The 42,719-nt window shown below is 42.0% G+C and carries 43 protein-coding genes and 2 pseudogenes; 16 read left to right on the top strand and 29 right to left on the bottom strand.

Features of this window, described 5'->3' with window-relative positions; all coding sequences use genetic code 11:
• Positions 1-218: 218 nt before the first annotated feature.
• Positions 219-458: a BrnT family toxin gene (locus tag IM507_RS11475; RefSeq protein WP_002739547.1), complete on the bottom strand. Its 240-nt coding sequence runs from the start codon at positions 456-458 to the stop codon at positions 219-221.
• Between the two features lie 255 nt (positions 459-713).
• Here IM507_RS11475 and IM507_RS11470 point away from each other — a divergent pair, with 255 nt between their 5' ends.
• Positions 714-2,300, top strand: coding sequence for a hypothetical protein (locus tag IM507_RS11470; protein ID WP_123229912.1), 1,587 nt, complete (start codon positions 714-716; stop codon positions 2,298-2,300).
• A 614-nt stretch (positions 2,301-2,914) separates the two neighbouring features.
• On the opposite strand, the gene IM507_RS11465 is transcribed toward IM507_RS11470, so the two are convergent.
• The 5 genes from IM507_RS11465 to IM507_RS11445 form a co-directional block, all read right to left on the bottom strand.
• Positions 2,915-3,256 (bottom strand): type II toxin-antitoxin system PemK/MazF family toxin, encoded by a 342-nt coding sequence (locus tag IM507_RS11465; protein WP_012268344.1) that lies wholly within the window; start codon positions 3,254-3,256, stop codon positions 2,915-2,917.
• The gene (locus tag IM507_RS11460; RefSeq protein ID WP_002739747.1) at positions 3,256-3,501 is read right to left on the bottom strand and encodes a hypothetical protein; all 246 of its coding nucleotides are present in this window, start codon (positions 3,499-3,501) and stop codon (positions 3,256-3,258) included. Before IM507_RS11460 ends, IM507_RS11465 begins: the two co-directional genes overlap by 1 nt.
• Before the next feature lie 76 nt (positions 3,502-3,577).
• Complete coding sequence (locus tag IM507_RS11455) at positions 3,578-4,840, bottom strand: NAD(P)/FAD-dependent oxidoreductase (protein ID WP_002754150.1); 1,263 nt, start codon at positions 4,838-4,840, stop codon at positions 3,578-3,580.
• The gene (locus tag IM507_RS11450; RefSeq protein ID WP_287637040.1) at positions 4,837-5,802 is read right to left on the bottom strand and encodes a hypothetical protein; all 966 of its coding nucleotides are present in this window, start codon (positions 5,800-5,802) and stop codon (positions 4,837-4,839) included. Before IM507_RS11450 ends, IM507_RS11455 begins: the two co-directional genes overlap by 4 nt.
• Positions 5,802-7,262 (bottom strand): MBOAT family O-acyltransferase, encoded by a 1,461-nt coding sequence (locus tag IM507_RS11445; RefSeq protein WP_287637039.1) that lies wholly within the window; start codon positions 7,260-7,262, stop codon positions 5,802-5,804. Before IM507_RS11445 ends, IM507_RS11450 begins: the two co-directional genes overlap by 1 nt.
• Before the next feature lie 162 nt (positions 7,263-7,424).
• On the opposite strand from IM507_RS11445, the gene IM507_RS11440 reads away from it, so the two are divergent.
• Positions 7,425-8,396, top strand: a complete 972-nt coding sequence (locus IM507_RS11440) for an FkbM family methyltransferase (RefSeq protein WP_002739638.1) — start codon at positions 7,425-7,427, stop codon at positions 8,394-8,396.
• A 103-nt stretch (positions 8,397-8,499) separates the two neighbouring features.
• Here the strand turns inward: IM507_RS11440 and IM507_RS11435 are convergent, their stop codons facing one another.
• Entirely contained in the window at positions 8,500-8,925 is a 426-nt protein-coding gene (locus IM507_RS11435; protein ID WP_042791069.1) for a hypothetical protein, read from the bottom strand.
• A gap of 129 nt (positions 8,926-9,054) precedes the next feature.
• Entirely contained in the window at positions 9,055-10,053 is a 999-nt protein-coding gene (gene galE, locus IM507_RS11430; RefSeq protein ID WP_002740222.1) for a UDP-glucose 4-epimerase GalE, read from the bottom strand.
• Positions 10,054-10,122: 69 nt separating this feature from the next.
• Between galE and pap the strand changes: the two genes are divergently transcribed.
• From pap to IM507_RS11405, 5 genes and pseudogenes are all read left to right on the top strand, one after another.
• Positions 10,123-11,616 carry a polyphosphate:AMP phosphotransferase gene (gene pap, locus IM507_RS11425; protein WP_287637038.1) on the top strand — a complete coding sequence of 498 codons (1,494 nt, stop codon included), beginning with the start codon at positions 10,123-10,125 and terminating at the stop codon, positions 11,614-11,616.
• 454 nt (positions 11,617-12,070) lie between these two features.
• On the top strand, positions 12,071-12,622 hold the full coding sequence (locus tag IM507_RS11420) for a DUF6036 family nucleotidyltransferase (RefSeq protein WP_287637037.1): 552 nt from the start codon (positions 12,071-12,073) through the stop codon (positions 12,620-12,622).
• Positions 12,619-12,903, top strand: coding sequence for a hypothetical protein (locus tag IM507_RS11415; RefSeq protein WP_002740123.1), 285 nt, complete (start codon positions 12,619-12,621; stop codon positions 12,901-12,903). The genes IM507_RS11420 and IM507_RS11415 overlap by 4 nt, the downstream gene beginning before the upstream one ends.
• Positions 12,900-13,538 carry a phosphoribosylglycinamide formyltransferase gene (gene purN / locus IM507_RS11410; RefSeq protein WP_287637036.1) on the top strand — a complete coding sequence of 213 codons (639 nt, stop codon included), beginning with the start codon at positions 12,900-12,902 and terminating at the stop codon, positions 13,536-13,538. The genes IM507_RS11415 and purN overlap by 4 nt, the downstream gene beginning before the upstream one ends.
• Before the next feature lie 135 nt (positions 13,539-13,673).
• Positions 13,674-14,276 (top strand): annotated as a pseudogene (locus IM507_RS11405) (IS630 family transposase); the annotation flags it as partial.
• Between the two features lie 20 nt (positions 14,277-14,296).
• Here the strand turns inward: IM507_RS11405 and IM507_RS11400 are convergent.
• From IM507_RS11400 to pdxH, 17 genes are all read right to left on the bottom strand, one after another.
• Entirely contained in the window at positions 14,297-14,530 is a 234-nt protein-coding gene (locus IM507_RS11400; RefSeq protein WP_069474015.1) for a hypothetical protein, read from the bottom strand.
• Complete coding sequence (locus tag IM507_RS11395) at positions 14,511-14,789, bottom strand: BrnT family toxin (RefSeq protein WP_002756313.1); 279 nt, start codon at positions 14,787-14,789, stop codon at positions 14,511-14,513. Before IM507_RS11395 ends, IM507_RS11400 begins: the two co-directional genes overlap by 20 nt.
• Positions 14,790-14,795: 6 nt before the next feature.
• Positions 14,796-15,356 carry a hypothetical protein gene (locus tag IM507_RS11390; RefSeq protein ID WP_002756312.1) on the bottom strand — a complete coding sequence of 187 codons (561 nt, stop codon included), beginning with the start codon at positions 15,354-15,356 and terminating at the stop codon, positions 14,796-14,798.
• Between the two features lie 692 nt (positions 15,357-16,048).
• Entirely contained in the window at positions 16,049-17,335 is a 1,287-nt protein-coding gene (locus IM507_RS11385) for a glutamyl-tRNA reductase (RefSeq protein WP_069474842.1), read from the bottom strand.
• 184 nt (positions 17,336-17,519) lie between these two features.
• The gene (glpX, locus tag IM507_RS11380; protein WP_002739910.1) at positions 17,520-18,557 is read right to left on the bottom strand and encodes a class II fructose-bisphosphatase; all 1,038 of its coding nucleotides are present in this window, start codon (positions 18,555-18,557) and stop codon (positions 17,520-17,522) included.
• A 569-nt stretch (positions 18,558-19,126) separates the two neighbouring features.
• Positions 19,127-19,888, bottom strand: coding sequence for a sulfite exporter TauE/SafE family protein (locus IM507_RS11375; RefSeq protein WP_130756494.1), 762 nt, complete (start codon positions 19,886-19,888; stop codon positions 19,127-19,129).
• Complete coding sequence (locus IM507_RS11370; protein WP_002739647.1) at positions 19,889-20,440, bottom strand: DUF2854 domain-containing protein; 552 nt, start codon at positions 20,438-20,440, stop codon at positions 19,889-19,891.
• Between the two features lie 178 nt (positions 20,441-20,618).
• On the bottom strand, positions 20,619-21,269 hold the full coding sequence (locus IM507_RS11365) for a DUF3782 domain-containing protein (RefSeq protein ID WP_287637035.1): 651 nt from the start codon (positions 21,267-21,269) through the stop codon (positions 20,619-20,621).
• A gap of 123 nt (positions 21,270-21,392) precedes the next feature.
• A complete protein-coding gene (locus tag IM507_RS11360) occupies positions 21,393-21,581 on the bottom strand; it encodes a hypothetical protein (RefSeq protein ID WP_002787839.1) in 189 nt (62 codons plus the stop codon).
• A gap of 83 nt (positions 21,582-21,664) precedes the next feature.
• Positions 21,665-21,874 carry a hypothetical protein gene (locus tag IM507_RS23505; protein WP_353847151.1) on the bottom strand — a complete coding sequence of 70 codons (210 nt, stop codon included), beginning with the start codon at positions 21,872-21,874 and terminating at the stop codon, positions 21,665-21,667.
• Between the two features lie 39 nt (positions 21,875-21,913).
• Positions 21,914-22,408 carry a PIN domain-containing protein gene (locus IM507_RS11355; protein WP_069474839.1) on the bottom strand — a complete coding sequence of 165 codons (495 nt, stop codon included), beginning with the start codon at positions 22,406-22,408 and terminating at the stop codon, positions 21,914-21,916.
• A complete protein-coding gene (locus IM507_RS11350) occupies positions 22,392-22,682 on the bottom strand; it encodes a UPF0175 family protein (RefSeq protein ID WP_016517343.1) in 291 nt (96 codons plus the stop codon). The genes IM507_RS11355 and IM507_RS11350 overlap by 17 nt, the downstream gene beginning before the upstream one ends.
• Before the next feature lie 82 nt (positions 22,683-22,764).
• Positions 22,765-23,034 (bottom strand): type II toxin-antitoxin system RelE family toxin, encoded by a 270-nt coding sequence (locus tag IM507_RS11345; RefSeq protein WP_002739840.1) that lies wholly within the window; start codon positions 23,032-23,034, stop codon positions 22,765-22,767.
• Positions 23,027-23,275, bottom strand: coding sequence for a type II toxin-antitoxin system Phd/YefM family antitoxin (locus IM507_RS11340; RefSeq protein WP_002739617.1), 249 nt, complete (start codon positions 23,273-23,275; stop codon positions 23,027-23,029). Before IM507_RS11340 ends, IM507_RS11345 begins: the two co-directional genes overlap by 8 nt.
• Before the next feature lie 67 nt (positions 23,276-23,342).
• On the bottom strand, positions 23,343-27,581 hold the full coding sequence (locus tag IM507_RS11335) for an NB-ARC domain-containing protein (RefSeq protein WP_287637033.1): 4,239 nt from the start codon (positions 27,579-27,581) through the stop codon (positions 23,343-23,345).
• 222 nt (positions 27,582-27,803) lie between these two features.
• Positions 27,804-28,106: a trypco2 family protein gene (locus tag IM507_RS11330; RefSeq protein ID WP_287637032.1), complete on the bottom strand. Its 303-nt coding sequence runs from the start codon at positions 28,104-28,106 to the stop codon at positions 27,804-27,806.
• 231 nt (positions 28,107-28,337) lie between these two features.
• Entirely contained in the window at positions 28,338-28,982 is a 645-nt protein-coding gene (gene pdxH / locus IM507_RS11325; protein WP_002740223.1) for a pyridoxamine 5'-phosphate oxidase, read from the bottom strand.
• 51 nt (positions 28,983-29,033) lie between these two features.
• Between pdxH and IM507_RS11320 the strand changes: the two genes are divergently transcribed.
• From IM507_RS11320 to recQ, 3 genes are all read left to right on the top strand, one after another.
• The gene (locus tag IM507_RS11320; RefSeq protein ID WP_069474836.1) at positions 29,034-29,804 is read left to right on the top strand and encodes a segregation/condensation protein A; all 771 of its coding nucleotides are present in this window, start codon (positions 29,034-29,036) and stop codon (positions 29,802-29,804) included.
• A 411-nt stretch (positions 29,805-30,215) separates the two neighbouring features.
• Positions 30,216-30,827, top strand: coding sequence for a DUF3318 domain-containing protein (locus IM507_RS11315; protein WP_287637031.1), 612 nt, complete (start codon positions 30,216-30,218; stop codon positions 30,825-30,827).
• 108 nt (positions 30,828-30,935) lie between these two features.
• On the top strand, positions 30,936-33,041 hold the full coding sequence (recQ, locus tag IM507_RS11310) for a DNA helicase RecQ (protein WP_287637030.1): 2,106 nt from the start codon (positions 30,936-30,938) through the stop codon (positions 33,039-33,041).
• A 94-nt stretch (positions 33,042-33,135) separates the two neighbouring features.
• Here recQ and IM507_RS11305 read toward each other — a convergent pair whose 3' ends face one another.
• Both IM507_RS11305 and lnt read right to left on the bottom strand, forming a co-directional pair.
• Positions 33,136-33,378 (bottom strand): hypothetical protein, encoded by a 243-nt coding sequence (locus IM507_RS11305; RefSeq protein ID WP_002740130.1) that lies wholly within the window; start codon positions 33,376-33,378, stop codon positions 33,136-33,138.
• Positions 33,379-33,438: 60 nt separating this feature from the next.
• Entirely contained in the window at positions 33,439-34,965 is a 1,527-nt protein-coding gene (lnt, locus tag IM507_RS11300; protein WP_287637028.1) for an apolipoprotein N-acyltransferase, read from the bottom strand.
• Positions 34,966-35,203: 238 nt separating this feature from the next.
• On the opposite strand from lnt, the gene IM507_RS11295 reads away from it, so the two are divergent.
• Complete coding sequence (locus tag IM507_RS11295) at positions 35,204-35,962, top strand: GAF domain-containing protein (protein ID WP_190537136.1); 759 nt, start codon at positions 35,204-35,206, stop codon at positions 35,960-35,962.
• A gap of 81 nt (positions 35,963-36,043) precedes the next feature.
• Here the strand turns inward: IM507_RS11295 and IM507_RS11290 are convergent, their stop codons facing one another.
• A complete protein-coding gene (locus IM507_RS11290; protein WP_002739650.1) occupies positions 36,044-36,430 on the bottom strand; it encodes a hypothetical protein in 387 nt (128 codons plus the stop codon).
• Between the two features lie 79 nt (positions 36,431-36,509).
• Between IM507_RS11290 and hpsP the strand changes: the two genes are divergently transcribed.
• The 4 genes from hpsP to IM507_RS11270 all read left to right on the top strand — a co-directional run bounded on the left by hpsP (position 36,510) and on the right by IM507_RS11270 (position 40,545).
• Positions 36,510-37,670 (top strand): hormogonium polysaccharide biosynthesis glycosyltransferase HpsP, encoded by a 1,161-nt coding sequence (gene hpsP, locus IM507_RS11285; RefSeq protein ID WP_287637027.1) that lies wholly within the window; start codon positions 36,510-36,512, stop codon positions 37,668-37,670.
• A 554-nt stretch (positions 37,671-38,224) separates the two neighbouring features.
• Complete coding sequence (locus tag IM507_RS11280; protein WP_069474831.1) at positions 38,225-38,791, top strand: glyoxalase-like domain protein; 567 nt, start codon at positions 38,225-38,227, stop codon at positions 38,789-38,791.
• Positions 38,792-38,840: 49 nt separating this feature from the next.
• Complete coding sequence (locus IM507_RS11275; protein WP_002739659.1) at positions 38,841-39,182, top strand: hypothetical protein; 342 nt, start codon at positions 38,841-38,843, stop codon at positions 39,180-39,182.
• A 28-nt stretch (positions 39,183-39,210) separates the two neighbouring features.
• Entirely contained in the window at positions 39,211-40,545 is a 1,335-nt protein-coding gene (locus tag IM507_RS11270; RefSeq protein WP_002740234.1) for a flotillin family protein, read from the top strand.
• A 176-nt stretch (positions 40,546-40,721) separates the two neighbouring features.
• Here IM507_RS11270 and hemL read toward each other — a convergent pair whose 3' ends face one another.
• Entirely contained in the window at positions 40,722-42,023 is a 1,302-nt protein-coding gene (gene hemL, locus IM507_RS11265) for a glutamate-1-semialdehyde 2,1-aminomutase (protein WP_043997360.1), read from the bottom strand.
• 515 nt (positions 42,024-42,538) lie between these two features.
• Here hemL and IM507_RS11260 point away from each other — a divergent pair.
• Positions 42,539-42,719: pseudogene (locus IM507_RS11260) on the top strand (hypothetical protein); the annotation flags it as partial.

The following is a 42,719-nucleotide window of genomic DNA, read 5'->3' as shown; positions in this document are numbered from 1 at the left end:
TTAAAGCAGCTCTAAAGAGTTTTGAGTTAAAAGTTAAACTTCAAGTTTTCATTCAGGACGAATGTACTGATTAACTATTTTTTTGGGGAAAATTAGTTAACCCATCATTATAACATATAATTAATTTGCAAGAGTTCTAATCTTTAACGACTTGTCCCAGTTCCATTGGTTCATCAGTATAAGTTATTTTGCTGTTCATATAGTTTACGTCCTTTTCGTCAATAACCAGCTCCAAAAATTCTAACTTTTCCTTCTTGGTAAGTAAAGCGTACTGTGATAATTCCTTCATTGATTTGCCCCATACAGTAAAATCGGTTTTCTTCTTGACTGTGAGCCAGATCTTGTACAATAACTCTGTTGGGGTCAAAAAATGCGTATTGAGCTAATTCAAAGGAAACATCGTGTTTCTGTTGGTTTAAACGATTTTTATCTTCATCCCATTCAAAGCTTTCATCCATAGGCGGAGTTGATAAGCCTAATCACTATGATTTTAACATAGACTTTCAAGAACATGAGTTGAATCAAATTGATCGGCTGGTGATAGAACATCAGACAACATTACTCGATACATGGTATGACTACTTTGACACTTGAGACAGAACCGACCGTAAATCAAGTGCAATCGCGGATCTTGTAGTTTCAGCCTTGTTTTCTTGTATAATAGAGTTAAAGTTGTATAATCTCAAACCGTCATTCGTAAATTATATCAATCAATGCAAAAATTAATTAACTTCAGACCCAAAGATAGAATGCAGTTAACAGCAGTGGTTTTGATAATCTTAGCCATTGCCTTCGCATTTTTTACGAGAATTATCACTGCTTTTGAATACGTTACCTTTGATATCGGACCAGAGCCCGATCAGATAGTAATTGGCAATACTGTAATCAATATGTGGCAGGGAAAAATACCCGCTTTAGGTATGGCTGGTTCTGGAGGAAAATATCCCTTTACTATTCCTCCTCTTTACTTTTATTTAGTATTTCCTTTTACTATTTTTGGTTCCGATCCCGCTTTTCTAGTTTTAGCTAATGGCGTTTTTTCCTTTTTAGCGATTCCACTCCTAATCTATCTAGTTTATCAACTTTTGGAAAAGGTGGAATTTTCCAAGCGAATCCTCTTATCGAGTCTGGCTTGGTTTTGGTATAGCACGTTTTATACAGACTATTTTATTAGTAATTTTTCTTGGAATCCTAGTCCAATACCGTTTTTTCTAATAATCTTTGTACTCCTTTATAAATTTCAGTTAGAGACTAAACAACCTTCATATTATCAAGCAATTTCTTGGATAGTCTATGGTGTAATTTTAGCCATCTTGGTAAGTTTACATTCTACTACAATGTTCGTTCTTCCTGTCGTATGTGTCCTTACTTCTCTATGGTTTGTCTATAAGAACAGGAAAAATTTTCTCAAGTGTCTTTTACCTTTTTTAGCGATTATTTCCTCGAATATTGCTCTACTACACTATTGGAAAGTAGAAATCGCTCGTAATTTTAGCAACACCAAAGCGATCATCAATGCAATTATAGGTTCGGACGAGACAACAACTCAAAGTGGTAATCTGTTAGCTCGCTTATTTAAAGCTATTTGGGAGTTTGTTTTTCTTGGTAATCAAGTGTATTTTATCTCGAAGGATTGGCTATGGTTTAATTTATTTTTGTCAGTGTTTTTTTGTGTTATTTCTTTATACTTTACCCTCAGAAAGTTTCAAGGTAACAAAACTATATTAGCTGTTCTTGATCTAACTTGGCTAATTTTTATGTATGCTGCTTCCAATTATCAAGAAGAATACTTTTTCTCTCACCGTAAAATATTAATTTGGTTTGCGCCAATGTTGATGGGAATTATCAGTTTAGCTTACTTAAATTTTAATAACAAATGGTCAAGATTTTTCGGTATTATTTTAATTGGATTAATTGGTTATTCTATCGCTACAAATCTCGACTTCGATCAACGCTATATATCTAGTAAATATAGTACAGAAAGACTACTATCTGCTTCTGATATTATAGACATTTTTAATCAGATTCCCCCTAGATCAAATATTTGTTATCCAGCCAAGAAAGGCAAAAGAAAAATAAACAATCAATACGACTATATTGATAATTATATAACTAAAAGAAACTTACAGGTTGTTAATAGCTGTCAAACAGGTGACTATATACTACAATCCAAGTTTAAAATGGACTTGGAAATGAATGATCTATTTCCCATTTTTTCCCTAACTAAAACTCCATCGCTAGAGCAAAAAGCTAATCTTGTTTTAGAAACTCCCGAAGCCTATTTATATAAACTAAATTAGCTGAGGTGAAAATTGACTAAATCAATTTTCTTTAGCTATTTGACGAGTATTTTTTGATTCAATCGGTTGCTTAGATAACAACCATGAATAACGCAGTGCGATCACCGATCTTAAGCGTTTAACCATCAGATATACATTCAGATCTTCTAGGGTGCGTTCCCTAATCTGGCTCCCACTGCTCCACCGATCAATTTTTGGGAACGCACCATGCACATTGATTAAAGATGTGAGTTTAAGTGCGATGCTGAAGGCATTGGTTGGTCTATCGGGCCAGCAATTCTCAGTTTTAGACACAGCAAGCCTTTTAGGGATTTAAAGAACATTTTAAAGGGGGATTTTTGGGGCAACTTTGGGTGTACTATCAAGTCAAAAGCCTGAAGACTCGTGAAATGAAATTCGCAATCCCATTGAATTTTACCCCGTATTATGCGAACTAACTCCCAAAAGCCTTGCTACAGGGCAAATTGAGAATTGCTGCTATCGGGGGGTTACGAGGGCAAGCCTAATCGTAATCAAATTCAGAATGGTACAGTCACACGAAGGTGGCATTGGAACAGTGGAAGAATGCAAACTAAAACCTGGGCTTGGAGCGCAAATTGGTCAAAATATCTTCATTACAGTCCCATTAAGATTCTCAGTCTGTCTTCAACCAATGCCAGCGTTTCTGAGGATACAGTTCCCCATCGCTTCTCAAGTCGTTCTACTGAGATTGATCTTACGTCCTCGCACTTGATAAAACTTGGCATTTTCACTCCTCCCTCTGGAGGTTCCACTTTTATGTGAAAAGGGATTCCTTTGTCTTTAGAAGTTACTGGCAAAACAACAACTAAGCCAGATGCACCCTGATTAAACAGGTCTGCTGAAATCACTAAACATGGACGCTTACCAGCCTGTTCATGCCCTCTTACTGGATTAAGGTCTGCTAGCCATATTTCTCCTCTGGTAATTTCTGCCACTACCCTTCTACTCCATCAGCGAGAGTTTGCTCCCATGTCTGCCTTTCAGAAATTTCCTCTTGCCATAAAGTCTCATTCTTCCTTAAGGCGGCGAAGGCTTCATTCGCTTGAACTAGAAAAACATATCTGCGATAATTTTCGATGGCTTTGTCTAATACTGTTGGGAGCGTATCCCCAGAGGAGTCAACGAGTGCTAACAGCGTTTTGTGAGCAGCCTCACTAATGCTAATTTTTAATTCAGGCATACTTTTCTCTCGTAGCTTGTGTAGGGCTATTGTAGCCAATTGTGTAAGGGCTAACAACCTAGTTGGAACTGATTATTTATTCTCCCTTTTGCCTTTTGCCTGTCCTGATATGTAGCCTATGCTCAACGGATTTAGTATTAGATAACACCTGTGAATAACGGAGTCGGAGAAGAATTTTTTTTGCCCAATGTTGAAACACTTTTAACTGATGGCGTTGGCTGGGTAAACGCAGTATATAGACAAAGCGACGCATTATATCAGCCAATCTACCAGTAATATTAATGCCAAAACTGGAAACAAGGGCTGATTGTTTACCCAGGGTTAACATATCACCTAAATGGAGATAATAATAGGGTTGGGGCGATTTTTTTCTGATCACTGCCGAGATATTTTTGGCTAATAGACTGGCTGCTTGATAGGCTGCCTGTGCTGTGGCAGGAATTACCTGTTTATTAGGATAAATTTCGGCTAGATCCCCAAGGGCAAAAACTTCGGGATAGTCGATTAATTGTAAACTGGAACGGGTTAATAATTTGCCTTGTGCTGTTTTCTGACAATCTAAATTATTGATCCAATCCTGTGCTTGGGTTCCTGCTGTCCACAATAATAAATCAATGGGGATAAATTCATTTGTATTATCTTTAAATACGGTCATGGAATTAGCTGCAACTTCCTTTAATCCCGTGTTTAAATAGAGATTAACATTCTTGGCTAAAAGGGAACGACAGGAAGCAATACGAACCGATTTAGGGAAGTTTTGCAGTATTTCCTCATTCCTTTCCACTAGGTGAACTTTGCCTTTTTTTCCTAAACGATCAGCCACCTTACAGGCTAATTCTACCCCATTGGGACCACCGCCAATAATTGCTAAATTAATTGAGGATTTTCCTTGAGTTTCTAAGTCATGAATTGCCGTTTGTAATCTTTCTACATCCTCTAAACTCCGAAAAGTTAGCCCATAATCAGCTAACCCCAGTATAGCCGGCCAACGATTCCGCACTCCCACCGCTAAAACGAGGTAATCGTAATCTAAAATTTCCTCATTTTCTAAATATACTTGATGATTGTTTAAATCAATATTACTGGCTTTTTGAGTTTTTAAATTAATCTGAGTTCCTGTTAATAATTGACGGTAGGAGGGGGCAATTTCCCAGCGTTGCAATTCTCCTGTAATTAGTTCATAGAGAAGAGGAGTAAAGAGAAAATGGTCTTTTGGTTCGACTAAAGTTATTTGCCATTGACCTGATTTTACTGCTGTTAATCGACTCAAATCGAGTGCCGTGTATAACCCTCCAAAACCACCACCGAGAATGCAAATCTTAGTTATAGGTTTATTCATGGATTTTTATTCTCAGTTGTGTTTAAGAGAGGTTTTAGTTCCGAAACTAATTGTTCTGAACGAATAATTCTCGCTGGGGGCAAAAGATGATAGTGAGTGTCAGCAAAAATAGTAGAATCGGTCTTAATATTCAAGTCTTTTGGGTCGTAAATTGTTGGCACAACCCGACTTAATTCTTCGGCAGATTTGCGAATATTAGCCAAGGTTTTACCATCATTTTTTGCATAAACCCAGGGTAAAGAAACCACTAAAGTCGCCCCTTTTGCTTCTAAATCTTTCTTGAGTTTTTCAATCAATTTAATCGAGTGAGCAGAGACAGGAGTATCAAAGGTCATTTGCCACCATTTCCATTTCCCTGTTTTTTCCTTAACTATAGTCGGATCACCTGTATTAGTAATCGGATCGGAAAGATAACCCGTCATTCTGCCTTTAGTGAATAAATCAACCGTGGATTTAGTGACTGCACGCATCCCCGGAATACCTAATAACCAAGTATCCTCGATCATGGTTTTTAAAGGTATTCCACCTAACCCCGGTTTGCCAATAGCGACGCTAAAAGGTGCGGATCCCCAAAGTCCTTCGCCGCGATTAAAACCGTCCTCATCCATGAGCATGAGATATTCAGGAATCAGCAGAATTACATCCCCTTTGCGTGCTTTTTCGAGAATCATAGCGGCAATGACATTTAACCCGATATCACCCTGTAAACCGAAGTTAACCACCGGTATTCCCAATTCTTTGGCCATTAATTCCGAATTTATGCTATAATGCGCCCCCGATCCTGCCGTGACGATTAAACGCCGCGGTCCTTCGACCTTGGATGCGATCGCTGATTTTTCTTCGTACATCATCCGCAGCCAGCTTAATTCGCCGCCGTAGATGACATTATAAACAAAGCCGAGGGACCAAGCGACTCCCAGAGAAGCTAACCAGGGGAAAATGTTAAAAGATTTAGTATTCATCAGAATTCAAAGTAAATAAAATCACTGGTATTAGTGGAAGCTAGGAGAATAGTTAAACCTAGCAATATTTTAGACAGCCAAGGCGATAGTAATAGTTCATATTCAAACTTTTTCTGGGCAACAGCCAGATGTTCGAGGATTAAGACAATGATACCAAGAACTAAAGCGACGCTTAAAACTGCTCCTTGATTGAGACTATAGGAACTAAAAATTTCCCCGATATTAGCTAAGGAATAATTGAAAGGATTGGCAATAATCAGCATTTTGCCAATTAATCTTCTGGTGTTAATCTCCATGAAAAAGAGACAACCAAAAATGACCGCCAATTGCGTTAAAGCCCAGGAGACAATTTGCGGCTGAGAAACGTATTTTCCGACGAAAGCATAGAAAGGTCGCCCTAGATAACGCAGTAATAATAATAATGTCCCGTGGTAAGCGCCCCAAAAGATGAAATTCCAAGCTGCACCATGCCAAAAACCTGAAAGAGTAAAGGTAATGAATAGATAAAAAGGCGCCCAATTTTTATTGGAACCCATCAGGGGTAAAAATACATAATCCCGAAACCAAGTGCTAAGGGTAATATGCCAACGTCGCCAAAATTCGTTAATACTTTGGGATGTGTAGGGAGCTAAAAAGTTCAATTCCAATCTAACCCCGACGAAATAGGCTAAACCAACAGCAATAAAGCTATAACCGCCGAAGTCAAAATAGATTCTCAGGGTGAATAAAAAGGCCTCAAACCAGATATACCAAGCATTGTCGATCATCTTATCTAATTGGATGTAGGGCGCAATGTTATCGGCGAGGACAAATTTCATAAATAAACCGAGGGAAAGCCAACCCAAACCCTTCTCGAAGTTTTCTCCTGTAAATTTGAGGCGAAATCCCTCCATTTGTGGTAATAAATCCCGGCGACGCTCGATCGGACCTGCGACAATTTGGGGGAAAAAGGAGATAAAATTGACATAATCGAGGACGGCTAGGGGTTTCTTTTTCTTTTCGCGTAGGGAGTCCACCACGAAAGCCACCATCTGGAAGCTATAGAAGGACACCCCCGGCGGTATTTGGCTAGGCACGGGAATTGGGGAAAGTTCCTTCCAATTGGGAGGGAGAGAAACGAATAATCCGATGATTTCTTGGACAAAAAAGCCGAAATACTTGAAGTAGGCGAGGACAAGAATATCGATGACGATAACGATAGTGGCTAGGAGATTCGCTTTCCAGCCGCTCATTTTCAGCACTAGCCAGACCATAATGTAGTTAAAGGCTAGGGAGACGATGAAAACGAGGAAACTGGTGCGACTGGCGTAATAAAACAGGATCAGGGACAGTGCCGCTAATCCAACTCCATCAAAAACACCTCGCCAGAGATTGAAGGACTTCGCTATATAACGCGCCGTTAAGAAAGGAACGCTAAAAAGGATTAATATCCACCAAAATATAAAATCAGAGTAATTCAAGCCTTGTTAACTCCTGATGGTCTGTGTTACCTTGTTTGAGATGGGTTTCCTGACTTCTGATGCACAGAGACGAGAGATTTTCTTGACAAGCCTATCAAACTTTGTCAGACTTGTCCATAAAATTAACTCCAGCAATCCTAAAAAATTGAGGCTAGACAAGCAATGCTTTATCAAAAACTGTTAGATGCACATAAACGCTATCGGCAATTTAAGACTTATCCTCATATTGCTGATCAATATTGGTCTAGTCAGTTGGCAGAGCATAATATTAGTCCTAATTATGTGGAATATGATGCTAAATCTGGTCAACTTTTTTATAAACCTTTAGGTATCAGTTTAAGCAAAAATAAGCAAGATTTCCTCTTGGTTAGTAAAGTTTGTAACAAAGCTGGAGCTTTAAAAGCTCTGGCTGATTGTAAATTTTATATTGATGAGCAACAGGAATTAATTATCGAGATCGATGGAGTTAAGTTAATTATCGAGACGGGACAGGATTTATATATCGCCCATGAAATTTTCCTTTTAGGTGTATATAATTTCCTCTATAACAAGCCCTGTGTAGTGATCGATATTGGTATGAATACGGGTTTTGCCAGTCTCTTTTTTGCTAATCGAGCTAATGTGAAAGCTGTCTATAGTTACGAACCTTTTAAGGCTACCTACGACCAAGCTTTAAGAAATTTTGCCCTCAATCCTAATCTAGCGGAGAAGATTAAAGCTTTTGATTATGGAGTCGGCGCTCGGGATGAAATTATTCAAGTAGAATACGATTACACCGTGAAAGCTAGTGTTGGTATTTCTGGTATTGACAACCAATTAAAACCTTTTGCCTCGAAACAAACCGCTACAGCCGATTTAATTCTGAAACCTTTCACCGATGTGTTTAAAGGTATTACCTCTGACTATCCCGATATTGATATTGTTGCCAAGATTGATTGTGAAGGCTCCGAATACGAAATCCTCGATTCTTTAGCGGCAACTGGTCAATTGGGACAGATGAAAATTGTCATGATGGAATGGCATAAAAAGGGTCCCGGTGCTTTAGTCAAACATCTGCAAGACTTCGGTTTTATCATCTTCTCCCGGATGCCTCGCAGTAAAAATGTCGGCACTTTGTATGCAATTAAACCCTAAAGTACAGAAGTGAGGTGATAGGGAGATGGGGAAATTTCAACTAATACCCCAAAACCCCAACAGGTTCTAACTGATAACTGATAACTGATAACTGATAACTGCTTTACTGTGCTTGACAATAGGTATTAAAAGCTTCGCCAGTTTCTTTTTCTAATTGGCCGGCTTTTCTGACCTTTTCCTGTGCTAATTTTGCCCCGTTTTTATTGCGAGTTTCGATCACTTGAATTATTTCACGAGTGGCAGTGGCATAATCTTCGTAAACTTGAGCGAAAGTGGTCTTATATTTCTCTATTTCAGGATCCTTCACTGCTAATTTTTTCATATTTTCCGAGGCCTGTTCGATTTTATCGGCGGCTAATAGCCAACTTTTTTGGTCAATTTCTGTCCCTTGACCCTTGGTTAAAGATTTGGTTTCTTGGGCGACTTCGTTGGCAATCCGATAGATTTTTTGACATTGAAACTGTTTACTATCAGCACAACTTGCCAAAAAAGTCAAGCCCATAAATATTAAGATTATTTTGTTATTCATAGCATTGTATTTGAGATGATTCTAGAGAAGCTTATAGCGGTAAACTATCAGCCTCTAGTAGTTTTTTACTGTTATCGACTGATAGAATTGTTCAATCTGATAATACTAAAGTTTAGCACTCGATCGCCGTTAAGCGTGTCTTTTTTGATGCCAATTCCAAGCGTGTTCAACTATTACCTTAAGATCGGCATATTGGGGATGCCAACCGAGAACCTGTTTAGCTTTATCACTACTGCCGATTAAAATGGGGGCATCACCTGCTCTTCTGGGACTTTCGATGAAGGGAATATCTAAACCAGTTACCGCTTGCGCTGTTTCAATCACTTCCCGCACAGAAAAACCGTTACCATTGCCCAAATTAAACACATTACTTTCGCCCCCATTTAAGAGATATTCTAAGCCTAAAACGTGAGCTTGAGCTAAATCATTAACATGGATATAATCACGCACAGCAGTACCATCGGGAGTATCATAATCCGTGCCAAAAATTGACAGGGAATCCCGTTTTTTCAGAGCAGTTAATAAAGCCAAGGGAATTAAATGGGTTTCCGGTTGGTGATCTTCCCCTAATAAACCACTGGGGTCGGCTCCTGACGCATTAAAATAACGGAAAGCCACCGATTTTAAACCGTAGGCCGGATCAAAATCCCTAAGAATTTGTTCCACCATTTCCTTACTGGCTGCGTAGGGACTGAGGGGATGATGGGGGTGACTTTCCGTCATCGGAATTTCCTTCGGCATTCCATAAATAGCACAGGTGGAAGAAAAAACAAATTTCTTCACATCGGCGGCGATCATCGCTTGCAAAAGAGTCAGACTACCACTAACATTATTTTGATAGTAAATGGCTGGTTCCTGCACCGATTCCCCCACGGCAATAAAAGCGGCAAAGTGCATGACAGCGGCAATATCACGACTAGCAAATAAATTATCCAGCAGCGATCGATCCCTGGTATCACCGACAATTAACTCAACTTTTAATATATCCTTAATGATTTCGGCGTGACCGTAGGATAAATTATCGAGTACGATGACGGAATAACCGGCATTTTTGAGCGCTAGAACCGCATGGGAACCAATATAACCCGCACCGCCAGTAACGAGAATGGTAGGTTTAACTTGAGACACGCGATCATACCTATTTGAAATTGACTTGTCTATAACTTTATACCCTAATTTTGCTTTTATTTGACCATCATGTTAAGTCCCCTCGATCTATCTCTTTCCCTTGACAAGGAAACTTATCAATCACAAATTAAAGATTTAATGGAACAACTGCGATCGCTACAGCAGTCCTGTTGGGAATGTAAATTACCCGTGGTGGTGGTTTTGGAAGGTTGGGCGGCGGCAGGCAAGGGAACTTTAGTCAAAAAAATGGTTAACTATATGGATCCTCGGGGTTTTACCGTCCATCCAATTTTAACCCCTTCCTCCCAAGAGGAAAGTTACCCGTTTTTGTGGCGATTTTGGCAAAAACTGCCAGCAAAGGGCAGTATCGGCATTTTTTATCACAGTTGGTACACCCATCTACTAGAGGATCGACTCTTAAATAAATTGCCCTCCTCCCAGATTCCCCTAGTTATGCGCGATATCAACACCTTTGAGCGACAATTATTTGATGATCGGGTGGCGATCGCTAAATTCTGGATTCATCTCAGTCAAAAGGAATTAAAGTCACGCATCAAAGAATACGCCGAAAATGAGCTAGAATCTTGGCGCGTGCGTCCGGAAGATTGGCAACAGGCTAAACGTTATGATGAGTATGCCAGTTTAGCCGAGGAAATGATTACCTACACTAGCACGGGGGCCGCCCCTTGGACATTGGTGGAGGGCAACTGTCAACGCTGGGCCCGGGTAAAAGTTCTCTCCCAATTAGTCGGCACGATCGCTCAAGCTTTGGATCAGCGGCAATTACCGATCGAACCTCCTGTCAATCTACCACCCCAAGCCCAATTACTGCCCACAGAACCCGATTATCTGGGGAGAGTGGACTTAAGTGCCAAATTGGAAAAAGAAGACTATAAAATCCGTTTGCGTCAGGCACAGGTGGAACTAAGAAAACTGCAATTAGAGATTTTTCAGGCAAATATTCCCGTTTTAGTCCTGTTTGAGGGGTGGGATGCCGCCGGTAAGGGAGGTGCGATCAAACGCTTAACCGATACCCTAGATCCTCGCAGTTATCAAGTGATTGCCTTTGCTGCCCCGACGGAGGAAGAACACCGCTATCATTATCTCTGGCGCTTCTGGCGCAAATTACCCGCAGCCAAAACTATCGGTATATTTGATCGCAGTTGGTATGGACGGGTTTTGGTGGAGAGAGTGGAAGGATTCGCTAAAGATATGGACTGGCGGCGGGCATATCAAGAAATTAACGAATTTGAGGCCCAATTAACCCATTCAGGCTGTGTTTTAGTCAAATTTTGGTTACATATTAGCCCCGAAGAACAGTTAAATCGCTTCAACGAGCGCCAAACTAACCCCTATCGTCAACATAAACTCACCGATGAAGATTGGCGCAATCGAGAAAAACAGCCCCTCTATCATGTGGCAGTTAATCACATGGTAGCCCGTACTAGCACCCCCGTCGCCCCCTGGACGATTGTGGCGGCAAATGATAAGTATTTCGCCCGCGTTAAAGTCATAGAAACAGTCATTGCCGCTATTGAAACCGGTTTGAAACAACGCAATTAAACGAGGTTATGCTCATGAAAATGCGACATCTGATGTTGATTCCTTCTGTTCTTCTGTTCAGTCAACTAAGTATCTGCTCGTTAGCTCAGGCCAAAACAATTTATCAATGTGAAAGTTACACTAGGCTTGACGGAACGTCAGCTTTTCGGGTTAGTCCTTCAATATCAGGTAGTTTTGGGTTGTTTAATCCGGCGAATGTTTCGCGAAATTGTTTTGTTCCAGTAACCCAAAAACGGTGTTCCTACAAAGGTCCTGCTAGTGACAACAAATGGTACAAGTGTGGCAGGACTCCGGCACTGGACAGAAGAAAATTTGACTTTAGCCAAGGTATCGGAGAGATAGTAGAAGATAATAATGGCAAAAAGTATCATGCTTTCTCATCAGTTGTACAATTTACCTTTGAGTAGGCACTAAACTAAACTGGTAACTTGAGGCAGATAATCACGGCAAAAAAATGCGTGTAAACGTTGACGCTCAGAAGTTAGAACGCCTAATGCAAATCTTAGGTAAAGAAGCTCAGGGTTCAGGCACTATCTACTTTACAGGTGGAGCGAGTGCCTTACTGGTGGGATGGCGTAATTCCACAGTCGATGTGGATATCCGTCTAGATCCCGAACCGCCGGGCATTTTTCAAGCGATCGCCAAGCTAAAAAAAGAATTGAACATCAACATTGAACTGGCATCTCCGCAGGATTTTCTGCCCCCTATTCCGGGATGGCGCGATCGAAGCGTATTCATTGGCAAACGAGGTCAAATCTCTTTCTATCACTATGATTTTACAGCCCAAGCTCTTTCTAAACTATCGAGAGGGTTTGACCGTGACTTGAAAGATATTGAGGCTATGTACGAACACAAATTATTCTCTTTGAATGAGCTAGGGGAATGCTTTGAAGCGATTGCACCGGAACTAATCCGATTCCCCTCTCTTAACCCTGATGTGCTGAGAAGCAGAGTCGAGAACTTTATTGAACGTTTTCAATGTCCACCAGAGGAAAAACAATCATGAATCTCAATGAGTTGCCAGGGGCTGAGATCATCTTACCCGGACTGAGGGATCTTCACAATGGTGAGTCTAATACCATTGGGGCGTTGCTAGTTGCGATCGCAGCGACGCGCCTAACGGAAGTCGGTTTCGATATCCCTAAAAATCACCTAGCTGCAGAGCCAGAGCTAACCTTGTATGCCTATCTTCAAGAGGAACGGGATGATGCTTATTCTTACTATAATGCTTTGCTGAATCGCCTCAACAGCTTTTGCAATGCACTCGAACTCGGTTATAAAATATGATGACAATTTCCCCCAGTTTAATTTCTCCCGATCTCAGTTTGGCCGATATTCCCCTAGAGGAAACCCTCTCTTTAGGAGTGATGGCTTCTGGTAGTGGTTCCAATTTTGCTGTTTTGGCGGCAGCGATCGCAAAAAAACAGCTAAATGCCCGAATTCCCGTTCTCATCTACAATAATCCCGATGCCAAGGTAAAAGAAAAAGCCGCTCACTACAATATCCCTGCGGTTTTCCTCGATCATCGTCAATTTAAACCCAGAGAAGAACTCGATCGGGCAATAGTCGAAACTTTCCAAGAATACGGGGTAAAATGGGTAATTATGGCGGGCTGGATGCGAATTGTCACCCCAGTGTTACTGGATGCTTTTCCCGATCGCGTGATCAATATCCATCCTAGTTTACTACCCAGTTTTAAGGGTGTGCGCGCCGTGGAACAAGCTTTAGCCGCGGGGGTAAAAGTGACCGGATGTACTGTGCATATCGCTCGCGCGGAGGTAGATAGCGGCCCAATTTTAATGCAAGCAGTGGTTCCCATTCTCCCGGATGATACCGAGGCCAGTCTCCACGAACGCATTCAAGTGCAAGAACATCGCATTTTCCCAGTAGCGATCGCTTTAGCATCGAAATTGAGCCTATAGAGATCGATTTCTGGACTTCCTTGGCGAGAATACTGGCAAAAAAACGAAAATTCAAGGCAAATCGTTAAATAGGGTTTGCGGCAAAAAGTTTGTTGGTGGGGTTAGGAGTCAGTAGCCAGCAGTCAGGCTTCGGCAAAAACACTACACGCGGCGGAAAAAGAAAGTGACAGGGTACAGCAAAAAAGAGTGGAATACTGGTCTCAAGTGCGAGAAATTGAGGCATCAAAACTAATTTTCATCGATGAATCGGGGGTAAATTTAGCCCAATTAAGACTCTATGCTAGAGCCTTAATTGGCCGAAGAGCTTGGGGAAGAAAACCACAAAAAAGAGGGAAAAATATTTCAATAATTGGTGCTATAAGCTTAGAAAAAGTTGTGGCATCAGTCAATATATACGGTGCAGTGGATGCGGTAACATTTGAAGGATTTATTCTGAAGGAAGTGCTGCCAAAAATTAAAGAAGGAGACTGTCTGATCATGAATAACGCCAAGATTCATCTCGGAGAAATGGTCAGAGAAATAATCGAACAAGAAAAAGCTAGACTTATCTATTTACCTCCTTATTCTCCCGAATTCTCTGCTATTGAAAACTTTTGGTCAAAAGTGAAAGCGATGTTAATAAAACTGAAGGCGAGAACTTACAAAGACTTAATAGAAGGGATTGAATTGGCTATGTTAGAAGTTACTCAAAAAGATATTCGCAATTGGTTTACTCACTGTTGCTACTGTACCTCATAAGTTAGAGAATTGCTATATACTCACTGCTGTTGTTGTCTGACATAGGCATCTACAAGATTACGAATCAGGGATTGATAGGAAGCATTATGACGTTGAGCTTCCCGTTTAAAATACTCAATACTCTCCTTAGAAAATTCCATCGTTACCCTGACAGTATTTTGATTCGGTATTAGCTGCTCTGGTGGTGGTAAAAAGTCTTCGACAATTGTCACCTTACCAATCGGTTTTGCGGGATCAGGGGTTATGTTCTTCATAGAATTTTCTCCATTTACGCCATTCAGCTGCGCCAAATATACGAATCACTCCATCGCGGTAAGTAAAACGCACCGTTAAAACCCGGTCTTTTACCTTACCAATACAAAACCAACGTTCCTCTGAGTCACTATGTTGGACATCATGGACAATCAAACGATGTGGATCGAAAAACGCATATTGAGCAGTCTCAAAGTCCACACCATGTTTAGCCTTATTGTCAGCTTCTCTTCGACTATCCCAATCGAAAGTGCTTGTCATGTCACTCTAGCATATTTTAGTTTGTGTCGCTAAGTATAGAAAAATGAACCAGAAAATAAAAAACAAAACAGGAATAGAACGAGCCGGGAAAATCCCGACCCAATGAATCCAGGGATGTTTATTGTCAACAAACCTTGCTTTAAAAGTAGAAATATTTCCTAAATACTTATCCTGCTTAAGGATGCGTTTTTTTTCTGTCTTAAGTTGATCCATAGCTTTGATAGCCGCATAAAGCGAAGCTCCAATAATAAATGATGTCAGAATCCCTAGTATTGGTAAAAATATAGATAGAAACCCAAGTCGATAATTATTATTACCAGAAACTGCAAATGCTGCCATTAAAAAAGACTGGGAAGTGACATACCAGTTCATTCGATTGGCAATCAGATTGTGTTCACGATGGATCTCTTGGTCGATTAATCCGTAATACTCAATCGACTTGAGGTTTTCCTCGTCATTCCACCATTTCCACCAGTTCTCTTGCTTTTTTTTAGAGTCATTCCGCTTTTTAAAGTCATCCCACCATTTCCACCGGTTCTCTTGCTTTTTTTTAGAAGATTTATCCATTAATTCATCTCCCCATATAGCTTATTGAATTGAACTAAATCACCATCTTAAGTAGGTGTTTGGAATTAAATCCGACATTCCGCACATCTTCATATAGCTTTATATATTTTTACATTCCCCAAGATGTTTTGACGAAAAAGCTTCATTGTAGAAACTACTATTGAGAACATTTTCAATAATTGATTTTTTCTGAGAAAACAAATTACAATTCTTCACCTTGATGAAAATCGATCATTGTAGCTACAATCTTTACTGGCAAAGGGTTGTAAGCAATGTATTAGTAAAAATTATCAATTGAATGTTAAGAAGTGCGGAAGGTGGGTTAAATATAAAGATGAATCTCCTTGAAGGACTTGCTGCAACTCAATTTCCTAGAAAATTAGTTGCCCCATATTTTTCCAGTTAAATTGAATCAACAACGATTATCGAACCATTTAATTAGCACATGGCATAAAAGCAAGCTGTGACTGGGTCTAATTCTTGGAGATGTCCATTAATTATACCGCTCCCTGCTGTCAACTCCGACGCTCATAGACAGTCTTAACGAGTAATTTAGAGAGTCAACCGCTTAGTGGTCTGTCAATCTTGAAATTGTGGATAGGGGAATGCTGCCAAATTATTCGCCCCCAATCCCTCAAAATCATCTTAACAGACCAGTAGAATCACCCTTAATTTTTGTCAATTGTCGGACTCTAACTATATTCTTCCCCGACACTGAGATTAAAGAGCATTTGTAGGGATTGTAAACAGCGCTTACGCGCTTCGATATCCTGTTGGGCCCGCAGTTGTACCATGGGTTCGTGAAGGATTTTATTAACGATACCGCGGGTCATTGCTTCGATAACTTCTTGGTGTTTTTCGGCGAATTCCGTCCCCAGACGGGAGAGGGCCTTTTCTAATTCCTGTTCGCGAATATCTTCAATTTTGCTTCTTAAACAGCTAATTGTCGGGACAGTGTCCAAAGAACGCCACCAAAGCTCGAAAGCTTCCACTTCCTGCTCTAGGAGTGCCTCTGCTTCCCTGGCCATCTGACGGCGACTTTCCTGATTGGCGGCAACCACCGCTTTGAGATCATCGACGTTAAAAGCTTGCACTTGTGCCAATTCCTTCACGTCGGTGTGGACGTTACGGGGAACAGAAATATCGATTAACATCAGCGATGTAGCAGTAATCGTCACTTCTGTCAATAAATTTTTAGTTAAAATTGGTTCCGTGGCTCCCGTACTGGTGAAGACGATATCCGATGCCGCTACGATGGCCATCATCTCTTCTAAGCCATATAGTTGCAGCGGTAGGTGAGGAAATTCACGGGCCAACTCCTGGGCCCGTCTTTGGGAGCGATTGACGATCGCAATTTGCTGAGAACCCTTAGCCAGAAGGTGAGTAACTAATAATCGGGACATTTTCCCTGCCCCGATAATAGCGATTTTCTTGCCGCTGAGGTCTGCCACCTTAGCATGGGCTAACTCCACCGCCGCCGAACTGATCGATACGGCTCCCGTGCCGATGCTGGTTTCCGTGCGGACGCGCTTACCGGCAGTCATCGCTTGTTTAAACAGGCGATCGAGTAATTGGCTAATAGTATTGTACTTTTGAGCTAATTTATGGGTATTTTTAACTTGAGCGAGAATTTGCCCTTCCCCGAGGACAAGACTTTCTAAACCGGCGGACACCCGGAGCAGATGACGGACAGCATCCTGATGCAGTAGGGTAAACAGATAACGACGCAGGACATTAAGGGGAATATGTCCGATTTCAGCGAGAAACTGGGTAATTTCCACCACGCCCTTTTCCGTATCCGTAACCACGGCGTAGATCTCCAAGCGGTTACAGGTGCTGATAATCGCCACCTCTTGGATGTGGGGATAACCCTTGAGGTGGGTAAGAGCGGACTCGATTTTCGCTTCCGGGATACTCAATTTTTCGCGAATTTCCACCGGGGCTGTCTTGTGACTCAAGCCCACTACAGCAATATTCATTTATGTTCTCCTACAAATGTTGCTCAGGCTACAAAAATTATTGATAAAGATCAGTGCGTTATGTCTCTAATTGTTGCAATTTAGTCCCCATCGGGATGCAAATAAAAGATGTTTGAAAAAAAACTTTATATATTTTTACCAATGGGGGCGAGGTGAGCCATACCCACCCCACCGCGTCAGAGAATTATCTCAGTTGAATGTATTTGGGTTGGTCGAACAGGTGAACGGTATCGACAAAGCGAGCGGTTTTCGATTGGGTGGAGATAACCAAGCTTTGGGTACGAGCGCCACCATGGAAGAAGCGTACCCCTTCCATCAGGGTGCCGGGGGTGATCCCACAGGCGGCAAAGAGGACGGTTTGGCCACTGGCTAATTCTTCGCAACCGTAAACGCGATCGGGATTGGTGATGCCCATTTCTTGCAGACGAGCGAGATTACCCTCGCGGCTTTCGCCGATTAAACCGGTTTTGACCACTTCCGGATCATAGATTAATTGTCCCTGGAAGTGACCGCCTAGACAACGCATAGCCGCCGCCGAGATTACCCCTTCCGGAGCGGCACCGATACCCATGAGAGCATGAATATTAGTTCCCGAAAAAGCGCAGGAAATAGCGGCCGATACGTCACCATCGCTGATCAGACGAACTCTGGCCCCAGCGTTGCGGATTTCTTGGATTAATTCCTTGTGACGGGGACGATCCATAACCACTACCACCAGTTCTTCGATCGAACGATTGAGACAATCGGAAAGAACTTTCAGGTTTTCCGTCGCCGATTTATTAATATCCACATGACCTTTAGCTGCTGGGGGAGCGGCTAATTTTTTCATATAAAAATCAGGAGCGGCGAATAATCCACCTTTTTCGGAGATCGCTAACACGGCCATGGAACCATTTTGACCGTAGGCAACCAAGTTAGTGCCTTCGCAGGGATCGACGGCGATATCGATTTCGACTAATTCGTCGGGATTACAATATTGTTTGGCATCAACTTGGGTACAGATACCCACTTCTTCGCCAATATAGAGCATGGGAGCTTCGTCTCTTTCCCCTTCTCCAATAACGATGCGACCGCGCATATGGATTTTATTCATCCGTTCGCGCATCGCTTCCACAGCGACGTGATCGGCGATATTTTTTTCGCCTTTACCCATCCACTTCGAGGAGGCAATGGCAGCCTGTTCGACCACTTCGATAATTTCTAACCCTAGCGTACTTTCCACTCGATGATCCTCCCTACAGCTGATCTATGATTTATCTAGTGAGTTTGTTTCCTTAACAGTCAAAAGTCTATCACCAGACGGGGATCATTCTTAAGTTTTTATGTAGATCATCTGGAGGAGACCGGTATAGCTAGGGAGTTTTTGGGACTATTATCGCCTAATCTTGGCGATTGGGACTTTTATCACTGATTTTGTCTAGCGATCGCATGAAAGAAGGTTCTTACCCCTGTTGTGAATGCTAGACAAGGGCAGCTTTGTCAATACTAAACATCTGGTGCGGTTTTGCCGAGCAAAATTATAACGTTATCGGGTCAGGTTTTAAAATGAGCCATTTTAGTTGACGGTCTTTCTCATAAAGATGCAGTATAACCTAATTTGCTATCGACGACTGACTCCCCAAGGGGAAAATTTCCTACCTCATCCTTAAGATAAGCTAAGTAGCTGGTTATAATTAAATTGAAGATAGATTTTGGGTTCGATCCCCCCTGCCCCCCTTGATAAGGGAGCATTTGATAATTTTTAACGCCTACGTACTTAAGACGCATTTTAACCGCCTATAACTCGGTTTGTTAACGAAGCCAATAAACTATAGCGATAATAATACTCAGAATTACCACAGTCTGGCGCAGATAACTAGGAGAGATAATTCTAGCTAGTTTTCCCCCCAATACCCCCCCCATTAAAGAGCCAATTGCTACCACTATCGCTGCCGACCAATATACATGATTAGAAAAAAGAAAAAACCAAGATGCGGCCACATTAACCACCAAAGAAAGCAACTGTTTTAAAGCATTTAATCTCGTGAGATTATCCTTGAGAAATAAGCCCAAAATTGCCAACTCAATTACCCCTAAACCTGCGCCAAAATAACCACCATAAACTGAAGCAAGAGCGATGGGTAAAACCGCCAAAATTTCTGGTATATGACCATTTTCGTCCCCTTGTTGCCGCTGTAGCCAAGAGCGTAAAGTATCTTGAAAAGCCAATAAAGCCGCCGCTAAAAGAATCAGAAAAGGAATCAGGCGCTCAAATACTTTATCACTACTATTTAACAGCAAAATACCACCGATAATGCCGCCAATAACTGCCGGTGGTAGTAATAATCGAATCCGTTTTTGTTGCCCGTGCAGGTCTTTTTTTTGGGCGATGGTTGCCCCCAGATAACCGGGACATAAAGCGACGGTATTAGTCATATTTGCCATTACTGGTGGGATACCCACCGCCATCAGCGTCGGAAAAGTAATCAGACTACCGCCACCGGCAAGAGCATTAATTAAGCCGGCAGCCACGGCAGCGATTACCAAGAAGCCATACTGAATAGGCGTGAGCATTTAGGTGTTAGGGATAGTAATTAGCGATAAATCAATTTTTTCCTCGTCAACTTGCTTAATTTCGGCTCTAATTCCTGGTCCAAAATATCTTTCGATTTTTTCCTGTTTTGCCAGCCACTTTTCTAGGGGTAAAAGGGGCGATTCAAATTCTAGGGTGAAACAATAGGCGGAATCAACAGCAGTTTCACGAATTGCCACTAAAGTCGGTCTTTCCTCGTCTGTGGGGCTTAATCCCAGCTTTTCTAAGGCTTCATCCAGATGCACTTCCTGTCCGTAGCGATAGCGGGTGACATCGTTGCGAAGTTTGGTTTGGGTGACAGTAGCCTGTTGTTGGCGCAATTGCAAGATTTCGGGGCTAGTGGGTTGACTGAAGGGTATCGGTTTGATTTCTGAAGCTTTTAGGGCTAAACCTCCCAATAATAACGGTAATCCGTAGAAAAACCCCGCTAAATTGACCGTGGCGTTACCTTGGGCATAACCGATGATCCCGATAACCGTTAAAATACTGCCTAAAATTAAGCCAAAGTATGATAGTCTAATTTTTCTGAGCATGAAATAATTTTTTTCTTGAGTACGCTAATCCTTTAGAGATTATACAACTCAAGAGAATCTTTTTTGCAGATGGGCAGTGGGAAGATTTTTCAGTTATCAGTAAACAGTCATCAGTCATCAGTGAAAAGAAAGCGGCGAACTTGACACTTAATAAGTAAGTAATCTCAATTTTGATGTTTTAATAAGGTCGAGGTTGAAAATTATCGGGAATATCGAGTTCAAATACTTGGTCATGAATCCGAGCCACATAAAACCCTTCTTGCAGAATTTTTTCGCGTAATTCGTTGGATAAGTCAACTGATGCTAGTATGCCATAGAGTTTTTTGTCCTTGTGTTCAGAGAAAAAGCTGCGAAACCGTTGCAAAATACTTTTTAATTGTGTAATGGATTCCTCTCTAGCATGACTTTTAACCTCAACGATATAGGCAGTATTTAGCTCACCATTGGTATAGGCAAGGACATCGATTTCTAGATGTTTTCCATCTTTACTGACTCGGACACTGGGACTAACAACTTCCATGCCAAAGCGTTGTCTGGGAATCGTTTCCATTGAAGGAAGGGCAAGTCCTTCGGTAAAGCTGCCGAATTTTGCCCCTAATCCCCCAATTTGCTGACCTAATTCTTTGAGTTGTTTGTCAGTTTTCTTCTGTTGTTGGGCGTTTTCCTTCTGTTGTTGACTGACTTCCTTCAATAGTAGGTCAGTTTCCTTGAGTTGTTGGGCGTTTTCCTTCTGTTGTTGACTGACTTCCTTCAATAGTAGGTCAGTTTCTTTTTGAGCAGCAGTTAATTCGGCTAAGAGTCGCCATACGTCTTCGGATGTAGTTGCCATAGATAATTTTTTCCCGATGTCACCTATTCACTATTTTATCGGATTTCTGCGCTTGCCGAAGACACTGGGGAGCAGACTGCTGATTCAATTGGGTAAGGCGGAGGCTAATTCATAGAACAAGAATCACCGCCACCAGCGACTAACATCCCTAATACTTTGATACACTTCTCTTAAGGCGACCTCCCCCCAAAAATGAAGGATTAAAGGGACTAAGTTGGGAATAGTTTCGAGGAAATGAGGACGAGTGAGAGTTCCCAAAGCATGAAGGGTTTTTTCCCAGAAGGATAGGTCAACATTGGCAGGGATTAACACCTGAGTTATAATTAGAACAAAAATTAACTAAGGCAGTTGTTCTCAAATGAAATTAAAGGAGAGGATATTGGTGTCACATAAAATCATCGGTTTTCTTCTCGCCATGCTGTTTGACGGATAGATTTAGGGGTAATATCCCTGTCTTCCCACAATCGTGCTAGGGCAAAGAAGTCTTGCTCGTTATCAGATAATGTTGTTTGATCTTCGATGATTTCTACGGAGTCAACAAAATCTAAAGCAGTTAAAATTTTAGAGAGTGTTTCTGGTTTTTCTTGGTCACGAATGTGTACGATTTATTGTTTCAAGGTAGTAAATTTTGCATTGAGTTAGTATTAATGATCATTGTCTAATTCTGTTTTTAGCCAATTAATAATCGGAGAATTATTACGAATTCCATAATCAACTAACTGTTGTGATAAATCTAAAATTTCTTGTTTAGATAGATAACCTGCATAAAAACCAACCAAGAGAATTACTAATGTTCCTTTGACGGGTAATTCCATAGCTTTGGCAACTCTTCTTGCTAATTTCTCATCTATAATTACCCAGTCTGGTTTGATTGAAATTGCCAAGAGAATAACTTCTAATTCTCCTCGATCTAATCCTAGTAATAGCGGTTCAAGAGGAGATGATGATGCAACTTCTTGAACTTGAATCCAATTGGCATTTTTGAGTTCTTTTGCCCCCGGTTTATTATCTCCAGCGATGACAATTTCTTGATAAACTGCCCAAGGAATAATCACTTCATTAAATAGCTGATTAAGAAGATCTAATTGATTAATCAAAGATAAGGCGATGATCGGTGTAGAATTAACAATTATCTTCATTCTCTTGGATTTTTTGGGCTAATTTACGGCTGGTTTGTATTTCTGATTCCCATTCTTCTGCTGTGTAATCAATAATGGAAAAACCATACTCAGAGAGAAGTGTATAAAATGTATATTTATCGCATCCTAATACTTGTGCGCCGATTCCTGCTGAAATTTTTCCTTCTTGATAAAGATGCCCTAATGTATAAATGATAACTTTACGAGAGAATGTTTCTTTTTCTTCTCTGGCGGCAATGAGAAGTTCTTCGGGAAATGTTACATTAATGCTCATGAGTGTTTAAAAATAATTTGTTTTTCTTGATTTTAGCAGGAATAATATCGCTAATTAATTGATGGTTGATAATTAAGATTCTCTATATTGTTCTCTTTAGTTGTTTATAAATTTCATCATCGTTTCGTTTGTCAATCAGCAAGATTTCTAGTGTTTGCTCCTCAACACGATAAACGATTCGATATTCACCAATATCGGCTCTATGATAGGAGTATCCTTTTAACTTTAGAGAATCTTGGGGATAGGGATTTGTTCTCAGTTCGGTTATTTTTGTGGCTACTTGTTTGGCGTGTTTATCTGGCAGTTTTTTTAAGCGTTTAGTTGCCTGTCGAGATAGGTTAATCTTAAGCATTTAAAATTTCTGACAGTAAAGCCTCACTTTCTGTTGTTCCGATAAAACCTTCTTGATGAGCTTTTTCTGCCTGTAAAGCCAAAAGTTGATTTTCTAACTCGGAAAATCTCTCAAATTCCTCGATTGACAGCACGACTGCAACATTACGTCCCTTTTTTGCTATCTTTACTGGTTCTCTTCGAGCCAAGTCTAACAGTTCGCCAAAGCGATTTTTTGCTTCTGAGGCTCCTAATGTTTTCATAACTAACCTTTATAGAAACTAGCCATTATGACCATTTTAGCTATTATAGCAATTATTGACAGGAGAATCACCGCCACCAGCGACTAACATCCCTAATACTTTGATACACTTCTCTTAAAGCGACCTCCCCCCCAAAATGAAGGATTAAAGGGACTAAGTTGGGAATAGTTTCGAGGAAATGAGGACGAGTGAGAGTACCCAAAGCATGAAGGGTATTTTCCCAGAAGGATAGGTCAACATTAGCAGGGGTTAAGGTGGCGGTTAATGCTTTTAATACCTTTGCACGGTCGGATTCACCTCCAATCCCTCTGGCAGCTTCTAAAGCTTCCGGTAAAACTTGTGGTAAATGGGGAGCTAACCCTATCAATGCCTCTACACGGGAGGATTCAGACCAAATATCTCTGGCAACAGCTAAGGCTTTGGGTAATAAACTTTCCGGTAAATAGGGAGCTAACCAGGTCAATGCCGTTGCACGGTCGGATTCATCCCTAATCCCTCTGGCAACTTCTAAAGCTTCCGGTAACAAAATTTCTGGTAAATGGGGAGCTAAATCGGTCAATGCCAATGCACGGTTATCTTCATCCCCAATCCCTCTGGCAATTTCTAAGGCTTCGGGTAACACTTCTGGTAAACGGGGAGCTAACCCAGTCAATGCCAATGCGCGGAAGAATTGATCCTCAATCCCTCTGGCAATTTTTAAGGCTTCGGGTAACAAACTGACCGGTAAATGGGGAGCTAACCCCGTTAATGCCTCTGCACGCTTGTATTCAGACCCAATCCCTCTGGCAACTTCTAATGCTTCACTTAAGAGAGCTTCAGATAAATAGGGAGCTAATCCTGTCAATGCCTCTGCACGGTGGTATTCATTCCCAATGGCTCTGGCAACTTCTAAGGCTTCGGGTAACAAACTTTCTGGTAAATGGGGAGCTAACTCTCTCAATGCCTCTGCACGGTAACGGTAGGACAAAATCCCTCTGGCAATTTCTAAGGCTTCAGGTAATAAACTGGGTAAATAGGGAGCTAATCCTGTCAATGCCTCTGCACGGTCGTATTCATCCCCAATCCCTCTGGCAATTTCTAAGGCTTCCCTTAAGAGATTTTCCGGTAAATAGGGAGCTAACCCTGTCAATGCCTCTGCACGGCGGGATTCATCCCTAATAGCTCTGGCAATTTCTAAGGCTTCGGGTAACACTTCCGGTAAATAGGGAGCTAACCCGGTCAATGCCTCTGCACGGTGGTATCCATTCCCAATCGCTCTGGCAACTGCTAAGGCTTCGGGTAAGACTTCGGGTAAATGGGGAGCTAACCCGGTCAATGCAGTTGCACGGTAGTATTCATCCCCAATGGCTCTGGCAATTTCTAAGGCTTCGGGTAACAAACTGACCGGTAAATGGGGAGCTAACTCTCTCAATACCCCTAATACCCCTGCACGAGGGTATTCATTCCCAATAGCTCTGGTAACTGCTAAGGCTTCGGGTAAGACTTCGGGCAAATGGGGAGCTAACCCTGTCAATGCCCTTGCACGGTGGTATTCATTCCCAATGGCTCTGGCAACTGCTAAGGCTTCGGGTAACAAACTGACCGGTAAATGGGGAGCTAACGCTGTCAATGCCCTTACACGGTCGTCTTCATCCTCAATGGCTCTGGCAATTTCTAAGGTTTCCGGTAACACTTCTGGTAAATGGGGGGCTAACCGTGTCAATGCCCTTGCACGGTCGTCTTCATTCCGAATTTGCGCCAACTGATTTAAATCCCTACGCATCTGGGGTGTCAATCCCTTTGCACGGGAGGATTCATCCTCAATGGCTCTGGCAATTTCTAAGGCTTTGGGTAACAAACTTTCCGGTAAATGGGGAGCTAACCCGGTCAATGCCTCTGCACGGTTGTATTCATCCCCAATCCCTCTGGCAATTTCTAAGGCTTCGGATAACAAAGTAGGAGTAAGATAGGGAATAATTTTCCTTAATCCTGCGGCTTGCTCCCCATCATCTTGATTTTGCCTCACATAAGCCAATCCCTGAGCAGGTGTCCAGATTTCATGTTTAATCAGTGCAGCCATCAATTCTGGTGGAATATTGCCCGCCAAACTATTAAGAGAAGTGGTGATTAAAGCATAACGAACCTGTAACCCCATAGACTCACTCTTGTTCTCAATAAAATGCCCCTCCGCCAATTGCCACGCCCGGGAAACATCCTTAATAAAAACTGCCGTTTTCCCTTCCTTTTCACATTGACTATACCAACCATTATGACCTTCTGCGGTTTTTTCCCTCAGTAATAGATGAATCTGGGCTATCTGTCCCGCTTTTTCCAAATGCCAGAGCAATTGATTATAAATGTAGCCATCATCCTCTAAACTGTGCCAGTTTGATCCCCCTAAATCCCCCTTAATAAGGGGGACTTCCACCTCTTTTCCCCCCTTTTCAAGGGGGACTTCCACCTCTTTTCCCCCCTTTTCAAGGGGGGTTAGGGGGGATATCTTAATCTGTTTTTGATACCGTTGTAAAAGCTGTTGATGTGCCTCAGCCATTGATAACCCTAACCCCGGTAATTGATAATCCGTTTCAGGATGAGGAGACGCTAGGATCAGATTTCGGGCTAAATCATGTAACAAATCATGGACCCGATAACTCGTTAATAGTTCACTAGAAAACCCCGTTAATAATAAAGCCTTACTCCGTAAATATCTTAAAGTTTGTCTCGCTTCTTTAACCGGACAATCCCATAAAGTCGCCGCCATTTTTTCGGTAATGGTAACATCATCGGGTAACACCCCTAACCAGCTAAATTGTCTCAATCTTTGCCCATTTAATCGCTTTAAACTGAGATTAAAGCAAGCAATTACACTATAATGTTTTCGTTTTTCTTCATTGGCAGTATCTCCAGCTTCCAAGCGATCTAAAATTTCTAAATTAGCGATTTCTGCTTGTAATTCTTCGATTAATTCAGCCCAAGGAATGTCATCTTCAACTTGTGCCGCCGTTAACTCCAATGCTAAAGGCAAATAACCGACAATTTTGGCTAAGATTTTGGCTTGTTTCTGGTCTTCTAAAGTTAATTCATGCTTTAAATAACCCGTTAATAAGGCTAAAGATTGGCTTTCCGTCATCACATCCAAATCATAACGAATTGCCCCTTTAACGGGAACTTCTCTAGTGGTTACTAATAATTTACATTGATTTACTGCTACTCTAAAAGGATCAATATCTTCTACATTCCAGAGATCATCTACTACTAATAAAGCTTTTTTATCTGCCAATAAAGTCCTCAAGTGTAAGGATGCCGCATCAATACCCGTCGGCTTAAAATTATAATCTCCTAAAGCTTGAATCCAGCCATGAAGAAAGGATAAAATGTCCGGTTGTTGTCCTAAAGTTGCCCAGAAAATGCCATCAGGAAAATAAGCTTGAACTTCTTTCTCCTGTGCTAAAGCTGCCGCTAAAGTGGATTTACCAATACCTCCTAATCCATAAATCGCACTAATAACTAAAGTTCCAGTTTTTTCCGTTGTTTCTGACAATAAAAGTTGTTTTAACTCAATACTAACCTCTGGTCTTTCCACAAAATAACTCGGTTTAGGAGGAGCTTGATTGCGATAGGAAGAAGATTTTAAAGAAGCGGATATAACGGGTTTAGGTTCAGGATCAATATCATGGTTTTCTAATATCTCACACCATTCGGGATTATCATAAACCCTTGCCAAAGATTCAGCGTCTAAAGATTCAGGACGATCTGGATTTTGATGCGATTTCTGCACACCCACCACTAACCTATTACAAACAATTGCTGCCCCTGATGTCCCCTGCCAAGGGGACTTTGGTTTTGCCTCTAAATTATCCTTTTCTACCTCTAAAATTGACGGCTTCCGAGTAACTTCTAAGACTAATAGACCATCTGGCGAAACATCTGCTGTGTAAATAATACCCTCAATATGAAGTCTTGTCGCCTTTTCTTCTTTATCAGTTTTAATCAACCCCCATTCAGGCCACCCCAAAAACTCAAACTTAACTTTTTCCCCACTATTACTATCAGGTAACAACCCAAAGTCTACAGGATCAAAAGTTTCGATAGTTTCTGGTAATTCAACTAAAGCTATATCTATATTATCCGGTGCTTTCCAAATTACTTTAGCGTCTATATCCTGCTTATCAGAATAGTCTGATGCTGATCTAAATCGTACTTTACAGTCGTTACTATTATCAAATAGATGCCGACAAGTCAAGAGTAAACGTCCCCCAATTCGATAGGCAGTGCCATACTTAGGGGCAACAATTTCTAAAGCGCGATCGGGTTGGAATTGGGGCATAACTTATCGGATTGATGTAACCTATTCTTCTGGGATGGTGATGGGTTACGCTTCGCTAACCCATCCTAAATTTCTAAAGCGCGATCGGGTTGGAATTGGGGCATAACTTATCGGATTGATGTAACCTATTCTTCTGGGATGGCGATGGGTTACGCTTCGCTAACCCATCCTACAAATTAACTGCTTTGGGGGCAAGCATTGCGTCCCTAGGGGTATAAAATTCTAATCGGGAATATCATCACTTGCTGTCAATACAGGTTTTCCATCTTTCCAAATGGGTTTAAGGGGAATTTTAATTCTATGGGTTATCGTATCTTTATTGGTGACACCCCCACCCATTTCTACTACCCAAAATTTCAGCCCACCTTTGCCTTCTTTCGACTGCTCAACCACAAATTGAACCTCTAATTCAATGTCACCCACTTCAAAGCGAATCTGCTCACCCTCAGAGGCTAAAATAGATTTACTCAGTTCAACCCGCAATGCTTCTAAGGTTTCTCGAAGTCCAACTTTATTGATGTCCATAATTCTCTAGTTATTTTTGAAAGATGCAAACCAAAACCCTTTCAATTCTATCGTTTTTCTGAAACTTTAGGGCGGACGGGTTGCCTTTATCCAATTGATATAATAGCCCAACCCGATCGCTAAGGTAAGCGCGGGTTGGGAAAAGACATCGACCTAATATTATCTCAAGACTAAAATGACAAATTGAATTAGCACCGAGCTATTTTGCCAATACAAGGTGTCAAAATAAAACTAAGGAGCTAAACGTTGCCTTTGCCAACTGCCATCTTCTTGACGATAATAACAGAGACGATCGTGGAGACGACTGGGGCGACCTTGCCAGAACTCGATTAAACTAGGAATTAGGCGAAATCCGCCCCAATGAGGAGGACGGGGAACTTCACGACCCGCATATTCTTCTTTTAGTTCTGTCAGGCGTTTTTCGAGTATATCTCGCCCCGAAATCACGTCACTTTGATTGGAGGCCCAGGCCCCTAAACGAGATTCCCAGGGACGGACAAAAAAGTAATTATCCGATTCCTCCTCGCTGATTTTTTCTACAGTTCCCTCGATCCTAATTTGCCGTTGCAATTCTCCCCACCAAAACACTAGGGCTGCATTGGGATTAGCGATTAATTCCTGTCCTTTGGCGCTTTGGTAGTTGGTAAAGAGAACAAAACCGCGAGGATCGAAGTCTTTTAACAGTACCATGCGGGCCCGGGGTTTACCCTCCGGCGAAATAGTGGCTAAAGTCATAGCGTTGGGTTCCAATCTTCCCGAAGATACCGCCCGTTCTAGCCATTGTTTAAATACAATGAAAGGATCGGCAGATGTTTCTGACTCTAGCAATTCTTCGAGATTGTAGTCCAAACGCAGGTCAGCGATCGATATGTCCATGGTTTTGCTTGCTAAATTCTATCCTTTGAGATCCTACAAGATTCTACAATCATGACTATCACCTCGGCCAGTGATGCGATCGCCTCTCTTTTAGAAATGGCGGAACAGGGAGAAATTGACCCCTGGGATGTGCAGGTTATTGATGTGATCGATCGCTTTTTGGCAGAATTGGGGTTATTAAATGATCTAGATTTAGCCATGGCCCAAGCTAATTTACCCCAATCGGGACAGGCTTTTTTATGGGCTTCTATGTTAGTTTTATTTAAGGCTGATACCCTAGAAAGATTGTCTTTAGACCAGCAAGAAGAAAGTCTGATAGATGAGGAAATTAGCGACTTAGAACGGGAATTAAGAACTTTACCCCGTTATCTAGAAAATCATATTCGCCGTCGTACTGCTGCCCCACCACCGCGAAAAAGACGGGTAACTTTGCAGGAGTTAATCACTCAATTACAACAGATTGCCCTAGAGATTGAAGCTTTACCGAAACTGCCTGTAGTTGTCCCGAAACCCCGGCCTCAATCCCGACGGGAAGCGGTACAAATTATCACGGAATTGGCCCACCAAGAAAACCTGACGGAATTGGCAGCGGAACTGGACTTTTTTTTGCAGAGAAAGTTTTTTCAATTAGAGAAAAATGAGATAGAGTTTGAGTATTTATTAGATTTATGGCAAGCGGAAAAACCTTCTAGTCACTCGGCAACACAGGAAAAGGTGGCGATTTTTTGGGCTTTACTTTTACTGGCTTCTCAATCAAAAGTGGAGTTAAAACAAGAGGATTTTTATCAGGATTTAACTATTTCTTTAATTAGGGTTTGCTGAAGGTATGGGGTTTTACCGATTATTTTCATCTGGTCAATTAACTAATTTTCAGAACGTAGAAAGTAGCGACTGTATCGCCAGTTCGTTCATCAGGTTCGGCTTCACCGTCCCGTTAACCTACTCCCAAGCTTCCGCAAACGCCTTCAGTGTCGCCTCGATAGCGGCCACCGGTTCGGGTTTTACCTGGAGTTGGCAAGATCCGGTCAGGACTGGTTTCATCCCCTCAATAATAATCAAAACATGAGGATTTTGAGGAAGATGCAGGAATTTATTGGCGATTTTCGGGGCATCGAATCCCTCAAAGCCGAACGGTAGGTACTCACGCGGTTTTGTTGAGAAAATTGTCGGAAAAGAGATATTAACTCAGAAAGCGATTATACTCAATGATCGAAGACTATTGGCCGGCGATCGATGAACCAAGACAACGAGATTAGTCATTTACTAGACCTCATGCCTGCTTCGGGACGGATGATGACGCGCATTGTCAGCAAACCCGAAAGCAGCAAGGTAATCGAAACTAATTTTCCCCTACCCTGGCAAAGAGGGGTCAGACCGATTCCAATTAATTTTGACCTCTGGCGGCAATTATCAAGATCCCAACGGGATTTAGTCTTGTTAAGGGCCGTCTGTGTTTTAACGGCAGTAAAATGGTTTAAACCCGATCTCGATCGAGTAATTGCTCTGGCTGGTATCATCGGTTTAACCGTGGAAACCCTACAAACCGATGCCGTGGGTATGGCAGTGGCGGGGGGTTTAACTGCCTTGGCAATTAACCGGATTTGGCGGGAAAAACGCAGCCCCCAACGGGAATTAGACGCGGATGAAGCCGCCCTAAAAGTGGCCGTTAGACGCGGTTACACGGAAACCGAGGCCGCTAAAAGTTTATTATCGGCTATTGAGACTATAACTGAAATTGAAGGGCGATCGAGTCTCAATTTTAATGAGTTATTGCGCTGTCAAAATCTGAAAAAATTAGCCAATCTCTCCTTTGTGGGTGTTCCCGATCAGGTGAGACAATCTTAAGGTCAGTTGTTTTGGCTATCAGCTTTCTTTTTACCGATTACCGATCACTGACTACTTAAATCCCTAACCCTAAAATAACTACTATAAAAATATTTTTCCCCTTGCTCAATGGCTGCAATTGACTCTTTAGAAAAAGTCTTAAAACATCACTTTGGCTACGATCAATTTCGACCGAATCAACGCCAAATAATTGAGGCTGCTTTAAATGATCAGGATTTATTAGTAATTATGCCCACCGGAGGCGGTAAATCTCTCTGTTTTCAGCTACCTGCTTTAATTAAAAAAGGGGTGACGGTGGTGGTTTCTCCCCTAATTGCTTTAATGCAGGATCAGGTAACTGCTTTAGCTGATAATGGCATCGGGGCAACATTTCTCAATAGCACTTTGAACGCGAAACAAGTCAGAGACAGAGAATCTTTAATCCTGCAAGGAAAAATTAAACTGTTATATGTCGCCCCAGAAAGATTATTATCGCCTAGTTTTTTAGACTTTTTAGCTGTTATTGATAATTACCTCGGTTTAGCCTGTTTAGCGGTGGATGAAGCTCACTGTGTCTCCGATTGGGGTCATGATTTTCGCCCTGAATATCGACAAATTAAACAAGTCCGTCAACGCTTTCCCTCCGTGCCAATTCTGGCTTTAACTGCCACCGCTACCCAACAGGTGAGGGAAGATATTATTCAACAATTAGGATTGCGAGATGCTTCCATTCATATTGCTAGTTTTAATCGTCCTAATCTTTATTATGAAGTTCAACCTAAAACCAGTAAATCTTATCAGCAATTGTATCAATATATTAAAGGAAAAAAAGGGTCTGGCATTGTTTATTGTATCAGCCGCAAAACCGTCGATCAAGTTGCCGAACATTTACAAAAAGATGGTATTAATGCCCTACCCTATCACGCCGGTATGAACGATCAGGAAAGAAGCGAAAATCAAACCCGTTTTATTCGGGATGATGTGCAGATTATGGTGGCGACAATTGCCTTTGGTATGGGGATTAATAAACCGGATGTGCGCTTTGTCGTTCATTATGATTTACCCCGCAATTTAGAGGGATATTATCAAGAATCGGGCCGTGCGGGTAGGGACGGCGAACCGGCTAAATGTACCCTCTTTTTTAGCTTTGCCGATGCCAGAAAAATTGAGTATTTTATTAACCAAAAAACTGAGCAAAATGAACAACAGAAAGCTCGTCAACAATTGCGACAGGTGTTAGATTATGCTGAAGGGACTGAATGCAGAAGATCGAGTGTACTAGGCTACTTTGGAGAAAGTTTTGCGGGTAACTGTGGTAACTGTGATAACTGTCGGAATGGGAACAATTCTGAGGATTGGACAATCGAAGCACAAAAATTTTTATCCTGTGTGGCGCGGACGGGACAAAAATTCGGTATGATGCACATAATCAACGTACTTAGGGGAGGAAAAGGTGAAAAAATCACCCAATATCAACATCACTTATTATCTACTTATGGCATCGGTAAGGATAAAACTATCGGGGAGTGGAAACGTTTAAGTCGTTCCCTTGTCCAGCAAAATCTACTGGTAGAAACTGAAGACAATTTTAGAATCTTGAAACTTAATCAACATAGTTGGGAAGTGATGCGGAAACAGCGTTCCGTGTTTATTGCCGTCCCCCAAAAAGCTAACGGTCCAATCTTGGGAGACGACAATCCCAATACGATGGAAAGTGATTTATTATTCGATCGCTTGCGACAACTGCGGAAAAAAATTGCTGATAGTCAAGGGGTTCCTCCCTACGTTATTTTCCATGATTCTAGTCTGCGTTTGATGGCCCAATCAAAACCCCGGAGTTTAGAGCAGTTTCGTCAAATTTCTGGAGTAGTACAAAGCAAAGTTCAACAGTATGGGGATATATTTATAGCGGCAATTAATGATTTTTGTCAGGATAGTCTTCCCTCTACTCAATTCCTCACTCTCCAATACTATCAAGATGGTTTGAATGTGGAAGAAATCGCTCGCAAAAGAAGCTTAAAAGTCTCAACCATCTATGAACATTTAGCTAAATTGCTGGAAGCTGGTTACGAAATTGATATTAATCAGTTAGTTCCTAAGAATAAACAGGAATATATTCGTTTAGCAATTAAAAAAGTTGGCGATCAATCCCTGAAAACTCTCAAAGAAAATCTGGGAGATAATTATAGTTATGAGGAAATTAAATTAGTTGTTGCTTGGCAAAGACGACTTTAAAAACTATAGGAGAGCGGGGAAGTAGGGGAGTTTTTTCAGTAAACAGTGAACTGATAACTGATAACTGATAACTGATAACTGAATTAAGCAAACCCTATTTAGGGGACAAGCGTTCTTGTATTTTATTAATTGCCCAGCTTAAAATCGCCCCCGCAATTAAAATACTAATAGCAGGATTGAATAGGGGCAGCCAAAGACGCTGAAAAAGTTTAAATCCTAGAGGAATTCCCGTGGATTCACCGATAACAGCCACGGCAAACCAGAGAAAACCCGCTATCACTAAAAACACATCAAATATTAAGATTCTATTCAACCACTTGACAAATTGCTCTTTCATTGCAGCAAAAACTTAGGTTATTTATACAGTTTATTCACGAAAAAGTATAGCACTTTCACCTTAATCCCAAGCTCTCCAGAGCCAAGCTAGTCCGGCAGTAATAATTAAAACTTTAGTTAACCAATCTCCCCAGCGCACATATAAAGTCCTCGTATCCCGTCGATAAATTGTTTCGCTATGAATTTGATATTTATCCAAATCCGATAGCCAAAGGTGATTACCGTGGGGATCGACAAAAGCAGAATAACCTGTATTGGTGGCCCGGGCCATCCATCGATCGGTTTCGATCGCTCGCATGGTATCCTGAGCATGGTGTTGAGCGGGCATGGCGTGGCTATAATGGGCGTTATTAGAAGCAGTAATAATAAATTCGCCTCCCCTAGCAGTTTGACGGCGAAAATGTTCGGAAAAAGCCGATTCGTAACAAATGCCCACAATTATTTTACCGAAAGGACTGTTAATAATTTGATCGGGATCTCCCGGGATTAAGTGCGCTTGCAAGGGAGAAAGGCGATCAACAATTCCGCCCAAAATTTCCTGAAAAGGAACGTATTCGCCTAAAGGCACGAGAATTACTTTATCATACCGACTAATCACCCGTCCCTCGCCATCAATGGTCAAGAGACTATTGTTATAACCCTTGTCCACCTTGCCGAATGCACCCAACCAGATCGGCGTTTTTTTGGCTAAAATTGCCGAATAAATCGAGCTATTATTGACTAAGTTCTCCCAATAGTAGGGTAAGGCGGTTTCAGGAGTTAAGACGGCATCTACTCCTTGATCGGCGAGAATTTGATAACCAGAGGTGTAACCTTCGATCGCCTTTTGAAATCCTAGGGGCGAAAGTTTAATTGTGTTGGGAATATTGCCCTGAATTACGCCAATTTTTATCCCTAAATCCCTTGACTTTTCGATCGGTTTATGGTATGTGTTCCATCCCCAGAGATGGAGGCTAAAACAAATGAGGAGGGGTAAAGAGAGAAAAGCGAGATTTTGCCGCGATTGACGGATTAGGAGCAAGCTTTCGGCAATTAAACCGTTAACTGCCACAATTGCCGCCGTTACCGTCGTAAAACCCGATAATTTGCCCAATTGCAGAATCAATAAATTATGGGGACTTTGACTATAAGCAAGGGTAGTCCACCAGAGAGGGGATTGACTCCAGAGAGATTCTAACCCACACCAGAGGGCAGTGCCGATGAAAACCCGTAGGAGAGCATCGCGAAAAGATGACTGATTAACACTTTTGTTGACATAAAACATGACTAACGTCCAAGTTAGCACGATCGCAGTTCCCCAAAAAGTGATAAACAACCAACAAAACAGAGCAATTGACAAACTCGCTAACCAGGGGACACCCATCCACGTCATCGGGTGAATTCCCGTGATCCAGAATAAAGCGAGGCCATGGTAGGCAAAACCCCAGCCAAAACCGTATAAAAGCTGTTTTTTTAGGGATTTTTCCCCTAATCTCACAATAATCCACAGGGGGACGAGAGAAATCCAAGCGAGTAACCACCAAGAAACTGGCGCTACTGTTAACCCCATCCCCACACCGGCCAAAATTGCCCAGAGAAAACGCACCATCTTTCACTCCAGTCAGGTTAAACTCCTCTGACCTACTAGATCTCAGAGTAGCTAGAGGGAAGACAAAAAACAAGAGACAGACAGAAGTTTTGGCTACATCTACAATAGATCAGTTAGCGAGTAAAAAAGCCCCTCGATCAGATGCTATGGCACGCTATAGACTCAGATAAACAGGGAGATGGGGAATGTCACCCTTACCCTAAAAGCCTAAACTCGGACTGAATAAATGATTGAATACATGGATAATTTTAACCCCAAATTAACGGCTCTGGCTCTTGTCTTGAATGTTGAGGAAAATCTTGAAGATATTTTTCGGAAAATAGCTAGTATGAGCGCTCATCAATTGCGAGCGCGGCGCTGTTTAATCCTGTTAAGCTCTCCACAGGAATTAAAAGGGGAAATTACCGATTATCTAGAAGTTTTTGCCCATTATGATGAGCTATCACCTTTAGCTGATCAAGAAATAATTAAACTTGATCAAGCTATTGCCGACAATGTAGCGGCCACAGGGAAACCTTTACTAATTAAGGATATAACTCGATCATCATTTGCCAGTGCAGCCCCTTATCCCAAAAGAGCAAATAATAATAGTTTTATAGCCGCACCGATTATCCTCAATCAGCAGATAATTGGAGTAATTAATCTCAGTTTTCCCCTAGACAAAAAACATTTTGAACCATTAGATTTAGAAATCTTGCAGTTATTCGCTCAACAGGCTGCCCAATCCCTGCAAATTTTTCATTTGCAAGGGATATTAAAATCTCGTTTTGTGGCCATGGCAGTGACTAGAGAAATAGCAGAAATTCAGTCCGAACATTCGATCGCTGTCCATCCTTATCCCCCGAAATTAGCCAAAATTGTTGCTAAGGCTTTTTTTAAAGAATTAACTCAGGCCGGTTTTGGAACCCATGAAGTTATTGAGATTGCCAATGAGGTTTTGAATTTACTACAAAAGACTCTTAATAAACATAAAAATCGTCTGGAAGGAAAAGATTGAGCGCTAGTCAGGGGTTAAAATCTACTAACTTGCCACTCCCGTGCAGTCCTAAGTAATAATTGAGATGGTTAACAGCTTAATTTACTGATTGCCGCTGCCATCCTGTCTTCCTAATTCATAGACACCGGAGGCAACACAGGCGAGAATACCGACACTAATCGGCCAACTTTTTCCTAAACTAATCTCAATTAACCAATCGGAGAAACCGCCGAGAATGAGAAAGGGAATAATACTAAAGATAGAGGCATAAAAAGCATTTTGGGATTCCCTGGCGACGCGAGTTTTTTCAAACTCCTCTAGGGAAGTATAGAGGAAACGCTCGGCAAAATTAAACCAGCGATAGAAAATTTCTATAAACCAATTTCGTACCCCAGCTAACCCCAAATATAATGCTAAAGACCAGAGACAGCTACCAGCAATAAAGGCCGGAGAAATATTGATAGTGAAGGGCAGAAAGTCGATTACCATAAATGAGAGCCACAGAAGTGGTAAATTTGAGCGAACGGCTTGATCGATTTTAACAAGTCTTGACCTTTGCACCAAAGAGATGAAAATTCTTCAGATTGTTCCTTCGATTTCCCTTGTTTACGGTGGCCCTAGTCAAATGGTACTTGGTTTGTCAGCAGCCCTGGCCCAACTGGGCCAAGATGTGACTATTATTACCACCGATTCCAATGGTGACACGGGACAAGCACCCCTAGATGTGCCTTTGGGGGTCTCTGTTAGTCAAAATGGCTATCAAATCTATTATTTTCCCTGTTCTCCCTTTCGGCGCTATAAATTTTCCCTTGATCTGTTTACTTGGTTGGCTAATAGGGCAAAAGATTACGATATCGCTCACATTCATGCTTTATTCTCTCCAGTGAGCAGTATATCGGCTTCGATCGCTCGTTATCATCAACTGCCCTATATTCTCCGTCCCCTAGGCACCCTCGATCCGGCAGATTTGCAAAAAAAACGGCAACTTAAACAAATATATGCCAATTTTCTGGAAAAACCCAATTTAGCGGTGGCGGCGGCAATTCATTTTACCAGTGAGCAGGAGTGTCAAACTGCCAAAAGATTTAATATAAAAACTAAGGATATTGTCATCCCCCTAGGGGTAGATTTTTTTAACCCACAAGCTTTACCAGTAAAGGGTTTTGATCTTCCCGAAAATAAACCGATCATCCTCTATATGTCCCGTCTTGATCCGAAAAAAGGTCTAGATTTATTGCTGCCCAGTTTAGAAAGGTTGTTAGAAAATGGTCTAGATTTTCATTTTGTCTTAGCAGGAAGCAATCCCCAGGACCGGGAGTACGAAAATCAGATTAAAAATCAGATCGAGCGGTCAATATTGGGCAAAAATACGACAATTACCGGATTTGTCACCGGAGAAGTCAAAAATAGCCTCCTCGCTAGGGCCGATTTATTTGTTTTACCTTCCTACTATGAAAATTTTGGCATTGCGGTTGCCGAAGCTATGGCCGCCGGAATTCCTGTGGTGATCTCAGACCGGGTGGATCTGCATCCTGCGGTGGCAGCAGCGGCTGCGGGATGGGTGACAGCTTGTCAGCTTGAGGATTTAACTAATACTTTGGCAACGGCTATCACTAATCCTGAAATTCGCCAACAAAGGGGGAAAAATGCCAGGGATTTAGTCTTAAATCAATATAGTTGGTCAGCGATCGCTGAACAGATGCTAACTGTCTATCAAAATCTAGTCTGAGCTGTCGATCGGCTCCTACTCGATCGAAGTCACAGACGGATTAAGATTTAAGCCATCAGGATAATCAGCACTAAAAATGCCAGTAGGGTTAAACCTGATTGCAGAAAGACGGGAAGCGCAAAAGAATTCATAACAGTAGCTCACTTTCTAGGGACGGCTCTATTTCCAATATACGCTTTCATCTCTGCTCATTCCTCATATTTCCGTAGCCAATGTCATCATCTCATCATTTATTCATCCCATAGGGAAAATTTGAGGCAAATTGTACCGCATTCAAACTGGGTAGGGAACATTTTAATACAAATGTACAAAACTTAGTCACTCCCCACCCCGTTAAGTAGCTAAGTAGTTAGGTGTTAAAAACTATCAGACACCCCCCTTATCAAGGGGGGATTAAGGGGGGATCGGCACCCCCCTTATCAAGGGGGGATTAAGGGGGGATCGAACCCAAAATCTATCTTCAATTTAATTATAACCAGCTACTTAACTTAAGTTTCAGCGTCGTGATTATAATTAGGGAATGATAGAAATTCTTAGACAATAGGATCACATCAGTGTTGATAAATCATCTTTTCTTCGGCGCTTTTCTACCCCTTGATACTCTCCTGTCCACCCAGGGGATTATGGTTATGCTTCTGGCCGCTTATGCCTTAGCCATGTGGATGTTTCTAACTAGCGCCCCAAAAGTTCATACAATCATGGTGACAGATTTGGAGACAGCCCGACAGTTTTATGAAGGACTTTTAAGTTTACCCACGGCCGATGTCCCCCTCCATTACTATTACAATTATGAGCAGACGATGGGCAATAATATGATTGACCCATTTTATATGTCTAGTAATCCGGCTGTGACTACTGCCAACCCTTCTTTGGGAGATCAACCCCAGGGTTTATGGTATCAGTTGAAGAAAAATACCCAACTGCACATCGTTGGTGGAGCAACCGCAGGTTATAAGGATCGTCATCGTCACGTTTGTTTTGATCACGATTGTTTAGAACAAATTCTGATGCGGGTGGAATCACGACGCTTAAAGTATAAAGTTCGTCGCAATAAACCTTTAAATTTTTTGGTCAAAGATAATGCTGATCGCGTGATTGAAATGGCCGAAGTCTCGAATTAGTTAACGGTAATTAGATTGGGGGCAACTATAACGGTAAATAACTAAACTTATGAATGCTCAACTGCTCACAATCGTTTTAATTTCTTTAGGGGTAGGTATTAGTTTGGCTATTCTACTCCTAATTTTAGTCAAGTTAAGACGCTGCAACCAACAGGTAAATAGTATTGTCGATCATCACTCTCTCATCGGTTTAATTGGAGTTGTTCAAATCCCCTTCGACAAAAATAGCAAGGGGAAAGTACGAGTTAATGTCGGAGATAGTCTGATCGATATAGTAGCGATAACGGAAGGGGAAGAACAATTTAATGTCGGGGATCAAGCATTTATCCTCAATTTCCAGGATAATAAAGTTTTAGTCATTGCGGAAAAGTATATCAGGGGCGATTTCTAATTTCTTCTAAACCAAAGGGTAACTAACTATGAATAGTCAAAATAATTCCTATCTCATCCAAATTAATCCCAACCAATACGACAACAATAACAATAACAGTGCTGGCAATTTATTATTGAATAGTGTTCCCGTCGCTTTATTTATATTTCTGGGGATCGGTGCGGTTTGGTTTATCAATTCTTTTCTGTGTATTTGTAAACCCAATGAAGTGGTAATTCTGAGTGGGATGAAACGCAAATCAAAAGATAGACAGGATGTGGGGTATCGAGTGGTATCGGGGGGTCGGGCGATTCGTATTCCAATTTTAGAAACCGTTAAACGCATGGATGTCACCACAACCCCGATCAGAATTGAGATTAAAAATGCCTATTCTAAGGGCAATATTCCCCTGAATATAGTGGCAATTGCTAACGTGAAAGTTAGTTCTAAACCTGAAATAGTCGGCAATGCGATCGAACGTTTTTTAGATCGAGATCGAGAAGAAATTATTCGCGTAGCTAAGGAAACTTTAGAAGGAAACTTGCGGGGTGTAGTCGCAACAATGACCCCCGAACAAGTGAACGAAGATCGCCTAAAATTTGCCGAAAGTATTACCAGTAACGTCAGTCAAGATCTGTTTAAACTCGGTTTAGAAATTGATACTCTCAAAATTCAAAATGTTGCCGATGACGTGGATTATCTTAACTCCCTCGGACGGGAAAGAATCGCTTTAGTCATGCGTGATGCTGAAATTGCTGAATCAAATGCCCTCAATGAAGCTGAACAAATAGTTGCGGAATGTGAGGAACAGGCAACCGTGGCTAAAACCCGCGATCAAATTATCATTTTAGAGCAAGAAAACGAGTTGAGAAAGTTAAAAGCAAAACTGGAACAACAGGCAAAATCGGAAGAAGAAATAACTATCGCTGCCGCTAAGGAAAAACGTGCTATAGTTGAGGAAAAATTGCAACAGGTTAGGGCAGAATTGGAAAGATTACGTCTCCAAGCAGATCAAGTTTTACCCGCAGAAGCGCAGCAGGAAGCTGAAACTTTCCGCGCTAGAGGAGAAGCGGCAATTTTTGAAGAAAATGCCAAAGCTGAAGCCTTGGTTAACGAATTATTTGCAGAAGTCTGGCAAAACACCGGCAGCGAAGCAGAAGCAATTTTCTTGATTCAACAGCTAGAAACTATCCTGGAGGAGGCGATTAAAATTCCTAAACGATTACACCTCGAGCGAGTTAATATCGTTGATAATGGTGATGGTAAATCCCTGGCTGCCCTGATCAAAGTCTATCCCGAAATCGTCAATCAATTCCTCGCCAGTGTCCATCAAACCCTCGGTATTGATGTGGTGGGAACTCTCACCAATAAAATTGAAAAATAGCAGTCAGAAAACCTACTAGACAGGCCTTCTAAAATAGATTGTTACCGAGATCGAGTAGGGTTAAAACCGCCCTCGATCTCACCGATAAGAATCCCCGTCTTTTGCAAGCGGGGAAATGTCAACTCATCAATACTTGGGACTCTATCAATCGATTTTCCCAGTCGAAGCGGCATTAACTATAAACTTGCTAAAACCTCTTTAGCGGCGGCCAAAGTCCGTTCGATATCGGCCTCTGTGTGAGCTAAGGAAGTAAAACCAGCTTCAAACTGGGAAGGAGCTAGATAAACGCCTCTTTCTAACATTCCCCGGTGAAAACGACCGAATTTAGCCACATCGGCCTTTTTGGCATCTTCATAGTTATGCACGGGGGAGCCAGTGAAAAACATTCCGAACATGGCACTAATATAACCTCCAGAAACGCTGTGACCAGCCTCTCTGGCCACTTTCAGCAGCCCTTCAGTTAAGGATTTGGTCACTTTATTGAGATATTCGTAGGTGCCGGGGCGCTGGAGTAACTCGAGGGTTTTAATTCCTGCTGTCATGGCCAAAGGGTTGCCGGATAAGGTTCCCGCTTGGTACATCGGGCCGGCCGGAGCCACCATCGCCATAATATCGGCCCGACCGCCGTAGGCCCCCACTGGCAGCCCACCGCCGATAACTTTGCCCAGGGTGGTTAAATCGGGGGTAATGCCGAATTTTTCCTGAGCGCCACCGTAGGCGATGCGAAATCCGGTCATTACCTCATCAAACATTAACAGGGCTCCGTATTCCTTAGTTAATTCCCGCAATCCTTCTAAAAAGCCAGCATCCGGCACGATAAAGCCGGCATTACCCACCACTGGCTCTAAAATTACCCCGGCGATAGAGTCGGGATTTTCGACAAAGAGGGCTTTTACCGCTTCCAGGTCATTGTAGGGGGCGGTTAAAGTGTTGTTAGTGGTGGTTTTGGGAACCCCCGGCGAGTCGGGTAAACCCAGGGTGGCTACACCAGAGCCGGCTTTAACCAGGAACATATCGGCATGACCGTGGTAACAGCCCTCGAATTTGATGATTTTATCCCGGCCGGTAAAAGCCCGCATTAAGCGCAGGACGGACATACAGGCTTCGGTGCCGGAATTGACAAAACGCACCATTTCAATGCTGGGAACGGCATCAATCACCATTTCAGCGAGAATATTTTCCTGGACACAGGGAGCGCCAAAACTGGTCCCTTTGTCTAAGGCCTGGTGTAGGGCGGCAATCACTTCGGGATGGGCATGACCACAGATAGCCGGCCCCCAAGTTCCCACATAGTCGATGTATTCGTTACCGTCCACGTCGCGAATATAGGCCCCTTTGACGCCTTCAAAAACGATGGGTTGACCACCGACGGATTTAAAGGCCCGCACGGGGGAACTTACACCCCCCGGCATTAATTTTTGAGCGGCTGTAAAGATTTCTTTCGATTTTGTTGTTTGATACGAAGATGTGCTAACCAATCCTGTCTCCTTGTCTATTTGAGTCTATCGATTCCGGGGAATGCCCGGAGTTTTGTTTTGTTAATTTCCTGCTGCTTGTTCCATTTTAAAGATCACCAGCCTACATTTTACGCAATTTTTTCCCTAAGAAAGGCACTGGTCGGCTCAAGTCTCGCTATTGTTAACTTGTAGCTTGATCCTTAACAACTTAAGTAGCTGGTTATAATTAAATTAAAAATGGATTTTAGGTTTGATCCCCCCTGCCCCCCTTGATAAGGGGGGTGCCGATAGGCGGGGGGATCCCCCCTTAATCCCCCCTTAATAAGGGGGGCATCTGACAACTTTTAACGCCTACCTACTTATGTAATTGGCTGAGAAGGGGCGAAAATTTCACTTTTGACAATTTTTCCACAATCTTTTCAGAATTGCCAGAAAAACCTAGCAATGGGCGAAGTTATTGCTATTGATAGATTTTAGACCGGAAAGAGCGATCAAAAAAAGCTCCGGTTTTCCACAGATTTTCCACAGGGGAATTCTTGCTATTATTTCTTAGCGTACAAAAAAACTATTCCTGCTTTGACATCCTCGCCGCCGTAAAACGGACGGCGATTCCCAAACCTCACGATTTAGGTTTCTGCTTCTTTCCCTTGCGGGGTTCCGCACCTGCCTTAACAGATTTACTCTGTTCTGGTCTTATGGTCGCTCTACAGACTGACA

Source organism: Microcystis sp. M20BS1 (assembly GCF_020245305.1).
GTDB classification, from domain to species: Bacteria; Cyanobacteriota; Cyanobacteriia; order Cyanobacteriales; family Microcystaceae; genus Microcystis; species Microcystis ichthyoblabe_A.
The sequence above is the reverse complement of the archived record's forward strand: the minus strand, read 5'-3'. Positions and strand labels throughout refer to the sequence as shown.

Coding starts and splice junctions, on each gene's coding strand:
- IM507_RS11475 (WP_002739547.1), bottom strand. CDS start 458: ATGGATGAAAGCTTTGAATGGGATGAAGATAAAAATCGTTTAAACCAA.
- IM507_RS11470 (WP_123229912.1), top strand. CDS start 714: ATGCAAAAATTAATTAACTTCAGACCCAAAGATAGAATGCAGTTAACA.
- IM507_RS11460 (WP_002739747.1), bottom strand. CDS start 3,501: ATGCCTGAATTAAAAATTAGCATTAGTGAGGCTGCTCACAAAACGCTG.
- IM507_RS11455 (WP_002754150.1), bottom strand. CDS start 4,840: ATGAATAAACCTATAACTAAGATTTGCATTCTCGGTGGTGGTTTTGGA.
- IM507_RS11450 (WP_287637040.1), bottom strand. CDS start 5,802: ATGAATACTAAATCTTTTAACATTTTCCCCTGGTTAGCTTCTCTGGGA.
- IM507_RS11440 (WP_002739638.1), top strand. CDS start 7,425: ATGCTTTATCAAAAACTGTTAGATGCACATAAACGCTATCGGCAATTT.
- IM507_RS11435 (WP_042791069.1), bottom strand. CDS start 8,925: ATGAATAACAAAATAATCTTAATATTTATGGGCTTGACTTTTTTGGCA.
- pap (WP_287637038.1), top strand. CDS start 10,123: ATGTTAAGTCCCCTCGATCTATCTCTTTCCCTTGACAAGGAAACTTAT.
- IM507_RS11420 (WP_287637037.1), top strand. CDS start 12,071: ATGCGTGTAAACGTTGACGCTCAGAAGTTAGAACGCCTAATGCAAATC.
- IM507_RS11415 (WP_002740123.1), top strand. CDS start 12,619: ATGAATCTCAATGAGTTGCCAGGGGCTGAGATCATCTTACCCGGACTG.
- purN (WP_287637036.1), top strand. CDS start 12,900: ATGATGACAATTTCCCCCAGTTTAATTTCTCCCGATCTCAGTTTGGCC.
- IM507_RS11400 (WP_069474015.1), bottom strand. CDS start 14,530: ATGAAGAACATAACCCCTGATCCCGCAAAACCGATTGGTAAGGTGACA.
- IM507_RS11395 (WP_002756313.1), bottom strand. CDS start 14,789: ATGACAAGCACTTTCGATTGGGATAGTCGAAGAGAAGCTGACAATAAG.
- IM507_RS11390 (WP_002756312.1), bottom strand. CDS start 15,356: ATGGATAAATCTTCTAAAAAAAAGCAAGAGAACCGGTGGAAATGGTGG.
- IM507_RS11385 (WP_069474842.1), bottom strand. CDS start 17,335: ATGAATATTGCTGTAGTGGGCTTGAGTCACAAGACAGCCCCGGTGGAA.
- IM507_RS11375 (WP_130756494.1), bottom strand. CDS start 19,888: ATGCTCACGCCTATTCAGTATGGCTTCTTGGTAATCGCTGCCGTGGCT.
- IM507_RS11370 (WP_002739647.1), bottom strand. CDS start 20,440: ATGCTCAGAAAAATTAGACTATCATACTTTGGCTTAATTTTAGGCAGT.
- IM507_RS11365 (WP_287637035.1), bottom strand. CDS start 21,269: ATGGCAACTACATCCGAAGACGTATGGCGACTCTTAGCCGAATTAACT.
- IM507_RS11355 (WP_069474839.1), bottom strand. CDS start 22,408: ATGAAGATAATTGTTAATTCTACACCGATCATCGCCTTATCTTTGATT.
- IM507_RS11350 (WP_016517343.1), bottom strand. CDS start 22,682: ATGAGCATTAATGTAACATTTCCCGAAGAACTTCTCATTGCCGCCAGA.
- IM507_RS11345 (WP_002739840.1), bottom strand. CDS start 23,034: ATGCTTAAGATTAACCTATCTCGACAGGCAACTAAACGCTTAAAAAAA.
- IM507_RS11340 (WP_002739617.1), bottom strand. CDS start 23,275: ATGAAAACATTAGGAGCCTCAGAAGCAAAAAATCGCTTTGGCGAACTG.
- IM507_RS11335 (WP_287637033.1), bottom strand. CDS start 27,581: ATGCCCCAATTCCAACCCGATCGCGCTTTAGAAATTGTTGCCCCTAAG.
- IM507_RS11330 (WP_287637032.1), bottom strand. CDS start 28,106: ATGGACATCAATAAAGTTGGACTTCGAGAAACCTTAGAAGCATTGCGG.
- pdxH (WP_002740223.1), bottom strand. CDS start 28,982: ATGGACATATCGATCGCTGACCTGCGTTTGGACTACAATCTCGAAGAA.
- IM507_RS11320 (WP_069474836.1), top strand. CDS start 29,034: ATGACTATCACCTCGGCCAGTGATGCGATCGCCTCTCTTTTAGAAATG.
- IM507_RS11315 (WP_287637031.1), top strand. CDS start 30,216: ATGAACCAAGACAACGAGATTAGTCATTTACTAGACCTCATGCCTGCT.
- recQ (WP_287637030.1), top strand. CDS start 30,936: ATGGCTGCAATTGACTCTTTAGAAAAAGTCTTAAAACATCACTTTGGC.
- IM507_RS11305 (WP_002740130.1), bottom strand. CDS start 33,378: ATGAAAGAGCAATTTGTCAAGTGGTTGAATAGAATCTTAATATTTGAT.
- lnt (WP_287637028.1), bottom strand. CDS start 34,965: ATGGTGCGTTTTCTCTGGGCAATTTTGGCCGGTGTGGGGATGGGGTTA.
- IM507_RS11295 (WP_190537136.1), top strand. CDS start 35,204: ATGGATAATTTTAACCCCAAATTAACGGCTCTGGCTCTTGTCTTGAAT.
- IM507_RS11290 (WP_002739650.1), bottom strand. CDS start 36,430: ATGGTAATCGACTTTCTGCCCTTCACTATCAATATTTCTCCGGCCTTT.
- hpsP (WP_287637027.1), top strand. CDS start 36,510: ATGAAAATTCTTCAGATTGTTCCTTCGATTTCCCTTGTTTACGGTGGC.
- IM507_RS11275 (WP_002739659.1), top strand. CDS start 38,841: ATGAATGCTCAACTGCTCACAATCGTTTTAATTTCTTTAGGGGTAGGT.
- IM507_RS11270 (WP_002740234.1), top strand. CDS start 39,211: ATGAATAGTCAAAATAATTCCTATCTCATCCAAATTAATCCCAACCAA.